This window comes from Nonomuraea sp. bgisy101 (assembly GCF_057708945.1).
Genome location: NZ_JBYITD010000005.1, coordinates 56483 through 111712, shown reverse-complemented (window position 1 = coordinate 111712; position 55230 = coordinate 56483). Strand labels below are relative to the sequence as shown.

Sequence of the window (55230 nt, the reverse complement as noted above, 5' to 3'; positions counted from 1 at the left end):
CACCGCCAGGTCGCCGCCACGGCCTCCTCGACCGTGGCGATCCGTCCGCCGGCGTACGCCTCGCGCGTCTCCGCCCAGCACCGGTCGGCGGCCTCCCTCCCGAGCCCGGTGAGCGCCTCCCGCAGGCCGGTCCGCAGCGGCTCCAGCGGCCCCGGCCCGAGCAGCCCGGCCTCCTCGGCGTGCAGCGCCGACCATTCGACCTGCTCGCGCGCCTCGTCGTCGGCCTCTCCTGCCGGCACGGACGCGGCGACGGCGTGCAGCACCCCGAGATCGGCGGCGGACGCCATGCGGACCAAGCCTGCGCGTCGATCCTCGTCCGGATAGGGCCGGCGCAGGCCGGCGTGCAACCCGACCAGGTCCGCGACCCGCCGCGCCAGCGGCATGCCCAGCGGCCCCGTCAACCGTGCCGCCAGCCAGGCACGCGGCATGGCGTGCAGCGCGGCGGCGAGCACCCCCGCCAGCCGGGCGTCCCCGTACCGCCCGATCGCGTCGAGCCTGCCCGCCACCTCGGCCACCGCCGCGCAGGCTCCGGCCGGGTCCTTGCCGGCGACCTTCACCGCGGACACCAGGGCGGCCGCGTCGGCGTCCGCTCCCGAACGCACCGACCACAGCGCCGCGGCCGGCCCCAGGCCGTTGGCCACGACGGCGGCGTGCATCCAGTGGGTGTCGGTTCGTACGTGCTCCCTGCGCACCCACTTGGCCACGCGCCCGGCGAACTCCTCCCGCCCGAACCCTTCGACGGTCCGGACGACGTACCCCTCCTGCCGCTGTGTGTCCAGTCGCAGCCCTCGCAGCACCCGCTCGTCGAAGACGCCACGCCACAACACCGGCGGCGCAGGAACGCCCAGCTCCCGCAGGAAGGCGACCGTTCGGTCCCAGTCCAGGCAGCGATCACCGGCCCAGACCGAGAACCCGTAGAACCAGCTCTCCAGCTCCTGGTAGGCGATGGAGTGCCGGGCGTACACGTTCTCCCCGCACACCCGCCATCCCGCCGGGATCCGCGCGCCGATCCGTCCCTGTAGCCCCTTGACCCACGCCCGGGAGGGGTGGTGGGCCGAGTCAGGGGACCGCGCGTGCATCCCGTCGGGGTACAACGTGGTGTTCTCCCCGTCGAGCTTCTCGGTGACCACGACCTCACGCCCGCGCAGCCCGGACAGCTCGCCTGCGCGCACGTCGTCCGCTGTCGCACCGGGCGACCAGGGCAGATGAGGGGTACGCGGATAGTGCACGCGCATGATCCCTCCCCCTGACGACTGGCGTCACTGTACAAGCGCCGAGAAATGCGGATCTATCGAATTAATGCGGGCCGGGGTGGGCCGGCCTCTCCGCCCGAGGCATGCTCTCCCTCAGGTGCGCAGGCCGTACCGGCCGCCATCACGTGGGGCCAGGTACGGGAGGCGTTCGAGGACGCGATCAGCCCCGCTGTTCCAGTTGGCGTGCAGCGATGCCACCGCGGCCGCCACGTCGTCACGCAGCAGGCACTCGGCGATCCGCTCGTGCTCCTCCGCCATGCGCTCGAGCACGTCGGCGTCACCCCCGACAAGCCGCACGTACCTGCGGATGCCCAGCTTCAGGCTGGCGATCAGCTCGACCAGCCGCTCGTTGGGGCAGCAACTGAGCATCAGGTCATGCCACTCGTCGTCGTAGCGCTCGGAGAGGCCTTCCCCGGTGCCGAGCGCGGAGAAGTCACGCGCCTTCTCCAGCAGCGTGGACGCGATCCTGCGCAAGTCAGCGGGGTCGGACAGTCGCAGCGCCAGCGCCTCCATGGCCGACAGCACCTGCGAGAGCTCCCTGAACTCCTTCGCGCTCAACGGCGCGAACCTGAACCCCCTGCCCTGCTCGCTGCGGATCACCCCCTCGATCTCCAGCGCGATGAGCGCCTCGCGCAGCGGTGTGCGACTGACACCCATCGAGGCCGCAATCTGCCCCTCGTTCAGCGACTCCTCGGGGCCGAACTCGCCCCGCTCCAGCCGCCTGAGTAATTCGCCCTTGATCTGCTCGCGCAGCGGGCGGCGATCGATCCGCATGGCCCCTTCCCTCCCCGTGATGATCAATTAATATCAGGCCGCGCCGGCGTCCTCGTCCGGATCACGCCGTCGCGTGCGGCATGGCGCGCGGTGCTCGCCCGGATCGACTTCGTCGAGCCGGCCCGATCCCCCCGGGCCCCCGGCTGATGAGCGGTCATTCCGCGGTGTCGCCGCCCGTCTCCCCGGCCCATCGCAGGCTTCAGGCGTTCAGCGGCCCGAGCGCCTCGACGAGGTCCTCGCCGAGCCGGGTGAGGCGGTAGCCGCCGTCGTGCGAGGTGCTCCGGCTTCCATGTCGCTTCCTTGTGCTTCGTTTGTCGAAGCAGCATAGTGGTTCGAAAATCGAAGCAGGAGATCGAATGTCGCGCATCGAGCCGCTCAGCCCGCCCTATCCCCCGTCCGTCGAGCAGGCGCTGCGCCGCTGGATGCCGCCCGGCGTGCCGTACGAGCCGCTCACGTTGTTCCGGGTGCTGCATCGCCATCCGGAGCTGGCTTCGCGGATGTTCGCACTCGGGGCCGGGCTGCTGGGCCACGGGCTCCTGCCGGCCGTCGACAGGGAGATCGTCATCGCCCGGGTGACCGCCCGCGCCGGCTGCGGCTACGAGTGGGGCGTGCACGCCGCGACCCTCGCCCAGCAGGCCGGTCTCAGTCTGGAGCAACTGCGCGCGACCGCCGTTCCGGGCGTCGACGCCTCGTGGCCGCCGCGCCACGCGGCCCTGCTCGACGCGGTCGACGAGCTGCACGAGACCGCGCGGCTGTCGCAGCCTGCCTGGGACGCCCTGGGCATCCATTACGAGGACGCGCAGCTGCTCGAATTCCTCGTGCTGACCGGCTGGTACCGGACCATCAGCCACCTGGCGAACGGACTCCTGCTGCGGGAGGAGCCCTGGGGCACTCCCTTCCCGGCCTCTCACGGAAGCCTCCCCGCATCGCGCGGGAGGGGACTGTCGATGAGCGGCTACGGCCTGCCCGTCACGATCGTCCGCGCCTGCCTGCGCGACGGCGGCGGCGGCAGCCCCACCGCGGTCATGGAGGAAGCGCCCTTGACCGACGACCAGCGCCGCCGCATACCGGTCCTGATGGGAACCTCTCACGCGGTCTTCGTCCATGCTCACCACGGCCGATCCGAAGATCCCGCGGCTTCCCTGCGCTTCTTCACCGCCGAGGGAGAGCTACCCGCGTGCGGTCACGGGACCATCGCGGCCCTGGCCTTCCTCGCCGAGCGCGCCGGAGTCGAGGACTACCGGGCTGCCCTCCGCACGTCGAGGCGCGCCTTCGCCGGCCGGGCCGTACGGGAGAACGACCGGGTCGACGCCGCCTTCGACGCCGGGCCCGTCAGCCTGCGCGAGCCCACCGCGATCGAGTGCGACCTCGTTCTGCGCGCGCTTGGCGTCACCTCCGACACGCTCGCCCCCGGCACCCGCGTCGCCGCGATGGGGCGGCCTCGGCTGCTGGTCCCCGTCTCCACGCGCTCCGCTCTGGCCGCGCTGGTCCCGGATCTCGCACGGCTCCGCGCCGCCTGCGATCGACTCGGTCTCCTGGGCTGCTACGTCTACTCCACTCCGACACACACCGGGCGGGTCGCGGCCCGCATGTTCGCCCCGTCGATCGGTGTCGCGGAGGACATCGCCAACGCCAACAGCGCCGCCTGCCTCGCTGCGCACCTGGCCGGTCAGGGCGACACCGACCTCGCTGTCGACATGGGCGACTCCCTCCGCGCCCCCTCCACGATCACCGCCACCACCCGGCACAGCCGGTCGGGCCCACTGGTCCGGCTGGGCGGCGCCGCGGAGATCACCCGCATCGTCCGCCTGCCGTGACCTCGCGGGCGACATCCCGTGCCGGTTGTCCACGGCGGCAGGACGACCGGCACGAGTCCTCAGCCGGTCACGCCGGCAAGGAAATCGACGACCACCCGGCCGGCGACCTCGCGGAACTCCTCGAAGTAGGCGTGCCGCGCACCCGGGATGAGATGCAGTCGCGCTCCAGGGATGCGGCCGGCCAGCAGCGGTGCGTTGGCGGCCGGGTTGAGGACGTCGTCGGCGCCGTGAATCACGAGGGTGGGCGCGACGATACCGGGAAGGACGTCCCAGCTGTCATGGTTCGCGCTGGCGGCGAGATGGCGGCGGCGGGCGTGGGCGGGCATACCGGGATCGCCGGTCGTGCGAAACGGGCCGGGGTGGGTGGCCAGCCACTCCGGGGTGTACATCAGCTCGAGCAGCGCCCGCTCGGCGGCGGCCCGGTCACGCACGGCCAGCGAGCGGCGCACCTCCTGACTTCGCTCCACCCCGTGGGCGCCTCCGGGAGACGTGCAACCCAACACGAGCGCCGCCAGCCGCTCCGAGTGGTCGGCGGCCAGCCACTGGGCGACCCGGCCGCCCATGGAGGTGCCATAGACGTGCGCGCGCTCCACGCCGAGCTCGTCGAGTACGGCCAGAGCGTCGAGGGCAAAGCCGCGCGTCGTGTAGGGCTCGTCGGGCTTGTCGCTGTCCCCGGTGCCGCGGTAGTCGAAGGTTACGGTGCGGTAGACGGCCTCGAAGTCCGACCGCACGCCGTCCCACCAGTGGTGGTCGTTGGATTGGCCGGGGAGCAGCATCAGCGGGTATCCGTCGCCACTCACCTGGTAGGACAGCTTCACGCCATCTTTTGTCGTCGCAAAGGGCACGTCACCTATTGTCGGCCCTCCATGATGGCGGGTGCCGGCCCCGAGCCCGTCAGGCACCCGGGAACGTGGTGCGCGGCGAGCTCGGCCAGCTGTCCTGCCTGCTCTGGTTCCTACTCCAACGAGGTGGTCAGCCGCCGGCACTGCGCCCCTCGCTGCGGCGGGCCACTGAGACGGCCTGAGCCGCCCACAGCGCTGTCACGACAACCGACACCGCGAGCGCGGTCCACGTGGCCGCGTCGGGATGGACCAGCGACTGACCACGCAGCGCCTGCCATGCCGTGATGGCGAACAGCGCGGTGTAGCCCAGGATGACGACCCCGATCAGCTGGGCGCGCACCCGTTCGCCGCGCAGCCAGCCGATCCTGGCCGTGAGGGCGGTGAGAGCCAGCACCGCGAGCACGAACACCTGGATGGAGTGCAACCCGATGAAGTGCGGAACGCGCAGGTCGCCACCCACGGTGCTCCAGTTCGTGATCGGCATGCCGCCGCCGTCCGGTGCGCCCACTCCGTGCTGGCCCACCAGGGAGACCGGGTTCCCGTAGGCGTCCTCGACCGTCCGGGGTTCGGTCGCGGCCCACCCGACCCAGAAGGAGGCCAACGCCATGCCGAGGACGGCCAGCCCGATCCCGGCACGCAGGGCCCAGGTGAGCGCCGCGTCACCGACCCGCTGGAACAGCAGCATGATCGCGATGATCAGGCTCACCCCGAACAACCCGATCACGCCTGAGGAGAAGACCTGCTGACCGACCTGGTTGAACGGATCGGTGTTGGTGTTGAAGTGGCTGTAGGTGCCGCGGGCGGCCTGTACCGCGATGAAACCGACGTCGACCAGCCCGGCGACGGCGAAGGCCGTTCCGAGGGTCCATATCGTGCGCCGTGCCCGGCGAAGCTTCGGCAACAGCCATGCGAGCGTCGCGCCGTAGATGACGAACGACACTCCGAACTTCAACGGCTTCGCCCAGATCGACTGCCGCATGAGCTCACGACCGTCCACGAGGAGACCGAAGCCCGCGACGACGACGAGCACGGACATGCCCGCCACCATGACCATCAACGGTCGGTGCCACAACCGGACCTCGGCGAACGAGATGGACGAGGCGTCCCCCAACCGGCTCACACGGACTCCGATCCCGCGCCGTCCATGCCGATGGAGGCTGTGCCGAGCATCACGGGAGCAAGCCACCACGCGGTGGTGCCAGGAAGAAGCCGACGCAGGTCTGCGTACGGTGTATTCAATGTCATGCGTACATCGTAGTAAGAACGCGAATAACAACAAGAAGATTCGCTGTTCATCCTGACAAAGTGCACTAGTACGGCAGAAATTGAACTAGTACACTTACCGGCGACATACGACACCGAAGGAATCGGGGCTCCCCATGCCGTCGTCAACCCAACGGCCGGATCCGCCATACCGGCGGATCGTCGCGGACTTCCATGCCCGGATTCTGACCGGCGACCTGCGGCCAGGCGATCGCATGCCCTCCATTCGGCAGATCGCCCAGCGATGGGGCGTCGCGGTCGCGACCGCGACCAGAGCGATGGCGGTCCTCCGCGACGAGGGGCTGGTCGAGGCGAAGGTCGGTTCCGGCACGGTGGTCAGCGCGCGCGCGGGTCACAGGCAGCAGGTCAGCCCGGCCACGTCATCGAGCCCGCGACAGGCCGGCGCCCCCAAGCGCGCGCTGAACCAGAGGCACGTTCTCGGCACCGCCATCGAGATCGCCGACACCGAGGGGCTCGACGCCGTGTCCATGCGGCGACTCGCGGCCGAACTCGGCGTCGGCCCGATGTCGCTGTACCGGCACGTGGCCAACAAGGACGAACTGGTGACGCAGATGGTCGACGAGGTCTTCGGCGGCCCAGAGCTCCCCACCCCTGGGCCGGAGGGGTGGCGAGCCAAACTTGAACTGATCTCCCGCCTGCAATGGGAGCTGGGGCGGCGGCACCTCTGGCTGTCCAGGGCCGTCTCGTTCACCCGCCCGTTGCTCGTCCCCAACATGATGGCCCACACCGAGTGGACCCTGCGCGCGCTCGACGGGCTCGGGCTGCCCATGACGACACGGATTCGAGAGGCGCTCACCCTGCACGCCCTGGTCGTCACCGTCGCCCTGTCCATGGCCGACGAACGCGAAGCCGAGCAGGAGACCGGCGTGACGCTCACCGGGTGGTTTCTCGCCCAGCGGGAACGGGCCGACGAACTCCTCGGCAGCGGACGATTCCCCCTGCTGGCCACGGTTCCCGCGGAAACGGTGTCGGACCTGGACGGGCTGTTCGAGTACCGCCTCGCCCGCCATCTCGACGGCTTCGCCGCCATGCTGGAGGAACAGTCCTGAACGCTGTCACGTGGCCCGCCGCCGTCAGAGGATCTGCTGCTCTTCCAGGTCGAGCCTGCGTTGCAGGGCCTGCAGCGCCTCGTCGCCGATCTCGCCCCGCTGCCACAGGCGCACGGCCTCCTCGCGCTCCAGCCGCAGCAGCTCCCTGCGGGCCTCGGCGTAGCTGGCCGCGGCGCTGACCGCTCCCTCGACCAGCTCCGGCAGGTGCTCGTCGTCCGCCCCCGGGCCCAGCACCGCGTGCGCCTTGCGGGCCCGCTCCTCCAGATCCCTGCGCAGGCGCTGCTCCACCTCGGCCGGCAGCGCGCCCTTCGCCGCCATCTGGTCCAGGCGTATCAGGGCCAGCCTGGCCGTGGTGTGCGCGGCCGTCGCCTGCTCCAGCGAGGGCAGGTCGTCGTCCATGCCCGCGATGCCCAGCCGGCGGCTGACCCACGGCAGGGTCAGCCCCTGCAGCACCAGCGTCGCCGGGATCGCGGGCGCGGATGCGGGGGAAGAGCAGGCGGGGCAGGTACGTGGTCGGGAACACCCACACGATGCGCACGACGACCAGCGTCAAGGTCACCGCACCGGCGTACAGCGCGAGATCGGCGGCCGAGTAGCCGTGCAACCCCGCCAGGATGTGCCGCAGTTGCAGACCGATGAGCGCGAACACGACGCACTGCAACAGGTACGCGATCATGGCCGTAGGAGAAGGCGCCGGTGACCACCGCCGCGATGGCGATGCGGTAGGCCACCAGGGCGGTGGCGTCGTTGAGCAGGCTCTCCCCTTCGAGGAGCGTGACCACCCGGCGAGGCAGCCCCACCCGGTTCGCGATCGCCGCCGCCGCCAGCGCGTCCGGCGGCGCCACGATCGCGCCCAGCACGAACCCTGCCTCCAGCGGCAGCCCTGGCACCAGCGCGTGCGCGGCGTAGCCGACCGCTGGTACTGGGGCAGACCCGGCACCAGGCTGACCACGATCCCGGCGATCACCAGCGCGACCGGCGGCGGCACCCCCAGCCGCCTGGCCAATGCCGACACCACCGTGGCACCGACCACGAGGGCCAGCACGAGTGCCATCATGTCCCCCGACCTGCCCTTCCTCACCTCCGTGACATCAGTGTGTCAGCACGGGGGCCGCGGCCCGCACGCCGGATCTCGCCGGTTTGCTCCGAGCTGTGGCGGCTCGCACCCCTCGCCGGCGGGCCTGCGGGGCTGCGCGGCTCACGCCTGTCGCCGGACTGTCCGGCCGCCTGTTGCGAAGGGCGCGGATCCTTCGCGTGGAGGGGCCGCCCGCCTCAGGCGTACCAATCTCCGCCGATCTCCCTGATCTGCCTGCCGTTCCGGGGCACGGACACGCCTACCGTGAGGACCTGCCAGATCGACTGAGGGTTGTTGAGCAGGCTGAACACGTAGAAGGCGCCGCCGTCCTCGGTGCGGAAGCCGTACGCCTGGGCGGCGCTGCGGAAGCCGGCGTAGATGCCCTTGGAGATCAAGTCGCGATCCTTGATCGTCGCGTTGTGCCTAGCCACCCAGGACGCCACGGCCTTCCTGGCGCCGGCGACGGTGAGCCGGGCGCCCGCCGAGGAGGGCGACGGCGAGGTCATCGGGGTCACCGAGGTGGTCGTGGGGGCAACCGCCCGCGGCGACGCCGTCCGCTGGGCGACGAAGACGCCGGGCACGAGCCCGCCCTACCGGTGCGGAGAGGCGACGCACGACGCAAATCCGGCAGTCCAGGGAAGTTGTCGGTACCGCGTGACACGATGGCCAGCAAGCCAACATGGGAGACCAGCATGAGCGACGTACTACTCGCCGTCGGCACCCGCAAGGGGCTCTTCCTCGCCCGGTCCAGCGGCGCAGGCTCGTTCGACGTCGAGCCGATCCAGTTCTCCACTGTCGCGGTCCACTCGGTCGCGATCGACGCCAGGGGCGAGCGGCCGCGGCTGCTGGCCGGCATCGAGTACGGCCATTTCGGCCCCTCCGTGATGTACTCCGATGATCTCGGCAAGAGCTGGAAAGAGGCGGAGAAACCGCCCATCGCCTTCCCCGAGTCCACCGGCGCCACGCTGGAGAAGGTCTGGCAGCTGCTGCCCTCGCCGTCCGAGCCCGACGTGGTCTGGGCCGGCGTCGAGCCCGGCGCGCTGTTCCGCTCGGAGGACGGCGGCATCACCTACTCCCTGGTCGAGGGGCTGTGGGAGCACCCGCACCGGGCACAGTGGCAGCCGGGAGGCGGCGGCCTGTGCCTGCACACGATCCTCGCCCATCCCACCGACCCGAAGGTCATGGGCGTGGCGATCTCGTCGGGCGGCTTCTACCGCACGAGCGACGGCGGCCAGTCGTGGGAGGCGGCCAACCAGGGCATCAGGGCGCCGTTCCTGCCGGAGGGCCAGCAGTATCCCGAGTTCGGGCAGTGCGTGCACAAGGTGAGCCTGCATCCGGCCAGGCCCGAGCGGCTGTTCCTGCAGCACCACTTCGGCGTCTACCGCAGCGACGACTTCGGCGGGTCCTGGACCGACATCGGCTCCTCGCTGCCGTCCGACTTCGGCTTCCCCGTCGTCGTCCACCCCGGCAGGCCTGACACGCTCTACGTTCTGCCGCTGCACGCGGACATGGACCGCACCCCCGTCGGCCACCGCTACCGGGTCTTCCGCAGCGACGACGCGGGAGCGACGTGGCAGTCTCACGGCGAGGGGCTGCCCCAAGTCCCGGTCTACGCCTCGGTGCTGCGCGACGCGATGACGGCCACCGCCCTCGACGGCGGCAGGGCGGGCGTCTTCTTCGGCACCCGCGACGGCTCGGTCTACGGCTCGCACGACGACGGCGAGACCTGGGCCGCGGTGGCCGACCACCTGCCCGACGTCCTGACGGTGCGGGCGGCGGTGCTCTAGAGCATGGCCAAGCCCGCCATGCTCGTCGTCTTCGTGCTGCCCAGCGCGCTACGCCACTGGGTGAGCGGCCAGGCCGAGGTCAAGGTCTTCGCGGTCGGCCCCGACCACGACACGCCGCCCACCCTCGGCTCGGCCCTCGACACGCTGCGCCGTACCCACCCCTCGCTCGAGGAGCGGTTACGCGACGACTACGGCCGGATCAAGAGCCACATCAGCATGTTCGTCTGCGGTGAGAACACCCAGGGGCTCGGAGGGCTCGACTACGCCCTTCCGCCGGGTGCGGAGGTCTACGTCATGACCGCCATCTGAGCCCCTGCGCGGCTAGCCCAGCATCTCCTCGCGCAGCCGCGCCCACTGCAGCGAGTGCGCGATGCCCTCGGCGACGCTGTGCCTGGCCTCCCAGTCGAGCAGTCGTCTGGCCAGGTCGGTGCGGGTGTAGGCGCCGGCGACGTCACCGGGCCTGGGGCCGGTCTCGACGACCTCGATGGGCCGGTCGGCCACCTCGTTGAACGCGGCCGCCAGTTCGCGCACGGTGGTGCCGGTCCCCGTGCCGAGGTTGATGACGTCCTCGGTGAAGGTGTCGAACCGTTCGAGGGCGGCGACGTGCGCGGTGGCCAGGTCCCACACGTGGATGTAGTCGCGGATGCCCGAGCCGTCGCGGGTCGGCCACGCGGTGCCGGTGATCTGGAACGGCGTGCCCTCCTCCCACGCCTCGATCATCTTGCCGAGCGCGTGGCTGGGCCTGCGCAGCTGCAGTCCCGTGCGCATCTTCGGGTCGGCCCCGATCGGGTTGAAGTAGCGCAGCGACAGGATCCTGATCGGCTGGGTGGCCGAGATGTCGGCGAACATCGCCTCGCACACGGCCTTGGTGCGGGCGTAGGGGCTCTGCGGGGCCAGGCCCGAGCTCTCGTCGACGGTGAAGTCGGCGCCCGTCTCGTAGATCGACGCGGACGAGCTGAAGATCATCTTCTGGCAGCCGTTGCGCAGCAGGTGGGAGACGAAGTCGAGGCTCTTGGCGACGTTGGCCCGGTAGTAGCCGACGGGATCGGCGACCGAGTCGGGCACGACGATGAGCGCCGCGCAGTGGACGACGGCCTCGATGTCGGGGTGCTCGGCGAAGACGCGGTCGACGAGCGCGCCGTCGGCGATGTCGCCCTCGTAGAAGGCGCGTCCCTTGGCGAACTCGCCGCGCCCGGTGACGAGGTTGTCGAGGATGACGGGGGTGATGCCCGCGTCGAGGCAGGCGGAGGCGACGGTGCTGCCGATGTATCCGGCCCCGCCGGAGATGAGGACCTTCACGGGGCGACCCGCCCGTTGGCCACGAACGCGGCGTGGGTGAGCGGCATCAGTTCCGCCCACGCGGCCTCCATCTTCTCCGCGACCATCTCGATCTCCCGCTGCGGGAAGGAGGGGACCTTGGCCTGCTCGTTCTTGGTGCGCAGCGACAGGAAGTGCATGAGCGAGCGGGCGTTGCAGGTGGCGTACATCGTGGAGAACAGGCCGACGGGCAGCACCGCGCGGGCGACCTCGCGGGCGACGCCCGCCTCCAGCATCTCCTGGTAGGCGGCGTAGGACTGCCGGTAGGCGCCCTCCATGGCCTCGGTGACCAGCTTGTGCTGCTCGGGCGTGCCGTCGACGAAGACGTAACGGCCCGGCTTGCCCTCCTGGACGAGCTTGCGCTGCTCGCCTGGCACGTAGAAGACGGGCTCGAGCTCGCGGTAGCGGCCGCTCTCCTCGTTGTAGGACCAGCCGACCCTGTGCCGCATGAACTCGCGGAAGACCAGGATCGGGGCGCTGACGAAGAACGTCATCGAGTTGTGCTCGAACGGGCTGCCGTGCCGGTCGCGCATCAGGTAGTTGATCAGCCCCTTGGACCGCTCAGGGTCCTTGTTGACCTCTTCGAGTGACTGCTCGCCCGCCGTCGACACTCTGGCCGCCCAGAGCACGTCGGTGTCGGACGCGCTGTGCTTGACGAGTTCGACCGTCACGTCGTTCAGGAAACGCGGCTCGTCGCTCACTTTGGTGGATCCCCCTTGCGCTCACCGTTCTGGCCGCCCGCCATCGTACGCCTCTCGTGCCTGCTGGAAGGTACGGCGCCGGCGGGTTGGCTAGTCTCTCGGGCGTGAACGTGCTGTGGATCGGGGGGCCACCGGGGTCGGGCAAGTCGACGGTGGCCAGGCGGCTGGCGCGGCGTCACGGCCTGCGCCTGTACGCCTCCGACACCCGCACGTGGGCCCACAGGGACAGGGCCGTCGCGGCCGGCCTTCCCGGGGCGCTGCGGGGCGAGTCGCTGACTCCCGCGCAGCGGGCCGCCCTTCCCGTCGAGGAGCAGCTGGCGATGTGGCTGCACGAGGAACGGGGCCCGATGACGGTCGACGACGTGCGCGAGCTGCCGTCGTCGCCGTTGACCGTGGTCGAGGGGACGCAGGTGGTCCCGGCGATGCTGCCGCCCGGCGGCAGGGCGGTGTGGCTGGTACCGCCCACGGAGGTGCTGCGGGAGCGGCTGACGGCCAGACACGGGCCCGGCGAGGTGCCCGGGCTCTACCTGCCGCTGGGCGAGCTGATCGCGGCCGAGGTGGCGCGGGCGGGCGTGGCCGTCATCACCGCCGAGGACGCCTTCGACGAGGTCGAGCGGTTCTTCGCCGCCGATCTGGCCAGGGGGCCGCTGGCGGAGGGCAGGCAGGAGCGCTGGCGGCTGCTGCGCGAGGCCAACGCGGCGGTCGCCGAGCAGTACCGCGCGTTCCTGGCCAAGCCGTGGAACACCACCGAGTCCGCCGCGGTGGCGCGGCTCTTCCTCTGCGAGTGCAGCGACAGCGAGTGCGACGCGTCGCTGTCGCTGGCGATCGACGACCTCCCGCCCACTCCCCTGCTGGCGGCCGACCACCGCTAGCCGCGGCCGAGGTCTCGGCCGGGCTCAGAGGCGGTAGACGCGCCGGGCGTTGCCCGAGCCGATCATGTGGGCGATGCGGGCGGCGTCGGCGGCCGTCCACTCCCCCGACCCGATCCTCGCGGCCAGCACCTCCGCCATTCCCCGCCTGAAATAGAGGGCACCGATGTGGCAGGTCTCGGCCGCGCCGTAGCAGTCGGAACTGAACAGCTGCTTGTGGAACGGCACGAGCTCCAGCAGCTCGCCGAGCACCCCGGCCGACCCCGCGGCGGTGTGGGTGAGGGCCAGGCCGACGTCGACGTAGACGTGGGGGAACACCCCTGACAGGTAGGCGGCCTGCCGGTGGTAGGGGTAGCAGTGCAGCAGGACGACGGGGACGCCGAGCGGTTGCAGGGCTCTGATGAAGCCGGTCATCTGGGCGGGGTCGGCACGCGACAGGTCGAGGTCGGCGTCGCCGTACCCGGTGTGGAACTGGATCGGCAGGCCGCGCTCGCGGGCGACGTCGACGGCCGTCCACAGCAGGTGGCGCAGCAGGATGGGGTCGACGAGGCTCTCCTTGGGGTCGGACAGCCTGCGGTTGGCCGCGGCGATGACCGAGCCGCGGCTGGGCCTGGAGGGGTCGAAGTCGAGGCCGCACCGGTAGGCGATGATCGACTTGAGGCCGACGGCGCGGGCCGCCCTGGCGACGAGCTCCTCGGCGAGGCTGTCCATGTAGTCGACGGCGACGCCCGCGGTCTCGGCGATGTCCTGCTCGATCTGCTCCAGGCGGACGATCTCGTCGGCCGCAGCGCCGCCGTGGCGGCCCATCTCGGCCGCCGACAGCAGGTCGGGCGCCTCGAGGCCGGTGTCGACGAGGAAGGCGACCACCCCTGCGGCCCTCAGCAGCCGCCTGTTGACCTCGGCCGCGCCGAGCTCCTCCCGCCTGGCCAGGTAGACCGCGGGGGCGACGTGCGGGTCGAGGCCGAGCACGGGCGCGCACCAGCGGCGGATGGCCGCCCCGAGCGGGGTGTCGAAGTGGGTGGTGCCGGGCGGGGCCGGCAGGCGCGACTCGCTGATGAGCAGCTCGAACTGGGCACGGCTGAGGTCGTCGCGGCGCACCCCGTGGCAGTGGTGGTCGACGAGCGGGGCGAGCAGGGCTTCACGCACGGCGTCCGGGAGGGCTACGGGGAGCATGCGCCCGACTCTAGAGCGTGATCGCGCCGCCCACCGGGACTTTGCCGACAGCGAAGATCTCCGACGTGGAAGTCTCCGTCGGGCAGGGCCGATCTTTCCCTGCTCTTGATCGAGAAGCCCGTGGAAGCGGGACCGAAGCCGGGGCGGGTCCGCCGGCGCATCAGACCGCGAGGCCGGCGTCGGGTCGACCACGCGGCGGGGACCCCGGCGGGCGCGGTAGCCGGGGTCCCCGCAGGTCAGGACCTGCGGGCCAGCCGGAGGACGTTGGCGATGATCTTCGCACCCGCCGCGCCCTCGGCCGTCAGGATCGACTCGGGGTGGAACTGGACGGCGAAGCGCCGGTTGGCCACGTCCTCGATCGCCATCACGTTGCCGTCGGGTGTGAGCGCGGTGGCGGTGAACCCGACCACGCCTGGCCGCTTGGCGTGCAGCGAGTGGTAGCGGGCCGCGACGAACTCGGCCGGCAGCCCTTCGAGCAGGGCGCTGTCGCCGAGCCTGGAAACGTGGCCGCGCTTGCCGTGCTCGGGGTAGTCGAGCAGTTCGAGCGTGCCGCCCGCCTGCTCGACCATGGCCTGCAGGCCGAGGCAGACGCCGAAGACCGGCAGGCCCCTGCCGTACACCTCGTCGATGAGGGCGGACATGCCGAAGTCGGACGGCCATCCCGGCCCGGGGGACAGGACCACCAGGTCGGGGGCGATCCTGTCGATCATCTCCGCGGGGAAGCCGTGGCGCAGGGTGACGACGTCGGCCCCCTCCTGGCGGAAGTAGTCGGCCAGGGTGTTGACGAAGGAGTCCTCGTGGTCGACGAGCAGGACCTTCATCCCCTGTCCCGGCTGCTCCCGCACCGGCGCCTGCGCCACCGAGGACGGCTGGTTGACCGCGGCCAGGGCGCCGAGCAGGGCGCTGGCCTTGAGCTCGGTCTCGCGCTCCTCGGACTCGGGGTCGGAGTCGAACAGCAGGGTCGCCCCTGCCCTGACGATGGCCACGCCGTGCTTGATCTGGGCGGTGCGCAGGGTCAGGCCGGTGTTCATGGAGCCGTCGAAGCCGATGAAGCCGATCGCTCCGCCGTACCACCTGCGGGTGGTGGCCTCGTGGTCCTCGATGAACTGCATCGCCCACGTCTTGGGCGCACCGGTGACGGTGACGGCCCACATGTGGGTGAGGAAGGCGTCGAGGGCGTCGAACTCGGGGCGCAGGCGGCCCTCGATGTGGTCGACGGTGTGGATCAGACGGGAGTAGAGCTCGATCTGGCGGCGGCCGATCACCTGCACGCTGCCGGGGACGCAGATGCGCGACTTGTCGTTGCGGTCGACGTCGGTGCACATCGTCAGCTCCGACTCCTCCTTGACGCTGGACAGGAGGGTGCGGATGGCCTCGGCGTCCTCGACGGGGTTGGAGCCGCGGGCGATGGTGCCGGAGATGGGGCAGGTCTCGACCCTGTCGCCGTTGACGCGGACGTACATCTCGGGCGAGGCGCCGACCAGGTGCTCGCCGTCGCCGAGGTTGATGATGAACTCGTACGGGGCGGGGTTGGAGTGGCGCAGGCTGCGGTAGAAGGCCGACGGGTCGGTGCAGGTGGCGTGGAAGACCTGGCCGGGCACGACCTCGAACAGGTCGCCGCGCTTGAACCTCTCCTTGGCCGCCGCCACGACCGTCGCGTAGGCGCCCTTCTCCGGGTCCTTCGGGATCTCGGTGGGGACGACCTGCGGGAAGCTCTCGCCGGTGCGCTCCAGACCCCTGGTGGAGACGCCGTCCACGGTGAACTCGTAGCGGTACTCCACGCACGTCTCGCGCTGGCGGTCGATGACGACGATCCTGTCGGGCAGGTGGAGGACCAGGTCGCGCTGGTCGGCCGGGCGTTCCAGTTCGTGGCGGATCGGCTCGAACTGGAAGGCGAGGTCGTAGCCGAACGCGCCGTACAGGCCCAGGTGCGGGTCCTCGCCCTTGAAGGCGGCGATGACCTCGCGGATGGCGGTGAACACTGTGGGGCGGCGGCTGCGCATCTCCTCGGGCAGCACCTCGCCGGGGTCGGCGCCCGGCTCGGCGATGTGCACCTCGACGTGGGTGTCGGTCGGCGGGGAGACGGGTTTGCCCGCCGCCAGCAGGCAGGAGGCCAGCGCGGGGAGCACGACCCTGCCGCGCTCGTTGAGCGCGCGCGCCGCGATCGTGCGGCCCCTGGCCACGAGCTCGATGCAAGGATCGACGTAGCCGAACGCCCATCGGCTGTAGCGACCCGGGTAGTCCATGCCGGAGGAGAACGCGCCGCCGCGCCGCTCGCCCAGCGCGGTCACGATCTCCTCGAGGGCCGCCTCGGGCACCTCACGTACCTCACGCTCGACGCTGACGCCACCAGCGGTGGTATATCCGCTCGTCTCCACTCAAAGCCCCTTGCTAGCTCATGAGCCCCGGGGGCGGAGACGCGAAAGGCCGCCTTCCGGGGCGGCCGTCCGTTGAGGAATGCGAATCTCGCGCCGCCTAGGAGCGGCGCCACCACTGAAGCTGCAAGCGGATTCGCATGCCGCAAGCGTAGCCGCCGCATCGGAGATCATGCAACGCGACACTCTGGCGCGCCGCCCCGGGAAAGCCGCCGGTCAGGATGCCGTGTCCAGCGGGGCCAGCTGGGGTCGCTTCGGGTCGACGCCGTCGCCCGAGGAGCGCCCGTGGATGCGCCTGCTGATCCAGGGGCCGAGGAACTGCCTGGCCCAGCGCAGGTCGTCCTTGCGGGCGTCCGTCCACTGCGGCGGCAGCAGCGGCGGGTACGGCTCGCGCCAGTCCTCGGCGACCGTCAGCCCGATCACCTCGGCGGCGTGCAGCGCCACCCTGCGGTGGCCGTCGGGCGACAGGTGCAGCCTGTCCTCGTTCCATGCCCGCCTGTCGCGCAGCACCGCCATCGGCCACATGTCGACCAGGAAGGCGTCGTGGCGGCGGGCGATGTCGTGGATGTGCAGGTTGAAGATCTCGATCTTGCTGTGCGCCAGCCGCATGACCGGCACCTGGCGCAGGTCGAAGCCGGTGAACAGCATCACCTTGGCTCCCGCCGCCTTCAGCGTCGCCACGCCCTCCTCCAGCCTGGCCGCGACCACCTCGGGCCCGCCGCCCGGGCGCAGGATGTCGTTGCCTCCCGCGCACAGCGACACGAGGTCGGGGCGGAGCGCGACGGCCTGCGGCACCTGGTCGCCGACGATCTCGTCGATCAGACGGCCGCGGACGGCCAGGTTGGCGTACCGCAGGCCGGGCTGTTCGGCCTCGATGTGCTCGGCCAGCCGGTCTGCCCATCCCCTGTACCCCACGTCGGCGGGGTCCTCAAGCCCTTCGGTGAAGCTGTCCCCCAAAGCGACATAAGAAGTGATTCGTCCCATGACCGGATAGTTTGCCAAGCGGCGATCACCTTACGCGACCGTAGCCGGCGGGTCCGGGACGACTGTCACGAAGGGGGCCGCGACGCAGGTCATGTTCGTGACAGGGGTCACGTTGTCCTGGTTCGGTGTCGTCTGTTACTGGTAAGTAATGCGAGTTCGAGCTCACAGGGACCTGCCCGTCCCCATGCCCGACGGGGTGACGCTGCTCGCCGACAGGTACGAGCCGATCGGAGCGGACCGGGCGCCGGTGATCCTGATCCGCTCGCCGTACGGCAGGCGCGGGCTGTTCGGGCTCGCCTACGGTCGTGGGTTCGCCCGGCACGGCTTCCAGGTCGTGATCCAGAGCTGCAGGGGCGGGTTCGGCTCCGGCGGGATGCTCGACCCGCTCGGCGACGAGCACGACGACGGCATGGCGACCGTCGAGTGGATGCGCCGCCAGGAGTGGTATCCGGGGACGTTCGCGATGCACGGGCCCTCCTACCTCGGCTACACGCAATGGGCGATCGTGCCCTACGTCGGGCCCGAGCTGAAGGCGATGGCCACGCAGATCACCGCCTCCCAGTTCAGGGACGCCGCCTACGTGGGCGGGGCGTTCGCGCTGGAGTCGGCCCTGAGCTGGACCACGCTGACCAACGGCATGTCGCGCAGGTTCGGCGGCGCCTCGGTGTGGACCGCGCCGCGGATGACCAGAAGGGCGGTGCTGTCGGGGCGGCCCGTGGCCGAGCTCGACCTGGTCTCGGCCGGGCAGGCGCTGCCGTTCTACCGGGACCTCCTCGCGCATCACGCCGACCCGGCCGTCCCGTACTGGGACAGACGGGACTTCTCGGCGGCGGTCGGGGAGGTGGAGGCGGCGGTCACCATGCTGGGCGGCTGGTACGACGTGTTCCTGCCGTGGCAGCTGCGCGACTATCTGGCGATGCGGGCGGCCGGGCGGCGGCCGTACCTGACGATCGGGCCGTGGTGGCACATCGACGTCAGGCACGGGCCGGCGACCAGGGCCGAGGCGCTCGCCTGGTTCAAGGCGCACCTGCTGGGCGACCCGTCGGGGCTGCGGGACTCGCCCGTGCGGCTGTTCGTGACGGGGGCGAAGCAGTGGCGTGACTACCCCGACTGGCCGGTGCCGGGCATGCGCGCCCGGCGGTGGCACCTGCAGCGCGCGTTCGGCCTCGGGCCCGAGGGTCCGCTGGAGTCCGCGCCCGACGGCTACCGCTACCACCCCGACCATCCGACGCCCGTGCTGGGCGGCCCCGTCCTGCTGGCCGATTCCAGGCCGCGCGACCAGCGCAGGCTGGAGGCGCGCAGGGACGTGCTCGTCTACACCTCGCCGGTCCTGAGCGAGGACACCGAGGCGATCGGGCCGGTGTCGGCCGAGCTGTACGTCAGGTCGAGCACGCCGCACGTCGACGTGGTGGTGCGGGTGTGCGACGTCCATCCCGACGGGCGGTCGATGAACGTCTGCGAGGGCGTGCGGCGGCCGGCGCCCGGCGGCTCCGGCGAGATCAGGAAGGTGACGGTGGACCTGTGGCCGATCGCGCACCGGTTCGCCAGGGGGCACCGGATCAGGGTGCACGTGGCTAGCGGCGCCTACCCGACGATCGCCCGCAACCCCGGCACGGGCGACCCGCTGGGGCTCGACGGGCCCATGGTGCCCGCCGACGTGGAGGTCTTCCACGACCCCGAGCGCCCTTCCGCTCTCCTCCTGCCGCTCGTGAGCGCCTGAGTCAGGCGCGGGCCCCCTTCCCGCGACCGCGCCGGGGACGGGTCCGGTCGGTAGAGTCGGGGCGTGCGTGCCGCCCGGTTGATGTCGTTGGTGCTCCTGCTCCAGGGACGGGGCGGGATGACGGCCGCAGAGCTGGCGCAGGAGCTCGAGGTCTCCGAGCGCACCATCCACCGTGACGTGCTGGCCCTGTCGGAGGCCGGCATCCCCGTCTACGCCGACAGGGGAAGGGCGGGCGGCTACCGCCTGATCGACGGGTACCGCACCAGGCTGACCGGGCTCGACAGGGCCGAGGCCGAGGCGCTGTTCCTGTCGGGCGTGCCCGACGCGCTGCGGGACATGGGCCTGCGCGACGTCGCCGCCGCCGCCAGGCTGAAGGCCGCCGCCGCGCTCGCGCCGGGCCTGCGCGACGCGCCCTCCACCGCCGCCCAGCGCTTCCATCTGGACGCTCCGGGCTGGTTCGCCAGCGACACCCCTCCCCCCGCGTCGCTCACGCCGCTGGCCAGGGCGGTGTGGGGCGACCATCCGGTGACCGCGAGGTACAAGGGGGCCGAACGCGCCGTCGAGCCGTACGGGCTGGTGCTGAAGGCGGGTGTCTGGTACCTGGCGGGCCGCGCGGGCGAGCGCCTGCTGGTCTACCGGGTGGACCGCTTCACCGACGTGAGCGTCGAGACGGGCGCCCGCTTCGAGCGCGACCCCACCTTCGACCTGGCCGCCTTCTGGGGCGAGCGGTCGGAGCAGTTCACCCGCTCCCTGCTCAGAACCCGGATCACGCTGCGCCTGTCCCCGACGGGACTGCGGATGCTGCGGCACGTGGCCGACCCCGCCGCGGTGGCCGAGGCGCAGGCGTCGGCCACCGAGGACGGCACGGTGGTGCTGGCGGTCGAGTCGCTGGGCGTCGCCTACACCCAGGTCCTGGCCTTCGGTCCCGAGGCCGAGGTGCTCGAACCGGCCGAGCTGCGCGAGCTCATGACGAAGGCGGCGGGCCGGCTGTCGGCCCTGTACGGGCTCGGCGACCCGAACCCGTCCGCCTCCGGCTAGCGGAAGTCGGCGGGGTCGGCGGTCATGCCGGCCTCGCGGACCTCGACGATCCAGCGCCACACGTCGGGCCTGCTGCCGTCCAGGTCGGTGAAGCCGTACTCCTTGGCCAGCTCTCCGCTGGATACCGAGGAGCCCGACCAGCGCATCACGTCGGGGTCGGCGGCCAGGGCGGCCACGGCCCTGCCGGTGAAAGCCGGAGTTTCGGACAGCACGAAATCCTCATGGACCCTGGCCCCATCACGCCAGTTCTCCTCCGTGACGCCGAAGTTCTCCAACATCATCTCCGAGCGCAGGAAGCCCGGCGTGATCGCCACCGCGGCGCAACCGTGCGGGCGCAGCTCGTGCGACTGCGCGAAGGCCAGCCTGTTCACCGCGCTCTTGGCCAGGTCGTAGAAGATCGAGTTGCGGTAGCGGGTCCTGTTGTAGTCCGCCGTGCCGTCGGTGACCTCGACGACGAGCCCGCCGGGCCTGCGGATCAGCAGCGGCAGCGCGTGGTGGCTGGTGATGAGGTGGGTGTCGATCGCCAGCCGCAGCAGCTTCAGCCCGTTGTCCAGATCGTGCTCCCACACCGGGGTGTCCCAGGCCCACAGCCCTTCGGCGCCCCAGATGTCGTTGACCAGCACGTCGAGCCGGCCCTGCTCGCGATCGATCCGCTCGACCAGCTCCTTGACCTGGGCGGGGTCCAGGTGGTCGGTCCGTACGGCGACGCCCTTGCCGCCGGCCTCGGTGACCAGCTCGGCGGTCTCCTCGATCGTCTCGGCCCTGTCCATCTCCGAGCGCCGCTCGCGGGTGCTGCGTCCTGTGCAGTAGACCGTGGCGCCGACCGCTCCCAGCTGGACGGCGATGCCCCTGCCCGTTCCCCTTGTGGCGCCCGTGACCAGCGCGACTTTTCCGTTCATGGAACGATCGTCGCGCGAAAGCCCGACACCTTCTGTCATGTTTTCGGCGAGCCCCCTGTGATAAGTAGTTGATTACTATGAACAGCGAATTCGAGCTCCGCGGCGTCAACCACGTCGCGCTGGTCTGCTCGGACATGAAGCAGACCGTCGACTTCTACTCGGGCGTCCTCGGCATGCCGCTGATCAAGACGATCGAGCTGCCCATGGGGTGGGGGCAGCACTTCTTCTTCGACTGCGGCGGCGGCAACGCGCTGGCGTTCTTCTGGTTCCCCGACGCGCCCGACGGGGTTCCGGGCGTCTCCGCGCCGAAGAACCTGCCGGACAGGGGCGAGCTGCTGTCGGCCGTCGGGTCGATGAACCATCTCGCCTTCGACGTGCCGCCGGAGAAGATCGAGGAGTACAGGGACCGGCTGGTCGCCAAGGGCGTCGACGTCGGCGTGCTGCTCAACCACGACGACAGCGAGTTCGGCGTCGCTCCCGACGTGCACGAGGGTGTGTTCGTCAGGTCCATCTACTTCAAGGACCCCGACGGGGTCCTCATCGAGTTCGCCTGCTGGCTGCGCGAGCTCGACCGCCCGGGCGACGTACGGCACGAGCCGAAGACCGCCGCCGACAGGACGGTCTGATGCCGCGCCTTCGCCAGGTGCCTCGCGACGAGGTGAGCGACGAGGTCGTGGCCTTCTTCTACGACCGGCTGCTGACGCCCGAGGGCACCGCGACCGGCTCGCCCGGCGACTGGTGGACGGTGTTCGCGCAGGAACCGGCGATCTTCCGGCACTGTGTGAAGGGCTTCCAGCTCTATCGCGAGTCGAAGCTGGACCCGGTGCTGCGCGAGCTGGGCCAGACCAGGGCCGGATGGGCGCGGCAGTCGCAGTTCGTCTACTCCCAGCACTGCAAGCAGATGCGCGCGCTCGGCGTGCCGGAGGAGAAGGTGCGCGCGGTCGCGCACTGGCAGGTCAGCGACGTGTTCGACGAGCTGGAGCGGGCCGTGCTCGCCTACACCGACGGCCTGGTGCTCGACGGCGGCCGTGTGCACGACGAGGTCTTCGCGGTACTGAAGAGGCACCTGCCCGACGGGCAGATCCTCGAGCTGACCTACGTGACCTGTCTGTACGAGATGCACGCGACCATGGCCAGGGCGCTGCGGCTGGAGTTCGACGACCGCCCCGATCCGATCACCGAGGTTCCCGCCCCCGAGGGGTACGGCACCCGCGACATCGCCGACGAGCTGACCGTTCGGCGCGGGGACTCTACCGTTCGGCGAAAGGAGACCTGACCGAAACAGTTACATATTTACAGTGCCGGGCAACGGGAGGGAGAAGGCATTGCCCGGCGACAACCGCGATCGCAGCCACTGGTATCGGCTGTCACCCCGTCCTTCTCCTGACGTTCCGCTCCGACGCCGGCCGACCCCGGCCGTCCGGATCACCGCGGCCCTGCCGGCTCCGGCCCGCCTTCGTCAGCCGCGGCGTCGCGACCGTCGGCGCGGCGCCGTTCACCCCGCCCGTCAAGCCGGTGCCCACCCGCGTGATCATCCCGCGGACGCCGCGCGACCTGGTCGCCGCGGTCGCCGTCACGCTCGCGGCCAGGGCGGCGAAGGCTCCCGACGGCCGCGCGCGAGCCGCCCCGATCGGCACACCGCCGACGGGGGCGATCACCGGTCACCGACCTGGACCTCGCCGTGTCCACATGGTGAGACGGCCCAGTTTAGGCCAAACCGTAATGTCTCAGTAATTGGGATTAATTACTGGGAAACGTTAGTGTGCGGGAATCTTACTCACGTTCCGGAGGATCTCTTGGTCACCCCCGAATCCGGGCAGAAGCGCACCGACCGCAGTCCATGGAACTGGCTGCTGTTCGTGCCGATCGTGCTGCCGCTGCTGACGTTCCTGTTCAACTCCGACGGGCCGAGGGTGGCGGGCTTCCCGCTGTTCTACTGGCTCCAGCTGGCCTTCATCCTCGTCGGCGTGACCTGCACGACCATCGTCTACAGGATGACCAAGTGACCGGGCACACGACCGAGTTGGTCGTCTTCGTCGCGCTGTTCCTGGTGGTCAGCGGCATGGGCTTCGTGGCCGCCAGGTGGCGCAGGCCCGACAACATCGAGAGCCTGCACGAGTGGGGCCTCGGCGGGCGCAACTTCGGGACCTGGATCACCTGGTTCCTGGTGGGCGGCGACCTCTACACCGCCTACACCTTCGTGGCCGTGCCCGCCCTGGTCTTCGGCGCCGGAGCGCTCGGCTTCTACGCCCTGCCGTACACGGTGGTGGTCTACCCGCTGGTCTTCCTCGTGCTGGCGCGCATGTGGTCGGTGTCGCACGTGCACGGCTTCGTCACACCCGCCGACTTCGTCAGGGCGCGGTTCGGCTCCCCGACGCTGGCGCTGCTGATCGCCATCACCGGCCTCATCGCCACCATGCCCTACATCGCGCTGCAGCTGGTCGGCATCGAGGCGGTGCTGAAGGCCATGGGCATCACAGGACACCTGCCGATCATCATCGCGTTCGCGATCCTGGCCGCCTACACCTACCAGTCGGGCCTGCGGGCGCCGGCGCTCATCGCCTTCGTCAAGGACACGCTGATCTACGTCGTGATCCTGGCGGCGGTCATCTACATCCCCGCCAAGCTCGGCGGCTGGGGCAGCATCTTCGACGCCGCGGCGGCCAAGTTCGCCAAGACCCCGGCGCAGAACGACGGCATCCTGCTCACCGGCGCCAACCAGCTGCAGTACATCACGCTGGCCTTCGGCTCGGCGCTGGCGCTGTTCCTCTACCCGCACAGCCTCACCGGCGTGCTGGCCTCCAAGAACCGCAACGTCATCAAGCGGAACATGTCGGCGCTGCCCGCCTACAGCTTCCTGCTCGGCCTGATCGCCCTGCTCGGCTTCATGGCGATCGCGGCGAACACCAAGCCGGTCGTCAACCCCGCCACCGGCAAGCCCGACACCAACACGATCGTGCCCGTGCTGTTCGACCAGATGTTCCCCGACTGGTTCACCGGCGTGGCCTACGCGGCGATCGGCATCGGCGCGCTGGTGCCCGCGGCGATCATGTCGATCGCTGCGGCGAACCTGTTCACCCGCAACATCTACAAGGAGTACATCAACAAGAACGCCTCCGACGCGCAGGAGGCCAAGGTCTCCAAGCTGGTCTCGCTGGTCGTCAAGGTGGGCGCGGTGCTGTGCATCCTGCTGCTCGACCCGCAGTTCTCCATCGACCTCCAGCTCATCGGCGGCGTGATCATCCTGCAGACGCTGCCCTCGGTGGCGCTGGGTCTCTACACCCGGTGGTTCCACAAGGGCGGCCTCATCGCCGGCTGGGCGACGGGCCTCGCGGCCGGCATGTGGATGCTCTACCTCATCCCGAACCCGGCCAACGGCAAGCTGCACTTCGGCGGGTCGGCGTTCCCGCTGAAGAACTTCGGCTTCGACACCACGATGACGATCTACGCGGGTGCGATCGCGCTGACCGTCAACCTCGTGGTCGCCGCGGTGGCCACGCTGATCCTGCGCGCGGCCAAGGTGGCCGACGGCGAGGACGCCACCTCCCCCTCGGAGTACTTCGCCGACGAGGGCGACCCGCGGGTCAAGGACCTGGACCTGTCCGGCTCCCACTGATCCTTCTCCGCGTGAGCGACAGGTGAGGCGGCCACGTGATCCGTGGCCGCCTCACGCGTTCGTCTGGAGTCAGACGATCTACGGCTCTACGATGGCGACCATGAACCGGGCGAGCGTGGTGACGACGCTGCGGGCCATCGCCCGATACCGGCTCTCCGAAGCCCGGTGGGCGCGCGTGGACACCGCGCTCGGCGCGATGGAGGAGGCGTTGCGGGCCGGGGATCGGGAGCGGCTCGCGCGGGCCGTACGGGAGCTGGCGCTGATCGGACCCGTGCGCATCAGCACCAGGTACGGCGACCCGCCGCGGGTGCCCGCCCCCGAGGAGACCAGGGAGCGGCTGAACCGGCTGATCCTCACCTTCGGCGCGGACGAGGACGAGGAGCCCGCGCAGGATGGATGAGCGGGCGCTGGTCGTCCACCTGTTCGCGCCCGCAGGCCAGTCCGCCGGGCCGCTGGAGAGGCTGTGGCGCGACCTCGGTGACCGGCTCGGCATGACCTGGTCGATCCCCGAGCTCGGGCCGTACGAACTGCGGCTGGACGAGCCACGGCTGGCGGGTCCGCCCCGCGCCCGCGTGCTGGCGGCGCGGCAGTCGAGGTCGCGGTCGGAGATCGTCCAGGCGGTGGTGTGGCACCGGCACGACGTACTGGCGTTACTGGTGGCGCTGGCGCCGCCGCCCCAGGACGGGACCGGCTGGGCCGAGCTGGAGGCGCGGTGGGCGGAGGTGGCGGGTGACACCTCGGCGTGGGCGCTGGGCGAGGCCCGCCTGCTGACCTGCGTGGCTCCTAGCCTGGACACCCCCGGCGACGAGGTTCCCGACGGCTTCGCCGCCGAGGGCGTGCGCCTGACGGCCGGCGTGCACACGGTGCTCATGGAGGAGGCAGGCGCCGAAGCGCGGGCGCTGCGCAGGTTCTTCGTGGTCGCCGCGGACGAGCAGCGGGCCGCGTCGGACGCGTGGCTGTGGTCGCGCGGCACCGACGACTTCCCCCCTCTGGCCGCGCACCTGCTGCACGCGGCCAAGGTCAGGCACCAGCTGAGGACGCGTGAGGGCTTCGACGCCGACCGCCTGCTCGGGCTGGCCGACGAGACGCTGAGACGCCGTCCCTGCGGCGCCGCCGCGGCCGACGATCTGGTGTCCGCGCGCAGGCGCCTGTCGTCGCTGCTGGCGGGACCGGACGGTCTCACGCTCGCCGTGACCAAGACGCGCGAGATGGAGCGGACCGTGCAGATCGCCGCCGCGAACATGCGCCAGGCCGCCGCAGGGCTCGAGCGCGAGCCTGGACCGCTCCGCGGCGACCTGGAGCTGGCCGGATGGCTGGAGCAGCGGCTGGCCGACGACCTGCTGTACCTGGAGGCGACCCGGGAGCGGGTGCGCGACGCGCTCGCCGAGGCGATCCAGGCGGCCGACGAGGCCGTGCAGGACCGGCGCGAACGGCTCCAGCGCAGGGAGGAGGCGGTGCAGCGGCGACGCGAGCGGATCGACCTGCTGCAGACCGCCGTGATCGGCTCGGTGCTGATGGTGCTGGCCGCCGTCCAGGCGTTCGAGTACCGGGTGCCGCTGCCGGGTCCCGTCACGCCCGCCGTGATCGCGATGCTGGGATCGCTGGCGTTGCTGCTGGCCACCGTGACGCTCTGGCGGGCCGCCGACCAGGGTCGCGGGGCCGCGGTGGCGGTGCGGGTGTTCGGCGGGCTGGCGTGCGCGGCCCTGGCGTGGGTGGCCTGCGCGACGCTCGCCCATCTCGTCGCGGGCGCCGCGGCGCCGGTCTGGCTGACGTGGACGGTGGCCGTGCCCGCCTTCGGCCTGGGCTTCTTCGGCGCGGGGCCGTACCTGGTCAGGCCCCGCTGACCTTCATGGGCCGATGTGGGTGAACGGCGCCCACAGGACGGGGGCGTCGGGATGGCGCTCGCGCAGCGCCCTGACGGCCAGGTGGAGTCCGAGCGCTGCCGCGCGCGGGTCGGGTTCGCGGGTGCCGCCCGAGGTCATCATCGCGTAGACGTCCTCCACCAGGCCCGGAGCGTGCAGGTCGGCGATCGGCCACAGCGTGCCGATCACGCTGGGGTACCCGGCCAGCTGCACGGTCGCCGCCAGGCTCACGCACTCGTCGGCCAGCAGGTCGCCGCCACGCGAGGTCTCGCACCCGCTGAGGAAGGCGAACTCGGCCCTGTCGAGGCGGGTGGCGGCCAGCTCCCTGACCGTCAGCGGGCCGTCGTGCAGCACCAGCCGCCCCTCCGACGGCGCGGCGGGATCCTGCTCGGCGTGGCAGGCGAAGTGCACCCACGGGCTGGAGGGCAGGGCGTCGAGGACGGCGGCGCGCACCGCGTCGGCCCCGACCAGGGGGAGCGTGTCCCTCAGCATCCGCCGTACCGCCTCGCCCTCGCGCTCGGCGCCCGGCAGGTCGTCCTCGCCCGGCGTGCTCGGCAGCGCGACCAGCAGCGGGCGGCCCTCGGCGTGCGGCCCCGCATCCTCGCGGGCGTGCGCGAGGGCGCGCAGGGTCGGGGTGTAGGAGGAGACGGCGACGTCGAGCGCGACCGCGTGCAGCGGGAGCAGCGACAGTGCGCCCGTGGGGCACCACCACAGGCGGGGCCAGACGCCCTGCGGTTGCGCGTGCAGGCCGAGGGCGGCCAGGACGGGGCGGCCGACCCGTTCGGCGAGCCAGTCGAGGGTGGCGGGGACGCGGTCAAGGAGACCTGGGTCGGGGTCGTCGTCGTGGGCGTAGGCGTCGAGCGCCTCGACGAAGGCCGCGGCGGTCTCGGCCACGGCTTGCGCGCGCAGGCCTGGCAGCGGGACGAGCCCGACGCCTTCGGCGGTGACGACGAGGGCGTCGCAGCGGTGGTCGCTGACGTTCACCACGACCACGGGGCCGTCCTGCGCGGCGGCGCGCAGCCTCGTGAAGGGCGGGGGGAGCAGGAAGTCGGCCAGCCCCGGCAGCGCCCTGATCTCGGCGAGCGTCTCCTCCCGCTCGCGGGCGAGCACGTGACGCCTGTCGAGGTCCTCCACGGTGTCGAGTCCGTCCTGGATCTCCACGAGCCTGGCGGCCAGCGACGGAGCGCGGCGCTCGAGCTCGTCATGGACCGGGCGCGCGTCGATGATCTGGGCGAGCAGCACTCCCCTGCCCTGCTCGAGCAGTTCGACCGCGCGCTCGGGCCGGCCTGCGGCGATCGCGCAGGCGGCGGCGTCAGCGGCGAGCCCCTGGAACTCGGCCAGCGCCCGCTCCTGGTCCTGCCGCGCCATGCCGCGCCATGCCGCCGCGTCGAGCAGCCCGACCGCCGTGGCGAAGGCGTCGGCTGCGGCGGCGGGGCCCTCGTGCTCGGCCACGAACGCGCCCCACCGCATGGCCACGCCCGCCCGCCACGCGGGGGCGGCGGTGGCGACGGCGGCGGACGCGGCGAACTGCTCGACCGCCTCGGCCCTGTCGCGTTCGTCGCCCGAACGTTCCCATCTGTCGGCCAGCGCCTCGGCCAGGTGCAGCCGCGATATCGACAGCACGGGCTCGTCCTCCACCGCGCCGTCGACGGCCTCGCGCAGCGCGCGCACGGCCCGATCGAGCTGTCTGCCCTTGCCGGTCAGCAGCGAACGCAGGCGCAGCGCCATGCCGAGCTGTCCTGCCGCCCTGGCCCTGGCCCGCGTCCCCGCGGGCGCCTTTCGGACGAGCTCCTGAAGGATGGCGACGGCCTCGTCGAGCAGCTCGGTCCGCTGGAGCCTGCGCCTGGCGACCAGGCCCTGCACCGACGGCGGCTCGTCGTCCCGCAGCAGCGACAGCGTGAGCGCCCGCCGCTCGTCGGCCGTCAGCGTGGCGTCCTCCAGCTGCACGAACAGCAGCAGGAGCGCGGTGGCCAGCCCGATCGCCGCCCCCGTGTTGGCGGCGGGGGCCGCGGCGGCGGCCGCCCGCGTCACCTCGACCGCCTCTTGCAGCGCCTCAGGCGTGTCCTGCCTGGTCAGCGCCCTGCCGAGGTTGGTGAGGATCATGTGGCGGTGCACATGGCCCTTGGGCGCCAGTTCGAGTGCGCGCCGGTAGGCGCCGATCGCCTCCTCCAGCGCCTCCCGCTCCCCCGTCCTGTCGAACCGCATGACCAGCACGGTCGCCAGCGCCGACGTCCACCCGCCCCTGTGCGGGTGCATCGGCGGGGTGAGGGCCACGCACTCGCGCATGACGGCGATCGCCTCGTCCAGGTCGGCGACCGAGCCGGTCATCTCGTGCCTGCGGCCGAGAGCGGTGCCGAGGTTGGCCAGGTACAGCGGCCGGTAGGCGTGGTCGGCCGGCGTGGCGTCAACGGCGGCCCTGTCGCCCTCGACGGAGGCGTCGAGGTCGGCGCGCCTGCCCCATCGCTCGTAGGCGGCGAACCGGGCGGCGGCCAGCCCGGTCAGCGCGATGGCGCGCTCGGGGTGGTCGGACGCGGTCCGCTCGACGGCCTGCCGGTAGACGTCCGTCAGCCGCCTCAGCAGGGCGTCGCCGCCTTCGGCACCGTGCTTCAGCGCCAGCGCGTTGCCGAGGTTGGCCAGGTAGAGGCCGCGCTCGGGATGATCGGCGGGCGCGGCGTCCACCGCCTGGTCGAGCACGGCGATCACCTCGTCCACGCCGCCCAGCTCGCCCGACCACTCCATCCGCTGGCCCAGCATCCTGCCGAGGTTCGTCAGGAGCGCGGGCCTGCCTGGATGTCCCTGCGGAGCCTCGGCGAGCGCGTCGCGCAGCATGGCGATCGCGCCGTCGACGTCCTCGATCCTGCCCGACTCCATGGCCTGCGCGACGATCCCGCTCCCCAGATCGCCGAGTACGGCGGCGCGCAGCCCCGCTCCCGTGGTGCCCTGCTGCCGTAGCGACCCGAAGATCTCGCGCATCGCCGCCAGTTGCTCTTCGTCGAGTGAGGGCGGCTCGCCGTACAGGAGGGCGCCCGCGATCAGATGGATCTCCCTGCGCATCGGTTCGGGGACTCCGGGCAGTCCCGCGCGGATGGTGTCGAGAGCACGCCCGAGTTCCTCCCGCGCGCCCGGCTCGTCGGAGACCAGCACGAGCGCGGCGGCGAGCTTGGCGGTCCTGAACAGGAAGTAGGAGTCGTCCGCAGGGGTGGCGGCCACCACCGCGCGCAGCTTCACGGCGTGTTCGCGCAGGTCGGCCACCTCGCCGTCGCGGACGTAGCGCTGCCTGTGGGCCTCCGCGTGGTTGCTGAGCGCGAGGACGGCGAGCGGGTCGCCGTCGGGCAGCAGCGCGACCGCCTCGCCGAACAGATCGGCCGCCTGGTCGAGGTGCTCGGGCGGGCCGCCGACGCGGAAGTCGTTCATCAGGACGATGCCCCTGCTCGTGCGCGCCCTGCCCGCCGCCGGATGGCCTGGAGGAGCGGCCCTGACCGCCCTGGCCTGCAGGGCGAGCGCCTCGTCCAGCAGCGCCCTGTCATCCGTGGAGTCGAAGGTCCTGGACAGGATGTCCCCCAGATCCGACAGCCGCTCGGGAAAGCCGGGGTCGTTCTCGGGGGTGAGCGCGAGCGCCCTGCGCAGGGCCGCCGCCGCCCGTTCCAGTGCCCTGATGTCGCCGGTCTGCGCGAACCTCGCCGCCTGCGCGGCCCCCTCCGCCACGGCCGCGCGCGCTCGCGCCGCTCTGAACCCGCCCACGTTCATGGTGACAGCGTGCGCCACACGGGCCGTTCGCGCCTGAGTATCGGGCTACTCAGCGTGCCCGGGATTGGCCACGGCCAGCTTGTCCCGCACGATCTCGGCGAGCACGTCGAGCAGCGCTCCGCCTTCGGGGTCGCCTTCGAGGTCGCCCTCGCGGACCGCCCTGGCCAGCTCGGCGTCGTCGGCGACGCCCAGCGACGCCAGGCGTTCGGCGTGGGAGGCGGCCTGCGAGGGCCCGAGCTCGATCTCGCGCTCGACCATGCCGAGGACGTTGATCGCCACTCTGGTGTGGAAGCGCACCCGTCCCTCCACCGCGGGCAGCACGTCCGCCTGCAGGAACTCGCGGACGGCCGCGACGAGCTGAGCGGCCGTGGGCAGGTCGTGCGGAGCACTCATAAGGAACCCCTTATTGACCGAGCAACGAATTTCGGTTGTGATCCTGCCATGAGCTTCGCCGTGCCCGACAGCGTCAGGCGGGTTCGCGACGCCGTCCACGCGTTCATGACCGAGCGGGTGGAGCCCGCCGAGCCCGGCCTGCTGAACGACGACGGCTCGCTACTGGCGCGGCTGCAGCGGGAGGCGAAGAAGGAGGGCCTCTGGGCGCTCGGGCACCCCCGCGAGCTCGGCGGCGGCGGGCTTCCGTTCCTGGACTACGTCTACGTCAACGAGGTGCAGGGGCGCAGCGAGTTCGGGCAGCTGGTGCTCGGCACCTTCACCCTGCAGGACTCGCTGATGCTGCACGAGCACGCCTCCTCCGAGCAGCGGGAGCGGTACCTGGAGCCGCTGGTGCGCGGCGAGATCTGGCCGAGCTTCGCGATGACCGAGCCGCTGGTGTCCAGCAGCGACCCGACCCAGCTGCGCACCGAGGCGGTGCTCGACGGCGACGAGTGGGTGATCAACGGGCACAAGTGGTTCACCACGGGCGCGTCGCGGGCGGCGTACACGACCGTGATGTGCAGGACCGAGCCTGAGGGCGCGCCGCCGCACCTGGCGTTCTCGATGATCCTGGTGCCGACGGACACCCCCGGGTACACGATCGTGCGCGAGACTCCGGTGCTCGGACTGTCGGGCGGGCACTGCGAGGTCCGCTACGACGACGTGCGGGTACCCGCGGCCAGCCTGCTCGGGCCGCGCGGGCACGGTTTCGTGATCGCGCAGCGGCGGCTCGGCCCAGGGCGGATCTTCCACTGCATGCGCTGGCTGGGGCAGGCGCAGCGGGCCTTCGACCTGATGTGCGGGCGCCTGCACACGCGGTCGGCCTTCGGCGAGCCGCTGGCGCGCAAGCAGCTGATGCGCCGGCATGTCTTCGACTCCTACGCCGAGATCCAGTCGGCGCGGCTGCTGACGCTGCACGCGGCGCACGCGCTGGACGCGGGCGAGGACGCGCGCGTGGAGATCGGGGCGATCAAGGTGGTGGGCGCGCGGATGCTGCACAACGTGATCGACAGGGCCATCCAGGTGTACGGCGCGGCGGGCCTGACCCCTGACACGCCGCTGGACAGGATGTACCGGCACGCCAGGGCAGGCCGGATCTACGACGGGCCGGACGAGGTGCACGTCGACTCGGTGGGGCGGCGGATCCTGGGGGCCTACACGAGCGGGGGGACCTGGGAGTTCGGGCTTCGATGATCGCGCAGATCGTGGCGGAGGTGTTCGGGCGGGGGTGCGAGATCCCCGCGCGTGCCCGGCTGTCGGGCGGGGCGTCGAGGGCGATGTGGGCGGTGGACGTGCGCGACCCGGCGGGACGGCTGCACGAGCTGGTCATCCGGCTCTCCCCCGCCACCGCGGGGACGGTCCTCTCTCCCGCGGAGGGGCCGGCGGTCGCGCCTCGGGAGGGTGCGGGCGGGCTGGGGCTCGGGCCGCTCGACGAGGCGCGGCTGCTGCGGGCGGCCGCGGCGGCCGGCGTGCCGGTGCCCGAGGTGGTCGCGGCGGCCGGGCCGTACCTGGTGATGCGCAGGATCGAGGGCGAGACGATTCCCAGGAGGATCCTGCGCGACGACCTCTACAGGGAGGCCAGGCCCAAGCTGGCCGCCCAGTGCGGGCAGGCGCTCGCGGCGGTGCACAGGATGCCGCTCGACGCCGTGGACCCTTCCGTGGATCAGACGGTGGCCGGGGCCGTACCGGATGACCCGCTGGCCGCGTGGCGGGAGGTGCTCGATCTCACCGGGCAACCGCACCCGGTCTTCGAGCTCGCCTTCCGCGAGCTGGCCCGCACCAGGCCCGGCGGCTCCAGGACCACCGTCGTGCACGGCGACTTCCGCAACGGCAATCTCATCGTCGGGCCCGAGGGCCTCAGGGCGGTGCTGGACTGGGAACTGGCCCACGTGGGCGACCCGGTGGAGGACCTGGGCTGGCTGTGCGTGAAGGCGTGGCGGTTCGGCGCGCGACCGCCCGTCGGCGGGTTCGGCGAGTACGACGACCTGCTCGCCGCCTACGAGCGGGCCTCAGGTCACCGCGTCGACAGGGACGCGTTGCGCTGGTGGGAGATGTTCGGCGTGCTGAAGTGGGGGATCATCTGCGTCACGCAGGCCATGCGCCATCTGGGCGGGTCGACGCGTTCGGTGGAGCTGGCGGCGATCGGCAGACGCGTCTGCGAGACCGAGTGGGACCTGCTCGAACTCCTGCGTGCAAGGCCCGCCCCCGCCGCCCGGGACAGGCCGGTCTCCAGGCCGCTCAGGTCCGTCGCGCGCGGGAGACGGCCGCGCTCCGCGGGGTGAAGGCGGCCACGATCACGTCGACCAGCCCGTCCACCACCTGCGCGCGCTCGACCTCCGGGTGTTCGAGCCACCAGTCGCCGGTCGTCTGGACCATGCCGACGAAGGCGTGGCCGAGGATCTGCGCGCGCACGGGGTCGGCCACGACCTCCTCGTCCGCCAGCACCCCTCCCAGTTCCTCGCCGAGACCGCGCACCAGCGCCGTCATGTGGGATCGGACGCTGGTGTCCTCGGCGCTGGCCCGGTGGAACAGGAACCGGTAGAGGTTGAGGTTGGCCGAGATGAGGTCGAGGTAGATCTCGATGGCGGCGCGGGCGCGGCGGCGCGGGTCGGTCCTGGCCCTGTCGAACTCGGAACGCAGCTGCGAGATGACCCTGCGCACGTGGCGGTCGGCCAGCGCCTGGTACAGGCCGCTCTTGTCGCCGAAGTGGCGGTAGAGGATCGGCTTGGTGATCCCGGCCTCCGCGGCGATGGCCGCCATCGACACCTCGGGCCCCTCACGCAGGATGGCTCGGTCGGCGGCGTCGAGCAGCGCCTTGCGCCGATCGGGGTCCCTGCCGTTCACTGGGCCAGGATAGCCCCGCCCACCTCGGCGTCCACCGGGTGAAGGCCGCCGTCAACGCCACCTGGCGGGGAAGGCGGCGGAGGCGAGCAGCAGGGCGCCGACCACCAGCGGCAGTCCCGTCACTCCCGACACCACGCCGGGGGCCTCGGCCGTACCGGTGAGCGACTCGATCGGCGGCAGCGCGCCCACGACGGGCGTCGCGGCCCACGGGGCCACGGCGAACAGCGCGCCGAGCACGGCCAGCGGCAGCCCGCACACCAGCGCGGCGAGCGGCGAGAGCCACCGCCCGTGGGCCAGCACTCCGGCGACGGCCACGACCGCCGCCAGGCAGGCGATCCCGCGCAGGTCCGGCCGCTGCAGCGTGTAGCAGGAGCGCAGTGCCACGGCGCCCGCCTCGGTCAGGTAGTGGACGACGGGAAGCGCGGCCAACCCGGTCACCGCTCCGATCACATGACGCACCCTCCGAGGTTAGGGTCGGATCATGAACAGCGGAACGGGACCAGGAGCCATAACCCCCGACGGATCGCCGGTCGAGTTCTACACCCTGCTGCCTCCGGGCGAGGAGGCGGAGGTCATCGGCCGGGTGGTGCCGGCGGGCGGCAGCATCCTGGAGCTGGGGTCGGGCGTCGGCAGGGTCACCCACCCGCTCGTCGCGGCGGGCTTCCAGGTGGTGGCCGTCGACGAGTCGGCCGAGATGCTCGCGCACGTGCGGGGCGCGCGGACCGTCCACGGCAGAGCGCAGGAGCTGGCCCTCGACCGGCGTTTCGACGCGGTGGTCCTGGGCTCCTACCTGATCAACATCCCCGACGAGGGGCTGCGTCACGACCTGCTGACCGCCTGCGCGCGGCACGTCGCGGCCGGCGGGTCAGTGCTCGTCCAGTGGCAGCCGCCCGAGGCGCACGACCGCTGGGCGGTGGGCAGGGGCCGCGAGGACGACGGCATCGAGATCATGATGACGGAGCTGGACGAGGTCGCGCCGGGGACCTACGCCGCCACCATGCGCTACACGGCGGGTGAACGGGTGTGGACCCAGTCGTTCCTGTCGCGGCGGCTCACCGTCGAGGAGCTGGCGGCGGAGCTGGAGCGCGCGGGGCTCGCGCTCGACGGCTTTCTCACCGAGGACCGCACGTGGGCGCGGGCCGTACCGGCATGACGGGGGCGGACTTCCTGCGGAGCATCGCCGCCGGCACCGTGGAGTCCTCCCCCCACCTGGCCCATCTGGGACTGCGGCTGGTCGGTGTCGAACCCGGCAGGGTCGAGCTGGTCTGGCGGCCTGGGCCCGAGCTGACCAACAGGTCCGGCGTGGTGCACGGCGGGTACATCGCGACCGCCCTCGACGACGCGTGCGGCATGTCCAGCGGGAGCGCGGCCGAGCGGCCCACGCTGCATCTCACGATGAACCTCAACGTGGACTACCTGCGCCCCGTCCAGGCGGGGGAGGTCTACACGGTGGTCGGCGCGGTCACCCACCGGGGCAGGACGCGCGTCCTGACGCTCGCCACCGTCACCGACGCGACGGGCCGGTTGTGCGCGCAGGCCACCGCCAGCCTCACCCCCAACCGGAACACCACCCCCGGCTGAGCGTACGGCCGCGCGTACCGGCCCATTCGATCTGTCGGAGCAGGGCGGTAGTCTGCCGCACCAGGACCGCGATCGGAGGTGGGCTGTGGCGCCCGAGGTGCCAGGCTACGAGGTGCTCGGGCTGCTCGGCCAGGGCGGCTTCGGCGTCGTCTACCAGGCCAGGCAGCTGGCGGTGGGCAGGGAGGTGGCGCTCAAGGTCGACAGCAGGGTTCTCGTCTCCGAGCGCGACCAGCGGCGGTTCATGCGCGAGGTCACCTCGGCGGGCGCGCTGTCGGGGCATCCGCACGTGGCCGCCGTCTACGACGCGGGCGTGCTGCGCGACGGCAGGCCGTACATGGTGCTGGAGCTGTGCCCCGGCGGGTCGCTGTCCGACCGGATGCGGTCGGGCGTGCTGCCCGTGGCCGAGGTGCGCGACGTCGGCGTGAGGATCGCCGACGCGCTGGCGGCGGCGCACGCGGCCGGGGTGCTGCACCGCGACGTCAAGCCGGCCAACATCCTGATCAACCGCTACGGCCACGTGGTGCTGTCCGACTTCGGCCTCGCGACCATGCCCGAGCCCGGGGCGGAGGTGTCGGTGACGCGGGAGTCGCTGACGCCCGCCTACGCGCCGCCCGAGGCGTTCGAGCTGACCGAGCCGAGCGCGGCGGGCGACGTCTACTCGCTGTCCGCCACGCTCTACGCGCTGCTGTCCGGGCGGCCGCCGCGCTTTCCCGAGAGCGGGGTGGCGAACCTGGCGGTGATCATGGCGCTGCACCGGCAGCCCGTGCCCGAGATTCCCGGGGTGCCCGCGGCCTTCACCGAGGTGCTGCGGCAGGCACTGGCGACCGATCCGAGCCGGCGCACCCCCTCGGCCGCCGCCTTCCGCGACGCCCTCGCCGCCCTGTCGCCCGACGCCTTCCTGGGCGGCGGCGCCGGGTCAGTCGCTGAGTCAGGGGGGTGGGGCACCGGTGGAGCGGCGTCGCCGTCGCAGGGCGGGTTCCCGCTCACCGGTCCCGAAGCCGACCGGCCCGGGTTCGGCGGATGGCCCGCAGAGTCCACCGGCCCGCAGGGCGGATGGCAGGCCGTCCAGACCGGAGCCGGGCAGGCCGCGGCGTGGTCACACGCGCCCACGGGGCCTGGCCACGCGGGGCCGCAGCCGGGAGGATGGGCCGGCGCGCCCACCGGACCTGGCCACGCGGCTCCTGGCCATATGCCTCCTGGCCCTGTGCCTCCTGGCCATGTGGCTCCCGAGCACGCGGGTAAGGCGCCGATGGGCGGGTGGGGGGCCGCGCCGACCGGTCCTGGCCACGGGCTCGGCCACCCCGGCGGGTGGGTGGGGGCGCCTGGCGGCGACCTTCACGGGGCGCCGACCGCGCTGTCGCGGCGGGCGGCGACGCGCGGCTACGCCACCGCCTCCGCGCTGTTCGCCGTCATGATCGCCGTCGGGGTCGTGCTGATGATCCTCGAGGGCCGGTGAAGACGTGCCCGACGACCTCGACACCCTCGAACGCAGCATCGACGTGCTGCGCACCCGCGTGCGCGCCGCCGTGCGGGACAGGGACCTCTCCCTCGCACGCGAGCTGCGCGGCGAGCTGCGCAAGGCGGAGCGCGCGTGGGACCTCCAGGTCAGCAGCCCTCCGGAGCCCCGGAGCGAGCCGATCGCAGGAGCGCGGGGCGGGGCCAGGACGGGGCCGCCGGTGCGGGAGCGGGTACGCGACGCGCTCGGCCTGCTCCAGGTTCCCGCCGCCGGCCGGCTGGTGGTGAGCGTCTACGAGGCGTTCTTCTCCGAGCCGCTGAGGAGCTCCCAGCTCAGCACGCTCAGGCGCGACGAGGAGCGGACCTTTCGCCGCTCGCCGTACGGCAGGCCCCACTACGTGTGTGCCGCGCTCACCGACCGGCTCACCCCCGCCCGCGGGCTGCTGGCGGTGAGCACCTGGCCGCAGGAGCGGAGGGTCGTGGGGCCGCGCAGTCCGCGCGTCGACTTCCTGCTGTCGACCGTGCGGGTGGCCACCCGGGTCGGTGAGCTGGAGGAGCCGTCGGAGAAGGCCTGGCGGCTGCTGTCCAGGATGGCGCGCAACGTGCCCGGGGCGGCAGGCGGGTTCGGCGAACCCGAGCCCGGCGTGGTGGTCAGAGCGGCGCGGGCGGAGCTGGCCGTGCACCTGGAAGCCGACACGCGGGAACGCGCCGAGCTGGCCGAACGCGCCGGACGGCAGCTGGATGAGGCCGCCAGGCTGTTCGGCGCCACTACGCTGAGCGAGATCGCGAGGAAGGCGGCGTGCGCGTGATGGTCGCACGGCCTGGGAGAAGAGTGGAGGCATGAGCGGGTGAACGGGCTCGACGCGCTGAGAGGCACCACCCCCGCCAAACCCCACGACGCCAGGGCGATCGCCGCGCTGGCCGCCAATCCCGGCTGCGCGCGCAGGGCGCTGATGGACGGCGCGGGTGTCGACAAGGACAGGGCGGCCAGGCATCTGGGCTTCCCCGCGCCGTTCGGGCAGTCGCCTTTCGCGATCACCAGGGGCAACGCGTTCGAGGCGCTGGTGAAGGCCGACGGCTGCGCGGAACTGCTGCGGATGCTGCGCGAGCTGCTGCGGCTGCCGATCGACGAGGTCGCCTACCAGGACGTCCACAACGTCGGCGCGCACCTGCGCCACACGCACACCAGAGCGCTGTTCGACAGGGCGGCGCGGGAGGAGCAGGGCACGCTCTACGACCATCCCCTGCTCAGCCTGCGCATCGCGGGGCACACCGCGTATCTCGAGCCCGACGTGGTGGCCTTCCAGCGCGGCAAGCAGTTCCACATCGTGGAGATCAAGTCGTTCGCGGTGATCGACGGGCAGGCCGACCCCGCGGCGGTCGCGGCCGCGGCCAGGCAGGCGGCGGTGTACGTGCTGGCGCTGCGCACGCTGCTGGAGGAACTCGGCCACGACCCCCTGCGGGTCGCCCACGACGTCGTTCTCGTCTGCCCCGAGAACTTCGCCAACAGGCCCGTGGCGACGCTGGTCGACGTGCGCAGGCAGCTCGCGGTGCTGAAACGGCAACTGGCCAGGATGACCTCGATCGACAGGTTGCTCGCCGAGCTGCCCGACGGCGTCACCTTCGACCTGTGGCCCGATGACGAGGGGGTGCCGGCCAGGCCGGCCGCCGAGCTGGCCGAGGCGCTGCACCAGGTCGCCGCCCGCTACGCGCCCGACTGCCTGTCCACCTGCGATCTGTGCTTCTTCTGCCGCGACGAGGCCCGCCGCGACGGCGCTTCCGACCTGCTCGGGCGGCAGGTGCGCGACGCGCTCGGCGGGGTGGCGACGGTCGAGGAGGCGCTGGCGCTGGCCGAGGGTCGCAGGGATCCCGCCCCCGGGCAGGAGGAGATCGCCCGCCTGCTCCGAGACGCCGAACGGTTGCGCAGGGAGTGCCTGGCGTGAGCATCCTGACGTCACTGGCCCGGCTGAGGGCGCTCAAGGAGGGGGTGGCGCAGCCGACGGCCACCGTGCGCCACTGCCACGTGAGCGAGCGCCCGATGGTGTTCGTCCCGCTCAAGCTGTCGGGCGAGGCGGCTGCTCCGCTGGCGGCGATGCTGGGCACCGACCGCGACCGGCCCCGGCTGCTCGTGGTGGCCCAGCCGCGCAACAGGGATCTGCGGTTCGCCTTCATGGCCGAGCTCGCGGAGGCACTGCTTCCGTACGTCGAGGGCTTCGCAACGCACACCGAGACGGTCGAGAGGAAGAACGCCGATCCCTACGAGCGGGCTCTGGACGCGCCGCAGCTGGTGCTGCCGAATCCCGCGGGCGTGGCGTTCACCAGGCTGCTCGGCCGTTCGACGAGGTTCCGCAGGACCGACGGGCCCTATCCGGTACCGGAGGAGGTGCCGCTGCTCGGCAGGTGGCTGACGTACTTCGCCGAACGGGCCGCCCATCCTGGCTCGTCGCTGACGCTGACGGCCACCGAGGAGCTCGGCCGCCACTGGGCCAGCGGGCAGAGCGGGCTGGAGGACGCGAACCTGGCCGCGCTGCTCGGCTGGATCGCGCCGCCGCCGGGGCTGAACGGCCCCGAGGCCGCCGAGGAGGCGGAGGATCCGCTGATCTGGCCGCCCGCGGGGCCGGCCACCGATCCTGGCTTCGACGCCGAGGTGCTCGCCCCCGCGATCGACGACGGCGCGGCCGAGCGCGTCACCGAGGCGCTGCGCACGCAGCTCGCGCCGACGTGGGGGCTGGTGTGGCAGGCCATCGATCTGCTGCGGAAGCTGCCCGAGGGGGCGAGCGTGCCGACGCGGTGGGAGGGTGACAGGGGCTCCTTCAGCATGATGGCCGAGCAGATCTCCGAAGGCGCGCCGCCACAGGCCCGCCGCGACGGCGCGGTCGCCGCGGCCGCCCGCCTGTCCAGGATGGAGCGGGCGCAGGCCTCCTTCGAGGTGCAGCGCGCCTACGACGATCCGTTGATCATGGCCGAGTACCGCCTGACCGGCGAGGCGTTCGCGGGCGAGGTGATCGAGACCGATCCCGGCAACACCGAGGGCGAGGGCCGCTCCCGCAAGCTGCGGCCGGTCGTCCTGATCAAGACCGACGATCCCGTACGGCTGCAGCCGGGCGCCGCGCTCGGCACGCCCGACCGCAGGGGACAGGCCGCCGAGCTGGTCGAGGTGCACGAGGGCCTGGTCACCTTGAAGATCACCAAGGGCATGGGCAGGGGCAGGACCCCCGCGCCGGGCTCGGTGCCCGAGGTGGGCGAGCGGGTCTGCTACACCTCGCTGACCGACGACTTCCAGGGCTCGGCGGCGCTGCCCGACAGGGAGGCCACGCCGTGGACCCACGGCGGCCCTCCCCAGGAGTACGTCCCGAGTGACGAGGACGCCCAGGAGGAGTGGGCATGAGCCCCGAAGAGGTCATCCAGGCCGTGCTCGCCGACCTGCCCAGGCACAGGGGCGTGGTGGTCGACTCCCCGCCGGGTGCGGGCAAGTCCACGCTGGTCGTGCGAGCGGCCGCGCACCTGGCCGAGACCGGCGAGCCGCTGATGATCGTGGCACAGACCAACGAGCAGGTCGACGACCTGATCGAGCGCATCGCCGACAAGCATCCCGACCTGGCCGTGGGCCGGCTCTCGGCCTCCGGCTACGTGCCGCCGCGACGGCTGCTGGAGATCCCGAGTGTCACCGTCGGCACCAGGATCCAGGATCTCAACGACCCGGCCATCGTGATCGCCACCGCGGACAAGTGGGCCTGGATCAGCGGCCGCACCTGGCCGTGGGCGATCGTGGACGAGGCCTACCAGATGCGCTCGGACAAGCTGCTGCGCATCGCCGGGCTGTTCGAGCGGGCGCTGTTCGTGGGCGACCCGGGCCAGCTCGACCCGTTCTCGATCGTGGAGGCCGACAGGTGGGCGGGCCTGTCGTGGGATCCGCTGCAGAGCGCGGTGTCGGTGCTGCTGCGCCACAACCCCGACCTGCCCGTGCACCGGTTGCCCGTGTCGTGGCGGCTGCCGGCCTCGGCGGCCCCCGTGGTGTCGCAGGCCTTCTATCCGTTCACCGGGTTCAGGTCCGGCACGGGGCCTGACGAGCGGGCGATGCGGCTCACCACGAAGGGCATGGGCACGGTGCACGACCGCGCGCTCGAGGAGGCGGCGGCGACGGGCTGGTCGCTGCTGGAGCTGCCCAGCCGCCACACGGTCCGCACGGACGCCGAGGCCGTGCAGGCCGTGGCGCTGCTGGCGACGAGGCTGCTGCAGCGCGGCGGGGTGACTCTCTCGGAGAAGGGCGAGCGGCCGGTGACGGCCGACAGGATCGCGGTCGGCGCCGCGCACCGCGACCAGGTGGCGGCGATCAGGAACGCGGGCGTGCCGCCCGAGATCACCGTCGACACCGCCAACCGGCTGCAGGGCAGGGAGTACGACGTGACGGTGGTGCTGCACCCGCTGTCGGGCCGCAGGGACGCCACCGCCTTCCACCTGGAGTCCGGGCGGCTGTGCGTGCTGGCCTCCCGGCACCGGCACGCCTGTGTCGTGGTGGCGAGGGCGGGCATCCCCGAACTGCTCGACGCCCACCCCTCGGCCGAGACCGTGCAGCTCGGCGTGCCGGTGAAGTTCCCCGACGGCTGGGAGGCGAACCAGTCGGTGCTGGAGCACCTGGCCAAGCATCGGATCCGTGTCTCTGACGGCGGCTGAGGGTCAGGCTCCCGTCACGGAGAGGTCCGATCATGCCTCCGTGCGCCGGCTGACGTCCGGCGGCCGCTGAACGCATCTCGTCTCGTGCCGCTCGTGGGCGGGGTCGGCGCGGCTCCGCGCCCCACGCCATGGCCTGGCCGAGCGGCAGGGCCTGCCACGTGGCCGGGGTCTAGATCCGCCTGCGCCAAACGTCGATCACGAGGACGGGGCGCATGCCCGCGGAGGTGTAGAGGCCGAGCGCGGGTGTGGTGTTGTTGGCGTCGACCTGCAGCAGCGTGCCCCTGCGCCCGCGGGCGGCGTCGCCGGCGAAGGCCGTGCGCAGCAGGAAGCGGCCGAGGCCGCGCCCGCGGAAGGCGGGCAGGGTGGTGAGGGTGAAGACGTAGCCGCGGTTCTCGTCCTCGGCGAAGTGGTCGGTGCCCACGAGCAGCGCGGCCGACCGGCCGTCGACGCGGGCGACGAGCACCTGCGACCAGTCCGTGGCCGCGGAGGACTCCCTGCGGGCCAGCCACTCCTCGTACGGCAGCGGCACGAAGCCGAAGTGATCGGCGAACCCCTCCTGGTGAAGGCGGTGCGCCTCGCGCCTGAGCTCGTCGGTCAGCGCGGGATGGAGGGTGACGCCCTCGGGCGGCTCGGGCGCCTCGACGGGCCCGTCGAAGTCGATGCCGAGCCGGTGGAAGCTGGTGGCGGCCTCGAATCCGAGCCCCTTGACCAGCGCCTGCTTGTCCTCGTCGGCGCGGTAGACGCCGATGTCGAGCGTCATGCCCTCGTGGCCGCGCTCGGCGGCCAGCTCGCGGGAGCGTTCCACGGCGGCCGCCCAGAGCGCCTCGGTCAGACCGTCGCCGGTGCCCGGCCTGACGACGACCTCGACGTCGGCCTGGTCGCTGTCGCCCTTGGGGAGGACCCACGCCCAGCCGTTCGGGGTGCCGGAGGCGTCCTCGGCCAGCCACGCGTCCCGCTCGGTGTCGAGCTCGCCGAGCTCGTCGGCGATGTCGTCGGGCGTGACGTCGGGGATGCCGATGACCGAGATGTCATAGGCGGCGACGAGCTCGTGCACGGCGGCGGCGTCCGCCGGCCGCGGGCGGCGGAGGGTGTGGCGATCCATGGCGATGATTGTCCACCGTCGTCCCGGGTGGACGCCTCCGGTTTTTCGCACGCCGCGGGGGCGGGCATCCCGGTCCAGGCCAGGTCCCGACCCGGAGGCGGCGCCGCGGCGGTCGATAGGCTGGGCTCGTGCCGATCCGCCCCGCCACCGCGGCCGACCTGCCGGCCGTGGCCGCCGTCTACGCCCACTACGTCGCCACCAGCGTCGTCACCTTCGACGAGACCGCGCCCGAGCTGCCCTTCTGGCAGACCAGGTTGAGGGAGCTCGGCGAGCGCGGGCTGCCGTTCCTGGTGGCCGACGTGGACGGCGAGGTGGCCGGCTACGCCTACGCCGGCCAGTGGCGGCCCAAGCCCGCCTACCGCCACACCGTGGAGGACTCCGTCTACCTGGCGCCGGGCCGTACCGGGCAGGGTCTGGGCAGGGCCCTGCTCGGTGAGCTGTTGCCGCGCTGCGCGAAGGCGGGGGCGCGGCAGGTGGTGGCGGTGATCGCCGACACCGGCCAGGACGCCTCGGCGGCGTTGCACCGGGCGTTCGGCTTCGTCTCCGTCGGGCGGCTGACCGGCGTCGGTTTCAAGCTGGGCCGGTGGGTCGACACCCAGCTCATGCAGCTCGACCTCACCCGCTAGGGGTCAGTCGAGCGCCGCCGCCTGGAGCTTGGCCTCCTCCTGCGCGGCGGGGCCGCCACGCAGCGGGATCTCCTTGATGAAGGCGGCCAGGACGGGCACCACGATCGCGAACAGGATCGCCCACCAGAAGATGCCGGAGATCGCGGACGCCAGCGTCTCGAGGAAGCCGGTGCGCACCTGAGCGGGCAGTTGCCCGAGGGCGGCGGCGTCCATCCTGCCGCCTCCGCCGACCATCTTGTCGGCGGTCTGGGCGCCGAACTTCTCGGTCAGCCCCGACAGCAGCTGGTTGTTGAAGATGGCCCCGAACAGCGAGACGCCGAACGAGCCGCCGATCGAGCGGAAGAAGGTCGAGGCGCTGCTGGAGACGCCCAGGTCCTTCTGCTCGACGCTGTTCTGCGCGATCAGCATCGTGGTCTGCATGAGGAAGCCCATGCCGAGGCCGAGGACGGCGATGAACACGCCGGTCTGCCAGGAGGGGGTCTCGACGCCCATCATCGACAGCAGGAACATGCCGAGCGCCATGACGACGCCGCCGACCACGGGGTAGACCTTGTACTTGCCGGTGTTGGTGATCGCCTTGCCGACGAACAGCGACACGACCATCGCCGCGCCCATCATCGGCAGGAGCAGCAGGCCGGAGTTGGTGGCCGAGGCGCCCTGCACGGTCTGCTGGTAGAGAGGCAGGAAGTTGATCGCGCCGAACATCGCGAAGCCGAGCAGGAAGCCGACCGCCGAGATGAGGGTGAAGTTGCGGTTGCGGAACAGCTGGAGCGGCATGATCGGCTCGGCGGCGCGCCGCTCGACGGGGATGAAGGCGGCCAGGGTGACCACGGCGAGCGCGGCGAGCCCGAGGATCTGCGGCGAGCCCCAGTCGTACTCGTTGCCGCCCCAGGTGGTGATGAGCACGAGGGCGGTGATGCCGACCGACAGCAGGATCGCGCCGAGCCAGTCGATGCGGGCCTCGGTACGGTGCTTGGGGAGCTTGAGCTTGACGGCGAGCAGGACGAGTGCGATCGCGCCGACGGGCAGGTTGACGTAGAAGGCCCAGCGCCAGTCGAGGTGGTCGGTGATGAAGCCGCCGACGAGCGGGCCCGCGATCATCGCCAGGGACATGACGCCCGCCATGATGCCCTGGTACTGGCCGCGCTCGCGGGGCGGGACCAGGTCGCCGATGATGGCCATCGCGTTGACCATGAGGCCGCCCGCGCCCAGGCCCTGCACGGCTCGGAAGGCGATGAGCTCGGCCATGCCGTCGGCGGGGCCGCCCATCATCGACGAGCCTGCCATGCCGCACAGCACCGATCCGACCATGAAGATGACGATCGAGGCCATGAAGATGCTCTTGCGACCGTAGAGGTCGCCGATCTTGCCCCAGATGGGGGTCGAGACCGTCGTTCCCAGCACGTAGGCCGTGACCACCCATGACAGGTGGGTCAGCCCGCCCAGTTCCTCGACGATCCGGGGCATCGCGGTGCCCACGATCATGTTGTCGAGCATGGCCAGCACCATCGCGAGCATCAGGCCTGGCAGTACCGCCATGACCTCCCGCCGTCGCTCCACGGAATCTCCCCGATCTTGACGTTTCACTTACTTGCCGACCGGCAAGCCCACGCTAAGCTAAAGTCTTACTTGCCGGCCGTCAAGTGAAATTGGACCGAAATGCGAGAAGATACGCGGGCGAAGATCCAGGAGGTGGCGCTCAGGCTCTTCACCGAGCAGGGCTACGAAGCCACCTCCCTACGCGAGATCGCCGAGGAGCTCGGCGTGACGAAGGCGGCCCTCTACTACCACTTCAAGACCAAGGACGACATCGTCGCCAGCGTGGCCGGCGACAGAATCGCCGAGCAGGACGAGATGCTCGCCTGGTTGCGGTCACAGCCGCAGACTCCCGAGACCCGCAGGGAGTTCCTCCAGCGCTACGCCGATCAACTCGAGCACTCGCGCCACCAGGATCTCGGCCGCTTCCTCGAGCGCAACCAGACCTCGCTGCGCGACCACCCGACCATCAAGGCGATGCGCATGCGGATGCTGGAGGTGGCCGAGGCGCTCAGCGCCCCCGACGACCCCGTCCGCGTACGGCTGCGCCGTTCGATGGCGCTGTTCACGCTCCACACGGGGATATGGCTGACCCAGCACTACGACCTCACCGACGAGGAGCGGCGCGAGATCGCCCGCAGTGTTGCGCTGGAGATCCTCGAAGGCCCGTGCGGCGATTGAGACGCGTCTCTGGGGGCACGGGCCATCCCATGACAGGGAAAGAGGAGATCACACGCGTCAAGGAGCTCATCGACGGGCTCTACACAGGTCAGGAGCGGCTCAGCCGGCTGGAGATCACCGAGCGGATGACGGCGGCGGAACTGCCCGCCGACCTGATGGTCTACTTCGATCGGCTGCCCGACGGGGACTACGAGGAGGAAGAACTCGTCGAGACTCTCAACCAGATGATCGCGGAGAGGGGCGAGGAGCGCGCGGTCGGCCACATCCCTGAGATCTAGGAGGCGGCAATGGAGGCAACCATCGCACTTCGGCTGCCCAGGGACGCGGCGAGCGTGCCGGTGATCAGGCAGACCCTCGACGGCACCCTGCGCTCGCTGCATGTCGTGCGGCCGATCAGGGAGGACATCGAGCTCATGCTCAGCGAGGCCTGCGCCAACGTGATCAAACACGCGGTGTCGAGCGACGAGTACACGGTGAGCGCGGGCGTCTATCACGACCGCTGCGTCATCAGGGTGGTCGACACCGGCGCGGGGTTCGACCCGCACAGCGTGGACGAGCCGAGCCCCGGCGCCGAGCACGGCCGCGGGCTGCAGATCATGCGGGCGCTGGCCGACGACGTGCGCTTCACCCAGCGCAGGGAGCGCGGGACGATCGTCAGCCTGGAGAAGAGACTGCGCTTCGAGAACGAGACTCCCTCGCCGACACCGCGGCCATGAGGGCGAGGACGAGCAGGACGACGACGGAGATGGCGACCAGCGCGAGGGCGACCAACCCAAGGATGATCGCCAGCGAGGCGGCCAGGCTGAGCAGTGTCCACAACATGACGTGGCCGCTGCCCGGTTTCTACTAGCTCATGCAGCTATCTAGAGAAGTGTCGCTTCCGTGCGACCTGTCCGGGTCCATCCCGCTATGGAGTCAGCCCAGCCGGCCCGGAAGCAGGTCGAGGCGGCGCAGGATGACGCCTTCGCGCAGCGCCCACGGGCACACGTCGAGCTTGTCGATCTCGAACAGGTCCATGGTGGCGTCGGCCACGAGCGCGCCCGCCGCGAGCTGGGCGGCGCGGCCCTCGGAGACACCCGGCAGCTCGGCGCGCGCGGCGGCGCCCATCTTGGTCAGCTTGAGCGCCCACTCGGCCAGGTCGGCCCTGGTCAGCGAGCGCGAGACGTAGGGGCCGTCGCTGGAGGGCGGCGCCCCGGCGATCCTGGCCAATTGCTTGAAGGTCTTGGACGTGGCGACCGCGGCGTGCGGCACGCCGTACTTGACGACGTCGCCGACCCTGCGGGCGATCTCGGCGCGGACGTGCTTGCGGAGCTTGCGAACCTCGTCGGCCGGCGGCGGGTCGGCGGTGAACCAGTCACGGGTCAGCCGCCCGGCCCCCAGCGGCAGGGAGGCGGCGACGTCCGGCTCCTCGTCCATGCCCGAGGCGATCTCCAGCGACCCGCCGCCGATGTCAAGGGTGAGCAGCCTGCCCGAGGACCAGCCGAACCAGCGGCGCGCGGCCAGGAACGTCAGCCTCGCCTCCTCGTTGCCCGACAGGACCTTGATGTCCACTCCGCAACCCGCGTTGATCTCGGCGACGACCTCCTCGCCGTTGGCGGCCTCCCTGACGGCCGAGGTGGCGAAGGCCATGAAGTCCTCGACGCCCTTGTCCTCGGCGATCTGCAGCGCCTCCGCGACGAACGCGCCCAACCGCTCGATGCCCCGCTTCGAGAGGCGGTCGCCGTCCTCCAGGTGCTCCGAGAGACGCATCTCTTCCTTGTGGGAATAGGCGGGAATGGGCCTGGCTCCCCTGTGCGCGTCCACCACGAGCAGATGAACGGTATTGGAGCCGATGTCCAGAACGCCGAGTCGCATGGGCGAACGCTATCGTTCGCGCGGCCGTACGGCGAAGCGGAGCCTGAAGTGATCGAGAAGGGGCGGCCTGCCCACCATCCTGACCTCTCTCTCACGCAGGATCTCATCGAGCACGTGGGTCGCCGTGAGCATCACCAGCCCCTCCCCCGGGCATCTCGCGGGCCCGTCGCTGAAGGGCACCTCGTCCATGAACGACGTGACGACGGCGACCATGCTGCCCGCGGGCACGGTGACCCCGCGCCACGTCGTCGGCGCCGTGGTGTCGCGCAGGATGGCCGGGGTGGTGGGCCAGCGCCGCAGCGACTCCCGCATCGCCGCGCGCAGGCGGTCGGCGTCGCGCGGCTCCTCGCGTGCGCTCAGCAACGCCAGCGCCCGCCATGCCGCGACGCCCGCGGCGTCGTAGGCGAACAGCCAGTGCGGCGCCTGGCCCTCGGGATGCACCGCGGGGTCGGCGCGCGTCTGGGCCAGGACGCGGGCGAGGCTGCCCTGCTCGGCCCTGCGCAGGTGCGCCTCCAGCCGCCGCTGGAAGGCCACCCGCACGTCGGTACGGCGGGCCGCGAAGTAGGACCAGTTGGCGTCCCCGCGCAGCCGGTCCAGCAGCCTGGTGAGCTGCTCGTCGTCGCGGGCCGCGTCACCGAGCACCACGCGCCGCGCGATGCGCCGCTGAGCGGTGTGGAACTCCGGCCAGGTGATCACTCCCCGCGTGGGGAGCGTCGCCACCTCGTCCGCGACCTTGGCGCGCACGGCGTCGGCGATCATGTCAGGCCTGAGCACCTCCTCGTTGAAGGCGCGTCGCTGAGCGCGCAGCTCGGGGTCCCTGGTGACGAGGAGGGCGTCGAGCTGGAAGTGGCCGAGAGCGCCCTGCTTCTCCTTGTTGGCAGGGGTGAACTCGGCGCCGTGCAGCGTCCGCCGCACATCGGCCTCGCTCAGCGGGATCACCGCCCAGCCGCGCAGCGGGATCCGCACCAGCAGGGGACCGCCGTCGTGACGGTCTCGCAGCCTGGCGAGCAACCGGTTGGCCCGCTGGTCGGCCCTGGTCAGGGCGGCCAACCGCACGCCGAGCGGGCGGCGCAGGACGGCGCCCTGGGCGATGATCGGCAGCGCCACCTCCACGCCGAGCCGTAGCGTCTCCCACAGCGAGGCCCTGCCGAGGGTCCTGCCGCGCCGCAGGCGCAACGGCCTGGTGGGGCGGAGCGCGGGATGGTGGTTGCCCTCGGGGTCGAAGTCGGGCAGGCCTACGGCCCTGTCGCGCAGACGCAGCAGCGCGATCCTGCGCTCACCCGCCTCGATGGCGAACACGTCCTTGGTGAGCCGGTGCGCGGTGAGCCTGAGCTTGCCCTCCCTGTTCCGGTAGCCGCCGGGCAACGCCAGATCGAGGTCGTGTCCTTCTCCGCCGTCGAGGATCCGCACGAGCGACTTCGCGCCCGCCAGCCGGACGACGGCCTCGCGCGAACCCGCGTCGAGGGCGGGTACGCCGAGCGGTGGATGATCCAGGACCTCCAGCGTCGCGGTGAACAGGTCGCCCTGGGTGATTGTCGGCATATCTGGGCGAATACCCTTCCTGATGGTCGTGACACTCGAGGGGTGGCCGCGACCGGCCACGCCGCCGCAGGGACGACACGGGGGCGCGAGCGGAGCGGCACCGGGGCGCGACTGCCCGCCCGCGCGGCAATACGCTGACCTCGTGACACGAACCCTTCGTCTGCTGGTGACCGGTGGCGGCACCGGCGGCCACACCTATCCCGCCCTCACCACCCTGGCCGCGGTGCAGCGGCGACGCCTGCCCCACGACGTCCTCTGGGTCGGTACGGCCAGCGGCCTGGAGGCCAGGATCACCGCCGAGCACGGCATCCCGTTCCAGGCGATCACCACGGGCAAGCTGCGCCGCCGCCCGAACCTGCGCGAACTCGGCACCAACCTGGCCGACCTGTTCCGCATCCCCCTGGGCGTCATGCAGGCGATCGGCCACGCCGCCCGCTACAAACCGGACGTGGTGCTGTCCACGGGCGGCTACGTCGCCGTGCCCATCGGAGTCGCGGCCAAGCTGCTGCGCCGCCCGCTGGTGATGCACGAGCAGACCACGGTCGTCGGCCTGGCCAACCGCATCCTGGCCCGGATGGCCACCCGCATCGCGCTCTCGCACGAATCGTCGCTGGAGCACCTGCCCGCCTCCGTGCGCGACAGGGCGGTCGTGACGGGCAACCCGGTGCGGCCCGAGCTGCTGCACGGCGACAGGGCGGCGGCCTACGACCAGTTCGGGCTGACCTTCGAGGTCCCGCTCATCTACGTGACGGGAGGCGCGCAGGGCAGCAAGCAGATCAACACGATGCTCGCGGAGATCCTGCCCCGGCTGCTGCCGTACGCGCAGGTGATCCACCAGTGCGGGCCCGCGTGGATCGAGCAGATGCGCGCCATCGTGCTGCCGCCCGAGCTGGCCGACCGCTACCACCCCGTCCCCTACGTCGGCGCCGAGCTTCCCGACCTGTTCGCCGCCGCGGACGTCGTCATCGCGCGCAGCGGCGCGGGCACGGTCTCCGAGCTGACGGCGATCGGCAAGCCCGCCGTGCTCGTCCCGCTCATCCCGAGCGGCGGCGACGAGCAGCGCAAGAACGCCTCCTATCTGGCCTCCGGCGGGGCCGCCAAGGCGTTGCTGGAGCCGAACCCGTCCGCCGAACTGCTGCTGGCCGAGCTGATGCCGCTGCTGGCCGACCCCGCGCTGCGGGCCGCGATGGCCGAGGCGGCCCACAAGCTGGGCCGGGTCGACGCCGCGGAGGCGCTGGCCGACGTGCTGCTGGAGGTCGCTCAGCCGTCCAGGTAGCGGAAGGCCTCGTGCGCCTCGCCCACACTCCTGCGCAGCGTCTCCTCCAACTGGTCGGCGTCGTCGGCCAGCCTGGAGATCTCCGGTACGGCGAAGCCGTCGGCGCCCGATTCGGCCACCAGCTCCTCGTAGCGCGGCAGGCGGGCGCGCAGTTCCTCGATCTGGCCGCGGGCGTGGTAGGCGCGTTCGGCGTCGGCCACGTGGCCCGCGTAGCGCTCCAGCGCCTCGACCCTGGCCACGACCGCCGCCTCGCTGCTGGCCAGGGCGCGTTCGAGCGGCTGGACGGCCTGGGCCACCTCAGGGGCGACGCCGCGCGCGATGAGCTGGTTGTGCTCGGCGCGCAGGGCCGACAGCTTGGCCAGCAGGCGGGCGATCTCCCACTCCTGCTGGGGCAGCATGACGGCGTTGCGCACGTTGTCGAGCAGCCCTTCGGCGTTGACGTGCGAGCCGAGGACGGAGTTGACCGCCCGCTGGGTGCGCGCCATCAGCGCCAGCGCCTCGGGGTCGAAGTCCTCGGGCAGGTGGTAGCGGCCGTCGTACCAGCGGGCCTGCTCGAAGATCTCGTGCTCGTCGCCCGGCTCGTCCTCGGGCTGCGAGCCCGGCGAGAGTATCTTGACCGTGAACAGCAGCACGAGCGCGCCGAAGCCGAGGAAGGCCGGCTGGACCGCGCCGGTGACCAGGAAGCCGATCGCCAGCGCGAGCAGAGCGGGAACGCCCACAAGGGTGAGCTTGTCGGCGGGCGTCCCCGGCACGAACTCGGGCTCGGGTCGCGGCCGCCATCCGGCCCTGATGCGCGACAGCAGCGGGGCGTTGGCCCTGAACGTCCAGGCCACCTCTTCGGGCACGCCGGGATCGACCACGACCGCCACGTCCTGTCCCGACATTCCCTGGATCATAAGCTCAGCCGTCGAGGAGGCGGAAGGGTTCACGCTTTCGATCGGACGTTCCCCCGTCACGCGAGCGATCATACGCCGCCGGGGCGGATCAGCCCGCTCTCATAGGCCAGAACGACGAGCTGCGCCCTGTCGTGCAGGCCCAGCTTGGCCATGATCCGGTTCACGTGCGTCTTCACCGTCGCGGGGCTCATGAACAGCGTCTCGGCGATCTGCCCGTTGTTCTGCCCCTGCGCGATCCTGCCCAGCACCTCGCGCTCCCTCGGCGTGAGCGCCCCGAGCCTGGGCTCGTCCCTGGGTGCCGCCGTGGCCGCGAACCGCTCGATGAGCCGCCGCGTCACGCCGGGTGACAGCAGGGCGTCGCCCCTCGCCGCCACCCTGACGGCCTGGCGCAGCTCACCGGGCTCGGCGTCCTTCACCAGGAAGCCGCTCGCGCCCGCCCGCAGCGCCTCGTAGACGTACTCGTCGAGGTCGAAGGTGGTGACCACGACCACCCTCGAGGTGCGCGCGCCGACGATCCTGCGGGTGGCCTCGAGGCCGTCAAGCTCCGGCATCCTGATGTCCATCAGCACCACGTCGGGTCTGAGCGCCGCGGCCTGGCGTACGGCCTCGCGGCCGTCGGCGGCCTCCCCCAGCACCGACAGGTCGCTCTCGGTGTCCAGCAGGGCGCGCAGCCCCGCCCTGACGAGTGGCTGGTCGTCGGCCAGCAGCACGGTGATCACGCCGGGAGCCACGCGGCCACGCCGAATCCGCCCTCCGGCCTGTCGCCGGTGCTGAGCGTGCCGCCGACGGCGGCCACGCGCTCGGCCATGCCCACGAGCCCGTGCCCCGCGGGCGAGCCGCCGCCCACGCCGTGCCCGTCGTCGGTGACCTCCACGACCACTCCACCGCGCTCGAAGCGCAGCGTCACGGTCGCCGCGGCCGCCCTGGCGTGCCGCGCGATGTTCGTCAGCGCCTCCTGGACCACCCGGTAGGCCGTCAGCTCCACCGCCGGGGACAGCGGCCGCCGCTCGCCGCTCACCTCGACGCTCACCGGCACTCCCGCGGTCGCGGCGAGCTCCCGCAGCCCGTCGAGGCCCGGCATCGGAGCCCTGTGCTCGGAGCCTTCGCGCAGCACCCCGAGCAGTCCCTTCATCTCGGCCATGGCCTCGCGGCTCGCGCTCCTGATGACGCCGAGCGCGGCGCGGGCCTCGGCGGGCCCGCCCGCGCGGTCGACGGCCTCGGCGGCGACGGCCGCCTGCAGCGCGATGAGGGAGACGGTGTGGGAGGTGACGTCGTGCAGCTCCCTCGCGATCTTGAGCCGTTCGTCGCGGGCCCGTCTGCGCGCCTCCTCCTCGCGGGTGCGCTCCAGCTCGGCGATGTAGCCGCGTCTGGCCCTCGACGCCTCGCCCAGCTGGGCGACCAGGACCACGACCAGCGTCCACACCAGCAGCACCGCCAGGTTGCCCAGCTCGGGGTCGAGCGCGACACCCGCGGCCGGAACCGCGACGAGCAGGCCCGCGCCCGCCCAGCCCGCCCGCCTGTCGTCCGCGGCGATCGCGGCGAACACCGCCATCAGCGGCGGCACGGCCCATAGCGCGTAGGCGTAGCCGAGGGCGAACACCGCGGCCGCGGCCGCGCCGCAGACCGCCACGCTCACCACGGGCCTGTCCTTCAGCCATGCCAGGCCGATCGCGCCTCCGGCCAGCAGGACGTGACCGAGCGCGTCGAGCGGGCGGGCGTGCGGCTGGTTGCCGAGCGCCATGACCGTGGAGACGATCACGGCGACGGCCGTGCAGCCGACCAGGGCGAATCTGCTCACGTCGCCCACCGTAGATCGCTGGGACGACGATGGCATCCAACCTGCGCGGTATTCACGCCTTCATGAGACCCGGGTCGCTCATGGACCGTACATCCTGCCCAGTTCGGCCACCGTGTCGCGCATCAGGTCCCGCAACTCGGCCGGAGCCAGCACCTCGACGCTCGCGCCCATCCGCAGCAGCAGCCAGCGGGCGTGGGGGATCGACTCGATGGGCACCGTGACGGTGCGCCAGCCGTCCTGATCGGGCTCAGGAAGGTCGATCGTGGTGCTCATCGTGTAGTCGAGCAGGCCCTCCGCGCCGGGCGCGACCCTGATGACGGCCTCGGCCTTGTACATCTTCTCGCGGAACTCCTTGGCGTACAGCTGCCAGAACCCGGCCAGGTCGAAGCCCTGGGGCCGCTCGAAGGAGCCGTTGAGCGTCTCCACGGTGAGGACGCGGGAGACCCTGTAGGTACGCGGGGAGCCGCCGGGCGGGGCGGCGACCATGTACCAGGAGCCGCCCTTGAGCACCAGCCCGTACGGATGGATCACCCGGTCCACCACCTGCTGCCCCCAGCGCCGGTAGGTCATGCGGAGCGGCCGCTGGTCCCACACCGCCTCGGCGACCTCGCTCAGGTGGGGGACGTCGTCGGCGTTGCGGTACCAGCTGGGCACGTCGAGGTGGAAGCGCTCGCGCATCCTCGCGGCCTGTGAGCGCGGCTCGGGCGGGAGGGCGGCCAGCAGCTTCAGCTCGGCGTTGGCCGCCACCTCCGCCAGGCCCAGCTCGGCCGCGGGTCCCGGGAGTCCCGCGAGGAAGAGCGAGGAGGCTTCGGCGGCGGTCAGGCCGTTGAGCCTGGTGCGGTAGCCGTCCAGGAGCTGGTAGCCCCCGGTGGGGCCGCGGTCGGCGTAGACGGGAACGCCCGCCGACGACAGGGCCTCGACGTCGCGGTAGACGGTCCTGATCGACACCTCCAGCTCCTCGGCCAGCTCGGTGGCGGTCATGCGGCCACGCGTCTGCAGCAGCAGGAGGAGGGAGAGCAGGCGGCTGGCACGCATGCCCCCATTCTCCCCGGCCCGCCCGCATCGCCCGTCAGGGTCTTGAGCCTCACGTAACGGGAGCCCCTAGCGTCCCACCATGGAAATCATCGTCCACGACACCTTCCGGGCCATGGCGGACCTCCTGCGCGGACCGCTCGACGAGCGCCCCGCCCTCCTGTCCGCCATGCTCGCCCCGATGCGCTCGGCCATCCCCATGCCCGGCGACATCGTCGACATCCACCACCGGGGCGCGGGCTTCCGCGTCGACCGCGACGACCCGCGGTACCTGCCCGCCGTACAGAGGCTCATCGACCAGGACGTCCGCGGGCAGATCGAACGCACGCTCGCCAAGGCCGCCGGCGCCCTGCGGGACTTCAACGGTCCCGACACCATCCAGGTGATGTTCGTCATGGGCGACCCCGACGACGAGTACCTCATGAACGTCACGGGCGGTTACTACGGCATGGGCGGCGCGGGCGACTGGCTCTACCTCATCGCCTGGCCCGACGACGACGTCATCGGCAGGATCGCACACTGCGCGGTGCACGAGTTCCACCACAACGTCCGCTACCGCAACGTCGAATGGAACCCCGCGACCGTCACCGTCGGCGAGCACGTCATCGCCGAGGGCCTGGCGGAGGCGTTCGTGCGCGAGCTGTCGGGCCCCGAGGCGATGGGGCCGTGGTCGGCTCGCCCGCTCGACGACGAGGTGTTCGGCAGGATCGTCGCCGACCTCGGCCTGCAGGGCATGGGCGTCACGCCCGCCTACGTGCTCGGCGACACGGCCGTGGCGAGGTTCGGTCAGGAGCCGCGCGGCATTCCCGACCTCGCGGGCTACGCCGCGGGACTGCGCCTGGTCGACGCCCATCTCAGGGCGACCGGCAGGAGCGCGGCGGACTGCACGGCGCTGCCCGCCGCCGAGATCCTGTCAACCTGGGGAGACGAAGCCTGACTCGTAGGCGGCGATCACGGCCTGGGTGCGGTCGCGGGCGCCGAGCTTGGTGAGCACGTTGCCGACGTGCGTCTTCACCGTCTCCTGGCTGACCACCAGCTCGGCGGCGATCTCGCCGTTGGACAGTCCCCTGGTCATCAGCCGCAGCACGTCGCCCTCGCGACCGGTCAGCCTGCCGATGCCCGGCACCTCGGTCGCGGGCCTCCTACGCGCCGCGAGCTCCCTGATGGCCGCGGGGAACAGCAGCGTGTCGTTGGCCGCGACCACCCTGATGGCCCGCACCAGGTCGTCGGGCCTGGTGCGCTTGAGCAGGAACCCGTTCGCGCCCGCCCGCAGCGCGTCGTAGACGTAGTCGTCGTTCTCGAACGTCGTCACGACGAGCACCTTGGGCGGCTCGGGCAGCGCGACCAGCTGCCTGGTGGCCTGGATGCCGTCGACGCGCGGCATCCGCACGTCCATCAGCACCACGTCGGGGTGCTCCCTCCGGACCACGGGCAGGACCTCGGCGCCGTCGGCGGCCTCACCGACGACGGTGAGATCCTGCTCGGAGTCGACGATGATCCGCAGCCCGGTGCGGATGAGGTCCTCGTCATCGGCTATCACGACCTTCAGCATCACGCCCCCGACCGTAGCGGCAGCCGTACCTTCACCTGCCACTCGCCCTGCTCGCCCGGGCCCGCGTGGAGGGTGCCGCGCAGGAGCCCGACCCGCTCCCTCATGCCCGCCACCCCCCGCCCGCCGCCCCTTCCGGCCGCGGCCGACGGGGCGTTGGTGACCTCGAT

Annotated in this window: 58 protein-coding genes (2 of these 58 only partly in view); 29 read left to right on the top strand and 29 right to left on the bottom strand. The window is 71.9% G+C overall.

Annotated features, from left to right (window positions below; translation table 11 throughout):
* On the bottom strand, positions 1-1235 hold the 5' portion of the coding sequence (locus AC3EO4_RS11210) for an RNA ligase family protein (RefSeq protein WP_431895218.1). It extends 499 nt beyond the left edge of the window; the window shows 1235 of its 1734 coding nt (coding positions 1-1235); the start codon lies at positions 1233-1235; its stop codon lies beyond the left edge, outside the window.
* A 111-nt stretch (positions 1236-1346) separates the two neighbouring features.
* Complete coding sequence (locus tag AC3EO4_RS11205) at positions 1347-2027, bottom strand: GntR family transcriptional regulator (RefSeq protein WP_379568543.1); 681 nt, start codon at positions 2025-2027, stop codon at positions 1347-1349.
* A gap of 356 nt (positions 2028-2383) precedes the next feature.
* Here AC3EO4_RS11205 and AC3EO4_RS11200 point away from each other — a divergent pair, with 356 nt between their 5' ends.
* A complete protein-coding gene (locus AC3EO4_RS11200) occupies positions 2384-3844 on the top strand; it encodes a PhzF family phenazine biosynthesis isomerase (protein ID WP_431895217.1) in 1461 nt (486 codons plus the stop codon).
* Between the two features lie 59 nt (positions 3845-3903).
* Here AC3EO4_RS11200 and AC3EO4_RS11195 read toward each other — a convergent pair whose 3' ends face one another.
* From AC3EO4_RS11195 to AC3EO4_RS11185, 3 genes are all read right to left on the bottom strand, one after another.
* Positions 3904-4689 carry an alpha/beta fold hydrolase gene (locus AC3EO4_RS11195; RefSeq protein WP_431895215.1) on the bottom strand — a complete coding sequence of 262 codons (786 nt, stop codon included), beginning with the start codon at positions 4687-4689 and terminating at the stop codon, positions 3904-3906.
* 127 nt (positions 4690-4816) lie between these two features.
* Positions 4817-5806, bottom strand: coding sequence for a hypothetical protein (locus AC3EO4_RS11190; RefSeq protein WP_431895213.1), 990 nt, complete (start codon positions 5804-5806; stop codon positions 4817-4819).
* Entirely contained in the window at positions 5803-5931 is a 129-nt protein-coding gene (locus AC3EO4_RS11185; protein WP_379568553.1) for a hypothetical protein, read from the bottom strand. The genes AC3EO4_RS11190 and AC3EO4_RS11185 overlap by 4 nt, the downstream gene beginning before the upstream one ends.
* A 134-nt stretch (positions 5932-6065) precedes the next feature.
* Between AC3EO4_RS11185 and AC3EO4_RS11180 the strand changes: the two genes are divergently transcribed.
* Positions 6066-7019, top strand: coding sequence for a GntR family transcriptional regulator (locus AC3EO4_RS11180; RefSeq protein WP_379568555.1), 954 nt, complete (start codon positions 6066-6068; stop codon positions 7017-7019).
* Between the two features lie 24 nt (positions 7020-7043).
* Here AC3EO4_RS11180 and AC3EO4_RS11175 read toward each other — a convergent pair whose 3' ends face one another.
* The 3 genes from AC3EO4_RS11175 to AC3EO4_RS11165 form a co-directional block, all read right to left on the bottom strand.
* On the bottom strand, positions 7044-7472 hold the full coding sequence (locus tag AC3EO4_RS11175) for a cation:proton antiporter (RefSeq protein WP_431895211.1): 429 nt from the start codon (positions 7470-7472) through the stop codon (positions 7044-7046).
* On the bottom strand, positions 7457-7909 hold the full coding sequence (locus tag AC3EO4_RS11170; RefSeq protein WP_431895210.1) for a cation:proton antiporter domain-containing protein: 453 nt from the start codon (positions 7907-7909) through the stop codon (positions 7457-7459). Before AC3EO4_RS11170 ends, AC3EO4_RS11175 begins: the two co-directional genes overlap by 16 nt.
* A 382-nt stretch (positions 7910-8291) precedes the next feature.
* A complete protein-coding gene (locus tag AC3EO4_RS11165; RefSeq protein ID WP_431895208.1) occupies positions 8292-8675 on the bottom strand; it encodes a hypothetical protein in 384 nt (127 codons plus the stop codon).
* A 111-nt stretch (positions 8676-8786) separates the two neighbouring features.
* Here AC3EO4_RS11165 and AC3EO4_RS11160 point away from each other — a divergent pair, with 111 nt between their 5' ends.
* Both AC3EO4_RS11160 and AC3EO4_RS11155 read left to right on the top strand, forming a co-directional pair.
* Positions 8787-9881, top strand: a complete 1095-nt coding sequence (locus AC3EO4_RS11160; protein WP_379568560.1) for a WD40/YVTN/BNR-like repeat-containing protein — start codon at positions 8787-8789, stop codon at positions 9879-9881.
* A 3-nt stretch (positions 9882-9884) separates the two neighbouring features.
* On the top strand, positions 9885-10190 hold the full coding sequence (locus AC3EO4_RS11155) for a ubiquitin family protein (protein ID WP_379568562.1): 306 nt from the start codon (positions 9885-9887) through the stop codon (positions 10188-10190).
* A gap of 12 nt (positions 10191-10202) precedes the next feature.
* On the opposite strand, the gene galE is transcribed toward AC3EO4_RS11155, so the two are convergent.
* Positions 10203-11180, bottom strand: coding sequence for a UDP-glucose 4-epimerase GalE (galE, locus tag AC3EO4_RS11150; RefSeq protein ID WP_379568564.1), 978 nt, complete (start codon positions 11178-11180; stop codon positions 10203-10205).
* The gene (gene thyX / locus AC3EO4_RS11145) at positions 11177-11899 is read right to left on the bottom strand and encodes an FAD-dependent thymidylate synthase (protein WP_379568566.1); all 723 of its coding nucleotides are present in this window, start codon (positions 11897-11899) and stop codon (positions 11177-11179) included. Before thyX ends, galE begins: the two co-directional genes overlap by 4 nt.
* Before the next feature lie 104 nt (positions 11900-12003).
* On the opposite strand from thyX, the gene AC3EO4_RS11140 reads away from it, so the two are divergent.
* Positions 12004-12771, top strand: coding sequence for an AAA family ATPase (locus AC3EO4_RS11140; RefSeq protein ID WP_431895205.1), 768 nt, complete (start codon positions 12004-12006; stop codon positions 12769-12771).
* Positions 12772-12795: 24 nt separating this feature from the next.
* On the opposite strand, the gene AC3EO4_RS11135 is transcribed toward AC3EO4_RS11140, so the two are convergent.
* From AC3EO4_RS11135 to AC3EO4_RS11125, 3 genes are all read right to left on the bottom strand, one after another.
* On the bottom strand, positions 12796-13941 hold the full coding sequence (locus tag AC3EO4_RS11135; RefSeq protein ID WP_379568570.1) for an amidohydrolase family protein: 1146 nt from the start codon (positions 13939-13941) through the stop codon (positions 12796-12798).
* 236 nt (positions 13942-14177) lie between these two features.
* Complete coding sequence (locus AC3EO4_RS11130; RefSeq protein ID WP_431895204.1) at positions 14178-16319, bottom strand: anthranilate synthase component I; 2142 nt, start codon at positions 16317-16319, stop codon at positions 14178-14180.
* Positions 16320-16532: 213 nt separating this feature from the next.
* A complete protein-coding gene (locus tag AC3EO4_RS11125; protein WP_379568574.1) occupies positions 16533-17300 on the bottom strand; it encodes an SGNH/GDSL hydrolase family protein in 768 nt (255 codons plus the stop codon).
* Between the two features lie 148 nt (positions 17301-17448).
* Here AC3EO4_RS11125 and AC3EO4_RS11120 point away from each other — a divergent pair, with 148 nt between their 5' ends.
* Together AC3EO4_RS11120 and AC3EO4_RS11115 are read left to right on the top strand one after the other, a co-directional pair.
* Positions 17449-19020: a CocE/NonD family hydrolase gene (locus AC3EO4_RS11120; RefSeq protein ID WP_431895202.1), complete on the top strand. Its 1572-nt coding sequence runs from the start codon at positions 17449-17451 to the stop codon at positions 19018-19020.
* 63 nt (positions 19021-19083) lie between these two features.
* Positions 19084-20058: a helix-turn-helix transcriptional regulator gene (locus AC3EO4_RS11115; protein WP_379568578.1), complete on the top strand. Its 975-nt coding sequence runs from the start codon at positions 19084-19086 to the stop codon at positions 20056-20058.
* Here the strand turns inward: AC3EO4_RS11115 and AC3EO4_RS11110 are convergent.
* Positions 20055-20957 carry an SDR family oxidoreductase gene (locus tag AC3EO4_RS11110; RefSeq protein WP_431895200.1) on the bottom strand — a complete coding sequence of 301 codons (903 nt, stop codon included), beginning with the start codon at positions 20955-20957 and terminating at the stop codon, positions 20055-20057. The genes AC3EO4_RS11115 and AC3EO4_RS11110 overlap by 4 nt on opposite strands.
* Before the next feature lie 77 nt (positions 20958-21034).
* Between AC3EO4_RS11110 and AC3EO4_RS11105 the strand changes: the two genes are divergently transcribed.
* Both AC3EO4_RS11105 and AC3EO4_RS11100 read left to right on the top strand, forming a co-directional pair.
* A complete protein-coding gene (locus tag AC3EO4_RS11105; RefSeq protein WP_379568581.1) occupies positions 21035-21583 on the top strand; it encodes a VOC family protein in 549 nt (182 codons plus the stop codon).
* A complete protein-coding gene (locus AC3EO4_RS11100; protein WP_379568582.1) occupies positions 21583-22233 on the top strand; it encodes a carboxymuconolactone decarboxylase family protein in 651 nt (216 codons plus the stop codon). Before AC3EO4_RS11105 ends, AC3EO4_RS11100 begins: the two co-directional genes overlap by 1 nt.
* A gap of 91 nt (positions 22234-22324) precedes the next feature.
* On the opposite strand, the gene AC3EO4_RS11095 is transcribed toward AC3EO4_RS11100, so the two are convergent.
* A complete protein-coding gene (locus tag AC3EO4_RS11095; protein WP_379568584.1) occupies positions 22325-22615 on the bottom strand; it encodes a hypothetical protein in 291 nt (96 codons plus the stop codon).
* A gap of 138 nt (positions 22616-22753) precedes the next feature.
* Here AC3EO4_RS11095 and AC3EO4_RS11090 point away from each other — a divergent pair, with 138 nt between their 5' ends.
* The 4 genes from AC3EO4_RS11090 to AC3EO4_RS11075 all read left to right on the top strand — a co-directional run bounded on the left by AC3EO4_RS11090 (position 22754) and on the right by AC3EO4_RS11075 (position 26417).
* Entirely contained in the window at positions 22754-22963 is a 210-nt protein-coding gene (locus AC3EO4_RS11090; RefSeq protein WP_379568586.1) for a DUF3311 domain-containing protein, read from the top strand.
* Entirely contained in the window at positions 22960-24573 is a 1614-nt protein-coding gene (gene mctP, locus AC3EO4_RS11085) for a monocarboxylate uptake permease MctP (protein ID WP_379568588.1), read from the top strand. Before AC3EO4_RS11090 ends, mctP begins: the two co-directional genes overlap by 4 nt.
* A gap of 100 nt (positions 24574-24673) precedes the next feature.
* On the top strand, positions 24674-24973 hold the full coding sequence (locus AC3EO4_RS11080) for a CATRA system-associated protein (RefSeq protein ID WP_379568590.1): 300 nt from the start codon (positions 24674-24676) through the stop codon (positions 24971-24973).
* On the top strand, positions 24966-26417 hold the full coding sequence (locus tag AC3EO4_RS11075) for a CATRA conflict system CASPASE/TPR repeat-associated protein (RefSeq protein ID WP_431895197.1): 1452 nt from the start codon (positions 24966-24968) through the stop codon (positions 26415-26417). Before AC3EO4_RS11080 ends, AC3EO4_RS11075 begins: the two co-directional genes overlap by 8 nt.
* A 3-nt stretch (positions 26418-26420) precedes the next feature.
* Here the strand turns inward: AC3EO4_RS11075 and AC3EO4_RS11070 are convergent, their stop codons facing one another.
* Positions 26421-30182, bottom strand: a complete 3762-nt coding sequence (locus tag AC3EO4_RS11070) for a CHAT domain-containing protein (protein ID WP_431895196.1) — start codon at positions 30180-30182, stop codon at positions 26421-26423.
* A gap of 45 nt (positions 30183-30227) precedes the next feature.
* Positions 30228-30575: a DUF6285 domain-containing protein gene (locus tag AC3EO4_RS11065; protein WP_379568595.1), complete on the bottom strand. Its 348-nt coding sequence runs from the start codon at positions 30573-30575 to the stop codon at positions 30228-30230.
* A gap of 48 nt (positions 30576-30623) precedes the next feature.
* Here AC3EO4_RS11065 and AC3EO4_RS11060 point away from each other — a divergent pair, with 48 nt between their 5' ends.
* Positions 30624-31808, top strand: coding sequence for an acyl-CoA dehydrogenase family protein (locus AC3EO4_RS11060; protein ID WP_379568597.1), 1185 nt, complete (start codon positions 30624-30626; stop codon positions 31806-31808).
* Positions 31805-32896, top strand: a complete 1092-nt coding sequence (locus AC3EO4_RS11055; protein ID WP_379568598.1) for a phosphotransferase family protein — start codon at positions 31805-31807, stop codon at positions 32894-32896. Before AC3EO4_RS11060 ends, AC3EO4_RS11055 begins: the two co-directional genes overlap by 4 nt.
* Here the strand turns inward: AC3EO4_RS11055 and AC3EO4_RS11050 are convergent.
* Positions 32853-33458, bottom strand: coding sequence for a TetR/AcrR family transcriptional regulator (locus tag AC3EO4_RS11050; protein ID WP_379568600.1), 606 nt, complete (start codon positions 33456-33458; stop codon positions 32853-32855). The genes AC3EO4_RS11055 and AC3EO4_RS11050 overlap by 44 nt on opposite strands.
* 51 nt (positions 33459-33509) lie before the next feature.
* The gene (locus tag AC3EO4_RS11045) at positions 33510-33917 is read right to left on the bottom strand and encodes a hypothetical protein (RefSeq protein WP_379568601.1); all 408 of its coding nucleotides are present in this window, start codon (positions 33915-33917) and stop codon (positions 33510-33512) included.
* A gap of 22 nt (positions 33918-33939) precedes the next feature.
* Here AC3EO4_RS11045 and AC3EO4_RS11040 point away from each other — a divergent pair, with 22 nt between their 5' ends.
* From AC3EO4_RS11040 to AC3EO4_RS11010, 7 genes are all read left to right on the top strand, one after another.
* Complete coding sequence (locus tag AC3EO4_RS11040; RefSeq protein WP_379568603.1) at positions 33940-34611, top strand: class I SAM-dependent methyltransferase; 672 nt, start codon at positions 33940-33942, stop codon at positions 34609-34611.
* The gene (locus AC3EO4_RS11035; protein WP_431895192.1) at positions 34587-35039 is read left to right on the top strand and encodes a PaaI family thioesterase; all 453 of its coding nucleotides are present in this window, start codon (positions 34587-34589) and stop codon (positions 35037-35039) included. The genes AC3EO4_RS11040 and AC3EO4_RS11035 overlap by 25 nt, the downstream gene beginning before the upstream one ends.
* A gap of 85 nt (positions 35040-35124) precedes the next feature.
* Positions 35125-36495 carry a serine/threonine-protein kinase gene (locus tag AC3EO4_RS11030; RefSeq protein WP_431895191.1) on the top strand — a complete coding sequence of 457 codons (1371 nt, stop codon included), beginning with the start codon at positions 35125-35127 and terminating at the stop codon, positions 36493-36495.
* 4 nt (positions 36496-36499) lie between these two features.
* The gene (locus AC3EO4_RS11025) at positions 36500-37303 is read left to right on the top strand and encodes a hypothetical protein (RefSeq protein WP_379568608.1); all 804 of its coding nucleotides are present in this window, start codon (positions 36500-36502) and stop codon (positions 37301-37303) included.
* A gap of 39 nt (positions 37304-37342) precedes the next feature.
* Complete coding sequence (locus AC3EO4_RS11020; protein ID WP_431895190.1) at positions 37343-38437, top strand: hypothetical protein; 1095 nt, start codon at positions 37343-37345, stop codon at positions 38435-38437.
* Positions 38434-39882 carry a hypothetical protein gene (locus tag AC3EO4_RS11015; RefSeq protein WP_379568612.1) on the top strand — a complete coding sequence of 483 codons (1449 nt, stop codon included), beginning with the start codon at positions 38434-38436 and terminating at the stop codon, positions 39880-39882. The genes AC3EO4_RS11020 and AC3EO4_RS11015 overlap by 4 nt, the downstream gene beginning before the upstream one ends.
* Positions 39879-41168: an AAA family ATPase gene (locus AC3EO4_RS11010; protein WP_379568614.1), complete on the top strand. Its 1290-nt coding sequence runs from the start codon at positions 39879-39881 to the stop codon at positions 41166-41168. Before AC3EO4_RS11015 ends, AC3EO4_RS11010 begins: the two co-directional genes overlap by 4 nt.
* 169 nt (positions 41169-41337) lie before the next feature.
* Here the strand turns inward: AC3EO4_RS11010 and AC3EO4_RS11005 are convergent, their stop codons facing one another.
* Positions 41338-42270, bottom strand: a complete 933-nt coding sequence (locus AC3EO4_RS11005) for a GNAT family N-acetyltransferase (protein WP_379568616.1) — start codon at positions 42268-42270, stop codon at positions 41338-41340.
* Positions 42271-42398: 128 nt separating this feature from the next.
* On the opposite strand from AC3EO4_RS11005, the gene AC3EO4_RS11000 reads away from it, so the two are divergent.
* The gene (locus AC3EO4_RS11000) at positions 42399-42896 is read left to right on the top strand and encodes a GNAT family N-acetyltransferase (RefSeq protein WP_379568618.1); all 498 of its coding nucleotides are present in this window, start codon (positions 42399-42401) and stop codon (positions 42894-42896) included.
* A gap of 3 nt (positions 42897-42899) precedes the next feature.
* Here AC3EO4_RS11000 and AC3EO4_RS10995 read toward each other — a convergent pair whose 3' ends face one another.
* A complete protein-coding gene (locus AC3EO4_RS10995) occupies positions 42900-44456 on the bottom strand; it encodes an MDR family MFS transporter (protein ID WP_379568620.1) in 1557 nt (518 codons plus the stop codon).
* A gap of 99 nt (positions 44457-44555) precedes the next feature.
* Between AC3EO4_RS10995 and AC3EO4_RS10990 the strand changes: the two genes are divergently transcribed.
* Genes AC3EO4_RS10990 through AC3EO4_RS10975 form a run of 4 tightly spaced genes read left to right on the top strand, consistent with a single transcriptional unit; the run spans position 44556 to position 45963 of the window.
* Complete coding sequence (locus AC3EO4_RS10990; protein ID WP_431895187.1) at positions 44556-45113, top strand: TetR/AcrR family transcriptional regulator; 558 nt, start codon at positions 44556-44558, stop codon at positions 45111-45113.
* Positions 45114-45142: 29 nt separating this feature from the next.
* Complete coding sequence (locus tag AC3EO4_RS10985; RefSeq protein ID WP_379568624.1) at positions 45143-45391, top strand: hypothetical protein; 249 nt, start codon at positions 45143-45145, stop codon at positions 45389-45391.
* A 9-nt stretch (positions 45392-45400) separates the two neighbouring features.
* Positions 45401-45829, top strand: coding sequence for an ATP-binding protein (locus tag AC3EO4_RS10980; RefSeq protein WP_379568625.1), 429 nt, complete (start codon positions 45401-45403; stop codon positions 45827-45829).
* Positions 45826-45963 (top strand): hypothetical protein, encoded by a 138-nt coding sequence (locus tag AC3EO4_RS10975; RefSeq protein ID WP_379568627.1) that lies wholly within the window; start codon positions 45826-45828, stop codon positions 45961-45963. Before AC3EO4_RS10980 ends, AC3EO4_RS10975 begins: the two co-directional genes overlap by 4 nt.
* 65 nt (positions 45964-46028) lie before the next feature.
* Here AC3EO4_RS10975 and AC3EO4_RS10970 read toward each other — a convergent pair whose 3' ends face one another.
* A complete protein-coding gene (locus AC3EO4_RS10970; RefSeq protein WP_431895186.1) occupies positions 46029-46967 on the bottom strand; it encodes a Ppx/GppA family phosphatase in 939 nt (312 codons plus the stop codon).
* 9 nt (positions 46968-46976) lie between these two features.
* On the bottom strand, positions 46977-48509 hold the full coding sequence (locus tag AC3EO4_RS10965) for a cytochrome P450 family protein (RefSeq protein ID WP_431895184.1): 1533 nt from the start codon (positions 48507-48509) through the stop codon (positions 46977-46979).
* A gap of 142 nt (positions 48510-48651) precedes the next feature.
* On the opposite strand from AC3EO4_RS10965, the gene AC3EO4_RS10960 reads away from it, so the two are divergent.
* The gene (locus AC3EO4_RS10960) at positions 48652-49785 is read left to right on the top strand and encodes a UDP-N-acetylglucosamine--N-acetylmuramyl-(pentapeptide) pyrophosphoryl-undecaprenol N-acetylglucosamine transferase (protein WP_431895183.1); all 1134 of its coding nucleotides are present in this window, start codon (positions 48652-48654) and stop codon (positions 49783-49785) included.
* Here the strand turns inward: AC3EO4_RS10960 and AC3EO4_RS10955 are convergent.
* From AC3EO4_RS10955 to AC3EO4_RS10940, 4 genes are all read right to left on the bottom strand, one after another.
* Positions 49770-50669 (bottom strand): hypothetical protein, encoded by a 900-nt coding sequence (locus AC3EO4_RS10955; RefSeq protein WP_431895181.1) that lies wholly within the window; start codon positions 50667-50669, stop codon positions 49770-49772. The genes AC3EO4_RS10960 and AC3EO4_RS10955 overlap by 16 nt on opposite strands.
* 80 nt (positions 50670-50749) lie before the next feature.
* Positions 50750-51400 (bottom strand): response regulator, encoded by a 651-nt coding sequence (locus AC3EO4_RS10950; protein WP_379569175.1) that lies wholly within the window; start codon positions 51398-51400, stop codon positions 50750-50752.
* Positions 51397-52479 (bottom strand): sensor histidine kinase, encoded by a 1083-nt coding sequence (locus tag AC3EO4_RS10945; RefSeq protein ID WP_379568636.1) that lies wholly within the window; start codon positions 52477-52479, stop codon positions 51397-51399. Before AC3EO4_RS10945 ends, AC3EO4_RS10950 begins: the two co-directional genes overlap by 4 nt.
* A gap of 78 nt (positions 52480-52557) precedes the next feature.
* A complete protein-coding gene (locus tag AC3EO4_RS10940; protein ID WP_379568638.1) occupies positions 52558-53514 on the bottom strand; it encodes a helix-turn-helix transcriptional regulator in 957 nt (318 codons plus the stop codon).
* Positions 53515-53593: 79 nt separating this feature from the next.
* Between AC3EO4_RS10940 and AC3EO4_RS10935 the strand changes: the two genes are divergently transcribed.
* A complete protein-coding gene (locus tag AC3EO4_RS10935; protein ID WP_379568640.1) occupies positions 53594-54448 on the top strand; it encodes a DUF2268 domain-containing putative Zn-dependent protease in 855 nt (284 codons plus the stop codon).
* Here the strand turns inward: AC3EO4_RS10935 and AC3EO4_RS10930 are convergent.
* The gene (locus AC3EO4_RS10930) at positions 54425-55063 is read right to left on the bottom strand and encodes a response regulator transcription factor (RefSeq protein WP_431895558.1); all 639 of its coding nucleotides are present in this window, start codon (positions 55061-55063) and stop codon (positions 54425-54427) included. The two genes, AC3EO4_RS10935 and AC3EO4_RS10930, sit on opposite strands and share 24 nt — an antisense overlap.
* Positions 55063-55230: the final stretch of a sensor histidine kinase gene (locus tag AC3EO4_RS10925; RefSeq protein ID WP_379568642.1), read on the bottom strand. The gene runs 1014 nt beyond the window's last position; 168 of the gene's 1182 nt are visible here — the last part of the coding sequence; its start codon lies beyond the right edge, outside the window — the gene reads right to left on this strand; it ends in the stop codon at positions 55063-55065. Before AC3EO4_RS10925 ends, AC3EO4_RS10930 begins: the two co-directional genes overlap by 1 nt.

Excerpts from the sequence above, each read along its gene's own strand:
- AC3EO4_RS11205 (WP_379568543.1), bottom strand. The coding sequence starts at position 2,027 with ATGCGGATCGATCGCCGCCCGCTGCGCGAGCAGATCAAGGGCGAATTA.
- AC3EO4_RS11200 (WP_431895217.1), top strand. The coding sequence starts at position 2,384 with ATGTCGCGCATCGAGCCGCTCAGCCCGCCCTATCCCCCGTCCGTCGAG.
- AC3EO4_RS11185 (WP_379568553.1), bottom strand. The coding sequence starts at position 5,931 with ATGACATTGAATACACCGTACGCAGACCTGCGTCGGCTTCTTCCTGGC.
- AC3EO4_RS11180 (WP_379568555.1), top strand. The coding sequence starts at position 6,066 with ATGCCGTCGTCAACCCAACGGCCGGATCCGCCATACCGGCGGATCGTC.
- AC3EO4_RS11160 (WP_379568560.1), top strand. The coding sequence starts at position 8,787 with ATGAGCGACGTACTACTCGCCGTCGGCACCCGCAAGGGGCTCTTCCTC.
- AC3EO4_RS11155 (WP_379568562.1), top strand. The coding sequence starts at position 9,885 with ATGGCCAAGCCCGCCATGCTCGTCGTCTTCGTGCTGCCCAGCGCGCTA.
- AC3EO4_RS11135 (WP_379568570.1), bottom strand. The coding sequence starts at position 13,941 with ATGCTCCCCGTAGCCCTCCCGGACGCCGTGCGTGAAGCCCTGCTCGCC.
- AC3EO4_RS11125 (WP_379568574.1), bottom strand. The coding sequence starts at position 17,300 with ATGGGACGAATCACTTCTTATGTCGCTTTGGGGGACAGCTTCACCGAA.
- AC3EO4_RS11120 (WP_431895202.1), top strand. The coding sequence starts at position 17,449 with ATGCGAGTTCGAGCTCACAGGGACCTGCCCGTCCCCATGCCCGACGGG.
- AC3EO4_RS11110 (WP_431895200.1), bottom strand. The coding sequence starts at position 20,957 with ATGAACGGAAAAGTCGCGCTGGTCACGGGCGCCACAAGGGGAACGGGC.
- AC3EO4_RS11105 (WP_379568581.1), top strand. The coding sequence starts at position 21,035 with ATGAACAGCGAATTCGAGCTCCGCGGCGTCAACCACGTCGCGCTGGTC.
- AC3EO4_RS11100 (WP_379568582.1), top strand. The coding sequence starts at position 21,583 with ATGCCGCGCCTTCGCCAGGTGCCTCGCGACGAGGTGAGCGACGAGGTC.
- AC3EO4_RS11080 (WP_379568590.1), top strand. The coding sequence starts at position 24,674 with ATGAACCGGGCGAGCGTGGTGACGACGCTGCGGGCCATCGCCCGATAC.
- AC3EO4_RS11075 (WP_431895197.1), top strand. The coding sequence starts at position 24,966 with ATGGATGAGCGGGCGCTGGTCGTCCACCTGTTCGCGCCCGCAGGCCAG.
- AC3EO4_RS11070 (WP_431895196.1), bottom strand. The coding sequence starts at position 30,182 with ATGAACGTGGGCGGGTTCAGAGCGGCGCGAGCGCGCGCGGCCGTGGCG.
- AC3EO4_RS11065 (WP_379568595.1), bottom strand. The coding sequence starts at position 30,575 with ATGAGTGCTCCGCACGACCTGCCCACGGCCGCTCAGCTCGTCGCGGCC.
- AC3EO4_RS11060 (WP_379568597.1), top strand. The coding sequence starts at position 30,624 with ATGAGCTTCGCCGTGCCCGACAGCGTCAGGCGGGTTCGCGACGCCGTC.
- AC3EO4_RS11055 (WP_379568598.1), top strand. The coding sequence starts at position 31,805 with ATGATCGCGCAGATCGTGGCGGAGGTGTTCGGGCGGGGGTGCGAGATC.
- AC3EO4_RS11040 (WP_379568603.1), top strand. The coding sequence starts at position 33,940 with ATGAACAGCGGAACGGGACCAGGAGCCATAACCCCCGACGGATCGCCG.
- AC3EO4_RS11010 (WP_379568614.1), top strand. The coding sequence starts at position 39,879 with ATGAGCCCCGAAGAGGTCATCCAGGCCGTGCTCGCCGACCTGCCCAGG.
- AC3EO4_RS11005 (WP_379568616.1), bottom strand. The coding sequence starts at position 42,270 with ATGGATCGCCACACCCTCCGCCGCCCGCGGCCGGCGGACGCCGCCGCC.
- AC3EO4_RS10990 (WP_431895187.1), top strand. The coding sequence starts at position 44,556 with ATGCGAGAAGATACGCGGGCGAAGATCCAGGAGGTGGCGCTCAGGCTC.
- AC3EO4_RS10985 (WP_379568624.1), top strand. The coding sequence starts at position 45,143 with ATGACAGGGAAAGAGGAGATCACACGCGTCAAGGAGCTCATCGACGGG.
- AC3EO4_RS10980 (WP_379568625.1), top strand. The coding sequence starts at position 45,401 with ATGGAGGCAACCATCGCACTTCGGCTGCCCAGGGACGCGGCGAGCGTG.
- AC3EO4_RS10975 (WP_379568627.1), top strand. The coding sequence starts at position 45,826 with ATGAGGGCGAGGACGAGCAGGACGACGACGGAGATGGCGACCAGCGCG.
- AC3EO4_RS10970 (WP_431895186.1), bottom strand. The coding sequence starts at position 46,967 with ATGCGACTCGGCGTTCTGGACATCGGCTCCAATACCGTTCATCTGCTC.
- AC3EO4_RS10965 (WP_431895184.1), bottom strand. The coding sequence starts at position 48,509 with ATGCCGACAATCACCCAGGGCGACCTGTTCACCGCGACGCTGGAGGTC.
- AC3EO4_RS10955 (WP_431895181.1), bottom strand. The coding sequence starts at position 50,669 with ATGTCGGGACAGGACGTGGCGGTCGTGGTCGATCCCGGCGTGCCCGAA.
- AC3EO4_RS10940 (WP_379568638.1), bottom strand. The coding sequence starts at position 53,514 with ATGCGTGCCAGCCGCCTGCTCTCCCTCCTCCTGCTGCTGCAGACGCGT.
- AC3EO4_RS10935 (WP_379568640.1), top strand. The coding sequence starts at position 53,594 with ATGGAAATCATCGTCCACGACACCTTCCGGGCCATGGCGGACCTCCTG.
- AC3EO4_RS10930 (WP_431895558.1), bottom strand. The coding sequence starts at position 55,063 with ATGCTGAAGGTCGTGATAGCCGATGACGAGGACCTCATCCGCACCGGG.